The organism is Flavobacterium sp., assembly GCF_035299245.1.
In the GTDB taxonomy this organism is placed as follows: domain Bacteria; phylum Bacteroidota; class Bacteroidia; order Flavobacteriales; family Flavobacteriaceae; genus Flavobacterium.
This window is the reverse complement of the sequence record NZ_DATGWY010000014.1, coordinates 115343-173013: the sequence shown is the minus strand read 5'-3', so window position 1 is coordinate 173013 and position 57671 is coordinate 115343. Positions and strand designations below refer to the sequence as shown.

The window sequence follows — 57671 nt, the reverse complement described above, 5'->3', positions numbered from 1 at the left end:
TGCACCTTGTAATAAGTAAATGGGCTACTTCTTGGAAGAGATTATTATTGTATGTATTTTCATGTTCAAAAGCAATTTCAATATCTTTAAACCAATATGTATTTGAGTTTGTCTCTGGAACTTTGTCTTCAACATTGTAGAATATGGCATCCAGTGAGTAATAGTTTCGTTTATAGACCTTTAATCCGATTGTCTTACTAATATCATCTATAACCGAATTTTCATTTGTAATAATTTCATTTGTAAATTCACTGTAATTGCTCCAAATCGTTTTTAAAGTTGCTAACCTTTCTGGCTGCTCAACCACGTTTAACCATGCCTGAAAAAAATCTTTTGAGGTAGTCATTAAAAATGTTGTTTTACATTTAATGTATTATTACAACTGCATTTTAAACTCTTAGGCTTATATTTCATTGCGATGTTACCATTTTTAGTTTCACTAAAATTAGTCCAATTTGCTCTTAAGTATGAATTTCTTGCTGTGGGATGTCCATAAGTATTTAACTCTCCAAAAGAATAAACTAACATTGATTTTTCACTTATGGGTTTTGGTACTCCTGAAATAGAACTTTTAGATCCATGATGACTGGCAACCAAACCAATGAATTTAGTTACTGGGTAATTAGTTATTTTAGTGTAGCTTGCATCACCCGGTAATAAAACGTATTCATCATTATCGTAGTTTATAAAAAGTGCTAAACCCGAGTTATTCTTATTATTTTGATTTCCTATGCATTTTGAAACTCTGTGACCGCTGAAATTATAATGTGTTAATTTGTTATTCCAACAAATTAAATTACCTCTATTTTGTAATTCCAACGCAATATGTATTGCAGTATTACTTAATCCACCTTGTATAGGAACTAACCATTTTGAATTTAAAATAGTATCATCAAAAACAGCTGTTTGTATGTGGTCTAAATCCCAATGTGATAATAAAACAGGTGGGTTATTTTTAGTACAAAGTTTGAATACTTTAGGATAGGTTTTTTTATTTGTTCCAAATCCACCTCCAACATCATTATAAAGTAGCGGGTTATTTTGAATATCTACTAAAGCAATACAATTACCTTGTCCAACATTATAAACATTCAGGTATGAAAAAGAATCCAATTTAATATTGTCTAAAAAGTCAGTTACTTCTTTTTCAGTACTTTCTTCCAGTGTAGTGGCTCTAATTATTTCATTTACTTTTTCTCTTGAAGCCGAATCCATATCTCTAAAAAGAGTTATACTCTCTAGATTGTAATTACCAATTGATAGATCATCGCCCACTTTAAGGAAATTGAAAAATTGCTCTTGTAGTATAGTAGTATCTTCTATTGAGGTTGTAATCAACGTCCATTTACTTTCTAAAAGATGCAAGTTGTTATAATTAAATTTTCCACGTATAAAATTTTGTTCTCCAGTTATGTCAATTACTATAGATGGAAAATCAAGTATAGTTTGTTTATCAATACTGATGTTATCGGCATCATTTTTTATAATACAATCAAAACGAATATGATATTGTCTATTTATTCTTTCGACAGTATCTAAATAGGCATAGTAAGTTTTACCCTCTAATTCTTTATTAATATCAGAATTGAACAATTTAGGGTTTGGTTTACTATTGTATTTTTCGTTTGGATTATTTACCTTCATTTAATGTGTACCGCAAATTGGTCTCAATTTTTTAGCAAATATTTTTTCTAATACATACAAGTATTCATCCGGGCAATTACCAAGTGAAAACATATGAAGTGTTAAGTCAATATTTAGCTGATTTGTATAATAGGCTAGTTGTAAACCTTGAGTTCTTCCTTCTTTGTAATAGCCTAAATGCTGAACTATTCTACCTGATATGTGGGTAACTTTCTGTTTTTTTGCAGCACTTCCTTTCCGAACACCAACATAAATTACTTTTGAATTTGAGTTTCTGTTCTCTGCGGGTAATATCCGACATTTTTCTTTTTCCTCACTCCACAATTCAACTTTTTTCAGAGAAATTAATTCTTTTAATTGATTTGCATCTTCTATAGAATTAGTAGAAAACCAATACAAGCAATTGGTTTTCAAACTTTCTAGTTTTGTAAACATTTCTTTAAAATCAATATGATACCTGATATCATGATTATGAGTATAGTCATATACATCAGGTAGTTGAGAAGTGTTAAATTCAAACTTTGAATAATCTGATTTTATTTCATCTAATTCTGCTCTAAATTCATCAATATATTGTTCCAATATTTTTTCCATAAAACTATATTTCAGGCAGTCCCAACTCTCTCAAAAATTCATTATGCTTATCAGTTGCTTCTTTTATTTTTAAATTGATGTCAACTAGTTTTAAATTAACTTCTTTCAAATCAATTTTTTCTTCATCGATTGATGTACTTACATATCGTGAGATATTCAAATTGTATCCGTTCTTTTCAATTTCTTCCATTGAAACTCTACGTGCGTATCTTTCTATTTTTTCTGGACGATATTGATACGTTTCTACAATTTTTAATATATCATTTGGCTCACCATTTTTTGCATCACCTTCTCTTAACACATTTTGTTTTTTTCCTTTTTCGAAATGGTCACTAGCATTAATGAAAAGTACATCATCGTGTTTTTTACATTTTTTCAAAACAATGATGCATACAGGTATGCCGGTTGAAAAGAATAAATTGGATGGCAATCCTATAACCGTATCAATATTATTGTCTTTTAATAATTTTGTCCGAATGCGTTCTTCAGCACCACCTCTAAACAATACTCCGTGAGGCAAAATAATTGCCATAGTTCCTTCTTTACCCAAAAAGTGAAAACCATGTAGTAAAAAAGCAAAATCTGCAGCCGATTTTGGTGCAACGCCATAATTTTTAAAGCGAAAATCATCTGCTGTTATTTCTTCAGGTTCCCAACGTAAACTGAATGGTGGATTGGCAACAATGGCGTCAAATTCTATTTTTTTGGCTGGATTCATTTCGTTAAACTCGCTCCAATCGTTATCTAACGTATCGCCATGATAAATTTCAAACTCAGTATCTTTCACACCGTGCAACAACATATTCATTCGAGCCAAGTTGTACGTGGTTATGTTTTTTTCTTGGCCGTAGATTTTGCCAATATGACCGTTGTTTTCTGCTTTTAATTTGTTTTTTACATTCAGCAACAACGATCCCGAACCACAAGCAAAATCCAATACTTTGTCTAGTTTAGGTTTGGCTCCTGTTTTGGGCTCTTGACTGTCTAAAATGACGATTCTCGAAAGGATGTCTGATACTTGCTGTGGTGTGTAAAATTCGCCTGCTTTTTTTCCAGAACCTGCAGCAAATTGACCAATTAGGTATTCATAAGCATCACCTAATATATCAGTATCGTTTGAAAATTCTGCAATTCCTTCTGATATTTTGGTAATAATGGTACATAGTTTTTTATTTCGTTCAACTGTGGTTTTACCCAATTTTTCTGAGTTCAAGTTGATTTCTGAAAACAATCCTTGAAACGTACTTTCAAACGAATCGTTTTCAATATGGCTGAATCCTTTGTCTAATGTTTTTAGTAAATCTTCACTTTGCGTTCGGGCCAATTCAGAAATATTGCTCCACAAATACTCGGGTTGAATCACATAATGCACTTTACGGCGCATTTGTTTTTCAAATTCGATGACATCATCTGGATTTTCGTTGTACCAAATTTCTAGAGGACTCTTAACCTTAAATTGTTTCATTACATCGGGTGGAGTAGTATCAGGATAATCTTTGCCTAACTCTTTTTTGGCCGAGGCTTCGTAGTTGTCTGACAAATAACGCAAAAACAAAAACGAAAGCATGTAGTCTTTAAAATCATCTGCATTCATAGCGCCACGTAAATCGTCGGCGATTTTCCAAAGTGTTTTTCCTAATTTTTGTTGGTCTATTTTTGTCATTTTTATGCGTTTTGAGGTTGGTTGTCCTCATTGAAAATTTGAGGAAAAGAGAATTCGTATTTGTTTACAAATCCGTAAAAAATTCTTTTGAATAACTCTTTATTATCTTCTCCCATTTCTACAGGGTCAAATATAGAGTATTTACCGTGGCTGAATAATTGCAAAGCTCTTTCAAATAGCACTTCATCATTATCTAAACCAATTATGCACTTGTCAATTCTATCATAGCCAAAAAAAGTGGCCGTTTTTTCCATAATGCTTCTTAAAGCATTAAAATGGTGTGTGTAAATCTTTGGTGGATTTTCATCGTCTTGTTTTTCAACAATGTATTTGAGTTCACTAAGAATTGCTATATGATGGAAAAATGGAGTGTCGTTGGTATCTTGCAATGCAAACGCATCAGCGTCTTTTTTGTGTAAAAAGTAGCGTTTGTTTTTTAATTTTCTTCCAAATTCATTGTAGAGTACATTAAAAAATAAACTATGATGCGTTGATATTATAGTTTTTGTTGTATTTCCTTCAGTTGTGAGTAAGTTGCACAAATCACAAGCTACCGCAATGGCATTATTTTCATCTAAAGAAGAAATGGGGTCGTCTATATAAATGTATTTTACCCAATTGTATGCTGGGTCTTTGTCGATAACCAATTGGCAAATGGCCAAAAAGAAACACCAAATAAATAACGTTTCTTCACCTCTTGAAATTTTGATGTTCTCAATAGTTTGTTCATTACCATCTATAACAATGCTTCTTGAAAAAACCACGGTAGCATTATCGTAATTGATATCAAACTTGATGTCAGTATAGTTATTGTAAAAGGATTCGATTTTAACATCCAGTTCTAATTCGCGCAAACCTTCAAAAAAAGCAGATTCAGCATTGAGTTTTAAAAACCGGTTGGTGTCATTATTTAAGTCGTTGTTCCACGAAAATAAATCTTCGGTAAAAGCATTAAAATATAAGGTATCTCGTTGGGTAACATTACCTTCTGCATCCAATTCTTTGCCTAGTTGTTTAAAATCCATAGACAATCTCGTTTTGCCTGTACCATTGTGGGCAAAAAATAGAATTAAATCTTTTTCCGGTCTATGGTCACCAGTTAAGTCTTTGCGAAAATGTTCCGCAACTTCTACTAGCGAATTGAAATTAATAATGCTGCTCATTTTAAGACTCTATTTTAGGAAACAAACCTTGTAACAACCCTTTTTTATGGGTTTTTAATTGCTCTATTGTATTGGTTTCGGCTTGAATTAAATCATCTACCGAAGATAAAAGTAAAGCGATTTTTTGTTGTTCTTTGAGATTCATAGGAATAAGGAAAGGAAATTCTTTAATTTGTTTTTGCGAAAGCATTGGAATTGCACCCATAGACATATTCTTTTTAACCTCGCCTTGAATTCTATCCCCAATTAATATATAGTACAAAAACCTTGCATCACAACTAATATTTTTCAATAAAACCATACTTGGATTGATTGTAGCTGGACCTATCTCTTTATCAATTATTGCACAATCTCCTAATGTTCCTCGTTGAGAAAAAATAATATCTCCAATTTCAACCATAATTTCTGGTGATTCATAATACTTGTCCCAACTAAGATATGTTGGGTCTTTTAATTCAAGTAATTGATTTTGAATATGTTTACCACCAAGCACTAATGCTCCCTCACCTTGACTTACCAAATCTTCTGTTGTGTAACCTCTATATCCTATTCGCCCCTTGACGAGACAATTTTCCTCAACATCCGTTTCAACCCACTTCTCATCCTTTTCAAATTCCTTAAATCGCAATTTAGGCACCGTTTCTCCTTCTTGTGGAAACAAATTTTGTATCAAGCCTTTTTTGTAGTGTTTTAAGTTTTCTAATTTATCGGTGTGAGCCGCAATTACATCATCGAGTGATGTTAAACAATCGGCGATTTTTAGTTGTTCACTTGGATTTGGGACTAATACTTTTTCATTTTTGTAATCTGAATAATAGATATGTGGTATACCACCACCTTTAATATAAGATGAAAAGTCAATAGTATTTAAAAGATAATACATCCAATTAATATTATATTGTACATTATCATTGGACTTTAAAGAAATTAATGTTCCTAAAATTGTAGATTCTTTTTTACAAAGATTTAATCTACCCACACCAGAACCATCTTTTACAATAGAAATATACTCCTCTTTATGTTGATAATGATCAATATAACCAACGATACTATCAGCTCCATAAACAGGATAACCTTCATCTTTCAATTCTAGTTTATTAAATGCGACACTTGAACTTTCAGCTTTCGTAAAATTTTCGATTATTTTTTCGCTCCATTCTGTTTGATTTGTGAACTCAGGAAAACGCAATTCGGGTACTAATCTTTTTTTTGTCTTATTCATATGCTTCTAATCCTGCTATTTTGTTTCCTTGAGCTTGTTTGTTTAACAACCCAACCAAGTCGTCCATTAAAGCTAGTTCTTTTACACGGCGGTCTTTCCAACCCAGTTCTAGTGGTGCTAATAAATCGGTTAATTTTTCGCCGTCAAAAATCATTCGGTACATAATATCGTCTACAAAGGCTTTTAAGGCAGTGATTTCCAAACCGTGTGTTTTGGCAATGTTGGCCAACTCGGCGGCGTTCTTCTCTACTTTAAAAAGCTCGAAACCTTGTTTCAATTGTTTTTCGTCTTGCCCTTGGCTCCAGTCTAAACCATTAATAAACTCGGTCAAGTCTTCTTTGTCGTCCATCAAATTGGCACTCGAGCTCAACAATTGTATCAATTGCTCTTTGGTCATTTTTTGCTTCTTCGATTTGGGGTCGGTATTATCGGCAATTAAGCCCATGATGTAATCGTAATCAATGAGCGCTGAGGCAAACAATACAAATTCAAAATCGAGTTGTTGTATTTCGGGTGGAGTATTGTCGCCATTTTTTTCTTGAAATTCTTTTAATTGCTTGGCCGTTTCCAAATACGAACTTCTAAAAGAGCGCAATCTGTCTTCGGGTAATATGGTTTCGATTAGCAATTTTTGTTCGTCATCCAAATCGGTATATTGGTCCAATTGGGTGCGCAACTTTTGTACTTCTTTAAAGTTTTTTACAAAGTTAATGCGAGCCGTATCACCGTTAATTTTATATACTTCTTGCGGTTCGTTGATTAAGTTTTGGCTGTTCATAAAAATACCTAAAGCTTCAACTGCCTTTTGGTATTTGTCGATAATCACAGGTGCCGGATCAACCAACCAAATTTCTCTGGCATTGGTTTCACGATTGTCTGAAAATCGCATTATTGCTTGATCGACTTGTTGCTGTTGCGAGCGAAAATCTAAAATATTTCCGTAAGGTTTGGTATCATTCAAAACTCGATTGGTTCTAGAAAATGCTTGAATCAATCCGTGGTATTTTAGGTTTTTATCAACATAAAGTGTATTCAAAAATTTAGAGTCAAAACCAGTCAATAGCATATCCACCACAATCACAATATCAATTTTGTCTTTATGAGGAACATCTTTGTTGCTGTATTTTTGGCTTTTAATACGGCTTTGAACATCCTGATAATAACCATCAAATTCGGTGATGGAATGATTGGTACCGTATTGTTTGTTGTAATCGGCAATGATACTGATTAAAGCATTTTTCTTTTCTTCAGGATTTACTTGATTATCTGCTTTCTCTTGTTCTAAATCATCTTGTAATTGCTTGATGTCGGCCGCGTTTTTTGAATCACTGCTAGCCAAGACTTGTGCAGGTGGCGAAAACACACAGGCAATGTTTAAAGGAATGTAGTCCTCGTTTTCGGCAATCTTTTGCTGTTGCAACTGCTTGAATAATTGATAGTAGGCAATAGCATCATTAATAGATGCAGTAGCAAAAAGAGCATTGAATTTTCTATAGTTGGTTGCGCTATTGTGTTTTTCTAAAATGGCTTCGGCCACAGCTTGTTGCGCAATGGGTTCGCCGGGTTTAGGATAAGTATTACCTTGACCTTTGAAATAGTCAATGTGAAAGCGTAACACGTTTTTATCTTCTATAGCGTGAGAAATAGTATAATTGTGAAGCTCTTGCTGAAAAATGTCTTTGGTGGTTTTGTAGGATCCAATTTCGCCATTTACTTTTTTGTACGTGGCATTTTCTTCAAAGATTGGAGTTCCAGTAAATCCGAATAATTGTGAATTATGGAAAAAATCTTTAATGGCTTTGTGATTGTCTCCAAATTGTGAGCGGTGACACTCGTCAAATATAAATACAACACGTTTATTGCGTATAGGTTGTAAACGCTCTTTATAATTAATTTTGTGAGTTTCATCCAAAGCTAAGCCTAATTTCTGAATGGTAGTTACGATGACCTTATCCGAATAATCAGTAGAGAGTAGTCGTCGTACCAAACTTTCGGTATTGGTATTTTCTTCAACACTACCTTCTTGAAATCGGTTAAATTCTTCACGAGTTTGTCGGTCAAGGTCTTTTCGATCAACCACAAACAGACATTTTTCAATGTCATTATTATTTTTCAAAAGGGTAGAAGCTTTAAACGAAGTAAGTGTTTTACCACTTCCGGTAGTATGCCAAATATAGCCGTTTCCACGATTTTGCTCAATACAATTCACAATTGCTTTAACTGCATAGATTTGGTAAGGTCGCATTACTAAAAGTTTTTGTTCACTTTCGACCAAAACCATGTATTTACTAATCATTTCACCAAGAGTACACTTGCTTAAAAACTTTTCAGTAAACTCTGTTAAACCTGAAATGGGTTTATTGTCAATATCAGCTAGTTTATATACAGGTAAAAACTGTTCATCAGCATTAAATTGAAAATGTTGCATTTTATTGTTAGAGAAATAGTAAGTATTACTATTGTTACTCACAATAAACAATTGCATGAAACACATGAGTGAATTGGTATAGCCATTACCAGTATCATTCTTGTAATTAATGATTTGTTGCATGGCTTTGCGAGGTGAAATGTCTAGGGTTTTCAATTCGACTTGCACAACAGGAACACCATTAATTAAAATAATAACATCATAACGATGATTGCTATTTTCGGTATTCATGCGTAACTGATTAATTACTTCAAACTCGTTTTTACACCAGTCTTTGTTATTTACAAGGGTATAATGCAAAGGAGTTCCGTCTTCCCGTTGAAAATATTGTTGTTCGCGTAAAATTTTTGACGCTTTAAAAACATCAGGATTTACGATTTCGTCACGTAATCTTGAAAATTCAGAATCACTTAATCGTACTCGATTTAATGCTTCAAATTTTTCACGAAAATTTTTTTCAAGAGCAAACCTATCCCGAATATCTTGGCGATACGTATATTTTAAATCTGAAAGTTTAGCGATTAATCTTTCTTCAATTTGGTTTTCTTTAATCATAGTAAACAAATGTGCGTAAAAAATATTTTTTTTAAGTGGCGTGAAAAATGATTACCAAAGGTAAATAAAATTATGAGAAAGATTGTAATGATTGATTAATGATTTGGTTTATTTTTTCGTCATTTTTTTTGAATTTATCGGTTTGCATAGATACCGCAAAAATATCTTCTTTTCTTAGGTTATAAGAAATTCCCATTTCATCAAATTTTGCTTTTATGTCCTCAACATCGTTAATGTTTACTTTTAATTCAATATGACAATTGTTGGCTGTTTTTCTTGGCCTTAGCCAAATAAAATTTCTAACAGTTGTACCTAAAGCTACATGATGTTTGTTGTAGGTTATTCGTAAATCAGGGTATATGACTTGAGTGTTTTTTATTAGCTCATCCATCAACGCTATAGATTTTGAATGGGCTAACTTTTCCCAATAAGGTCTACCAACTTCTTCACCTCCCAAAGTTTCTTCATCTTCGGGTTCTTCGTATAAATCCAAGACTTTCGTAAAATGCAATAAAACTTCATTATTAACTTTTATTGCACTTACTTGAATTGCAATGATTGGTAAAGATTGGCTGATTATTGAAATAACATTAAAAAAGCGGTTAGTTATTTCTTCAGCTACTATAACTGCTCTATGACTTTTAGAAGGAAACCTTCGAGTTTCAATATCCCAATACTCAATCGTCCTGATAATATGACTTTCATCGGTTGCGCCCAATTGAATTTCGGTTTCATACATCGTATTTGAATCACTATTATAAAACAAAAAATCTATGCGACCACCGCTGGACTGTTTTCGTTCTCTGGTATGAATATCCAATTCTCCAAGTCCTAATATTGATGTATCTTCTTCAATTCTATCTTGAAGCCATTTTTCATTAAAGTGTTTTTTTAGGGATATTTTTTCCCCTTTTATGTATTTTAAATCATTACTCATTTTTTTATAATTTTTATTTAGGCCTCTTAAATTCTTGGGTTAATTTAAATTACATATTGTATTTCCCAAACATACCAATAAATCCCCAATCCTACAACGCAAAAGACAGGAAGTTTGCTTCCAAAAAAACAGTCAGAATTTTTTTACCAATCCATGTTTAAGAAGATTTTAACCTGTGTATTGATTGATTGTTTCTTTGTGTAGTGTTTAATTATTTTATCAATTAAAGCCTCGTTAATGGCATAAATAGGACAAATAGTGTAGTGATCAGAAGGGTTTTTAATTTGATCTCTAATCGTTTGTAGAAAATCATTGTCTGTATTTGAATTTGTATTGTAATCGCTTTTTTCATTGATGGCTTCCTTGTATATGAGTGCTAATTTTAATATAAAGCGTTTTCCAAAAAGCCCTTTGTAGCCTTTTTCAAGTAGAATTGATTCAACTTCTTCTCTGAATTTTCTGGAATGTTGTAAGCAATAAATCATGTAATTACTCCAAGAACGTCTGTTGTTTTTTTTCAGGTTGGTTTCGTTGAGTGTGATTTCAAAATGGTTAAGCTTGTAATAAATCAATCCTCTGAGTTCATTGTCATTAATCTTAATAATTGCATCATCGTAATAGACATCATAAAACTGCCAAAGGTTTGTATTAGTAATTAAAAATCGGTCTAATTCAGTAAGATAACTTAGGTTTCTGTTGGTAACATTTTGAGTTAGTGCTTTTTTTGTTAATACTATTTGGTAAATAACAAATAATGACATCAACAAAGTTAAAATTGATATAATTACATCTATTACATCTTTAACTGAAAGATGAACTCCCAATAACTCAACCTTCTCTGAATTTTCTTCAATGATTTTGACTTGAATTATTTCGTTTTTGGGTGTGTTTGTGGCTTTTGCTGTGGGTGCCTTTTGCTCGTTAACAGTAGTATTTACTAGCAATAACATTAGGAACGAATACAAACTTACTAGCATTTTTTAGTCTTTTAAATTTACAATTAGCTTGATACAAACGTATAATCACCTGAGATTACCTTGTACGGTTGTGGTTGTGTTGTTTTATTGTATTCCGTCAGAAAATTTTCCGAAATACTTTCAAAACCACTGTTTACGATGTCGATGTATTTTTTCATGACAAAGCATTTTGTATCATAATCGGTTAAGTGCTGCTTATCGTAGCAAATGAAGGTGAAAACTTTGACGTTCCCGTCAAATTTTACGTTTGCAGTAATGTCAACTAGCGAGTAAAAAAGTTCTCTTTTCTTTAGGAGTTCCAGTTCAGAATCGGAGACTTCAAATACGATTCCGTTCAACGAAGAGTTGTGAAAAGGAGCAATATTTAAGTATACCGCCGTTATTTCTTTGTTGAGTTCGGCAGCAAATATTTTAGCCGTATAATTCCACACTCGAGTATAACCGTTGAGTGTTACAGGATGGATTTCATTGGGTTTTAGTTTTCTTTTAATCGTTTTTTCAAGACTCTCAAGGTTTACCAGCGAGCCATAACCAAAAATATACGTACTCATGATTCTAATTGAAATTTAAATTTTAATACAGTATTTTTTTCAACGTCATGTTTTTCAATAAGATAAACACCGTCTTGAATTGTAATGACTTTGTCAGAAATATCAACCTCTAACTGATTACTTGACAGTTCTACACATTGCTTCAGAACAAAAAGTTCATTGTAATTGGGAATGGAAGTAAAATCGACCAACATTCGCAGCACTTTTGTGTTATATGTAGCTTTGACGCCCAAATCAGTGTTACCGTCTTGAAATCCGTTGATGAAGCTACAGGCATTTACAAAAGTATTAGAGGGCAAATCAATGGTTGGATTAAAAACCGTGTCTTTCAATCCGCTTTTAACATCCGAAAAATGCAATTTGTTTATAAAAGGCAGTACTGTTGAAAAGTCTACTGCGTCGCCGTCGGTTCTCACATAGTATTGGAAATCTTTTACATAGTGCGATAATTGGTTGACGGTGAGTGTAATGTATTCGTCCCAAACATCAAAATCTTTGTCTACTCTAAGGATGTGCTTTTTGTACAGCGGCTCTGGCGTTGTTCTTTTGTCGGCATACGACACAAACTTGATGTAATGTGTTTTGGCTTCTAAAAATACTTCTTTGTTTCCTGAGTCAATGGGTTTGTTTAGCGAACTTACTTTTACCCAACCATTATTCAAATCAAACCCTTCCTCGCTAATTGCAGACGATAATCCAGCCAAAATATCCGAAACTAAATCAAGACTACCGTCCCAATACGCTGTGGTTAAATCGGAATTTTGTACTTCGTGAATGAATTGGTCAACTTCCTTATTTTCCTCACGTTCGGTTTTAATAAATGCCAAAACAGGAAGGCCAATTTTTTTTGCGTATCGAAATTCCAAATGAGTGAAGCTAATACTTTCTCCCTCAGTTACTAAATCGGGTTCCAACTCGTGACCATTGTCCGTAATAGTACCGTATCGATCTCCAATAACTAAAACGTAAATATCGGTTTTGTCAATTCGTTCAGTAATTACCGACCATTGTTTTTTATTGGAGGCTGGGAAAATTTCCATTCCTTCAATAATATAATTTCCTTTCACTAGCGCTTTTCGAATTTGATCTCTTTCTTCTTTTAAATCTTTAAAAGTAGAGCTAATAAAAACTTGGTAACGCTTGTACAGGTGATTAGTTTTGATCATGAGAATACACTATTAAGTTAGAACAGAAATCCATCAGTTACTTGCAGAATGGAATTAAAGTTTCAATATTTTTGGTAATGAGTGAATAGTTTTCACCTACTATTTTACAGTACTGATTTTCTGTTGGAGCAAAAATATAGGTAGTTGGCAAAACTTCAGCTAAGTTATCAATATTTTTAAAAACCTGATAACCAATGCTTTCATATTCTGTTTTTTCTTTTCTAGAGTTTGGGATTTTAATTACAAACAGTTTCACTTTTGATTGGTACAAACTGTCTTCATCCAACTTTTTTTTCAGCTTATCGATAATTATATGGCAAGGTGCACACGTTTCAGAGCTTACAACAAATACTGATACTTTACTTTTTAGGGTGTGGTTTGAAAACCTAAAAAGACTGTCAGAGAAGGTGATGGAACGGTAATTGTCTGTTTTTTTAATTTTGGCAACAAGACTGTCCATTTTGTCGACAGTTATTTCAACTTGATTTTGTCTAGAAATACTGTCCTTTTCTGTTTCGATTTTTTTCTCGTTTTGAGAATGGCAGCTACTAAAAGTTAGGCATACGAGTAATAAATACTTCATAATTATACTTTTAGTTTGCATTTTAAGTCTTTTGGATCACCGCATGCTTCTATACTTGTCAATTCTAAATACTGACTAATAGCATCATCTACATTGTAGTAAATGTTGGTGTTTTTTGGTCCATTTTCAAGGCCAGAATCACCACAAATGGAACTTCCTCTGTATGAAAAAGATTGAAAATTATAAGAAGTGCGGCTAGTAGTTAAATTAGTTTTTAAGTAGATGTTTTTTCTTTCACTCTCTGTCAAGTACACCGTTTGAGGGAAATCGGTAGGTAATCCTAAACAATACCATTTTGGGTTTAACATTAAATGAGTTAGATTGTAATCAACCTCAAACGCATCGGTTCCACGACCATCCATTGCAAAAACAAATAGTGATTGTAAATTGGTTAGTGTTTTTTGACTGATGTCGCAATACCCTTCATTTATACTAAAGTCATCAAAATTCTCGAAATTTGATTTATGAGTAAAAACGGGTGTTCTGCTATATCGTTCTCTGTCATTCATCGCTTTTTTGATGTTGTGATTGACTGTTCGATTGATTAATCCATTTTTTTTGTCAAAGCGAGTAGAATTGAAGTTTGTTAATACTTGCTGCACTCTTTTGGTTTGAGTGGGATCTTTTTTAATAGCTTCAAATTGGATTCTAAAGTGTCTTTCAAAGTCACTGTTTTTGGTAAGCTTACTCTCTTCTTCCTTGATGAATTCATTAAGTCCCGGATAATTAATACCTTCATCCTCGAGGGTAAAAATTCTACTGTTCATATAGCTAGGAAGCAATAATGCACTACCAAATAAAGTTGTGTTTTTTATAAAATTTCTTCGGTTCATTGTAGGGTTGAGTTATGTTAATAAAAAGAAAAGCGTCTAAAAAAAGTAGTATCAATTGGCAACTTATTTTTTTTGCACACTTTGATGTACAATTCCTTATTTTCTTTCAATAAATTGATGTTTTCGTCTTTAAATTCTTTAACAGAAAAATAATAATCTTGTGATAAATGTTTGCTTTTCCATGAATCAATTCTGTTGCTATTGTTGTTCAGCATTAATATCAAATTTTCATCCATGTATTCAATAGAATCACATAACAAGTTATTAATTAATTTTTTTTTGGCGTCAAACAGAGGCCTTTTTTCACTATGCAGTATTTCTTTGTATTTATTTAATCTGTTTACCGTTACTTTTTTCGATTGTTCAAATAATTCGTCTTGTCTTTTTTTACTCAAGTAATCAATAGATAAAGGAGTTACAATTGCTATTACCGCTAGGATTAAACCCAACAGCGCTAACTTGTCGCCAGTGCTTAGTTCCTTAATTGTTGTTTTGTTGTTTTGCATGACGCACTAAAATTAAACTCTTTATTGATTCGCGTATACAGGAAAAACACCCTTTTTTAAATAGGAAAAACACCCTTTTTAAGTGCAAATCAAAATAACGGTGAAAGGTATTGTGTTCCTAAATTTGCATTTAAGAAACAGAGCAACCAGTATAAAATTTGATTAAAAACAACCGTAAAACTAATTTACGGTCGTTTAAAGTAAGTTATACGATACTAAATTTTAAAGTCAACCGAGAATTTCATGATTCCGTCTTTAAATTCGTCGTTAATGTCGTTATTGTTAAAGTAGCTGTAATAGCCAAAACGCAGATTAATATATTTTTCAATTTCTACTCCAGCTTCAACATTCAAACCATAGAAATGTCTATTTACATTTTCACCGTATATTTTTTTTATTTTTTCATTGTCATTCAAAGTATTAGAAAAAGCACATTGTACCCATGCCATTCCAATGTTCTCAATGTCATCTGGGTTCCATGCCGCCGTTTGAAGTAAAAAACCAACATTCCCAATTCCGGAAAACAAATTTACTCGCTCATTAGTAACCATATCATTACCGATTATTGATTTGGCACCCAATTGATACACCAACGATATTTTGGAGTAGTCACCAAAACTCAACCACTTCGGACTCCAATTTCCGTGCAATCCCAAATTCAAATAGCCACCATTAGCACTCAATAAATTCACCGAAGTCGATTTGTTTGCATCGGCATCAGTATCAGAACCAGTTTCTTTATCAGCACCCACAACAACGTAAAACGGCATGTAAAACTTTTTGGGTTCACCTATGTTAATTTTAAATAACTGTGTATTGGCTTGAATCAAACCGCCCGAGATGTAGTCAATGTTACCTCCGCTAAAAAATTCATACGATTTTTGTTTGTCGTCCTCATCTTTGGCTCCTTTTGACCGCATTTTAAGATCATAATCAGTTGCATCATTTTTAATGTAACTCAAATTGACAATCTGTCCTTGCGAATAAAAAGTCATAAGGCTAAGTACTAAAAGTAATTTTGTTCTCATATTTTTTGTTTTTTGGTTAGATAATGTAAAATAACTAATTATTTCGCATTGGTACATCACTACAAATGGGTATTTTTTTAATGCAATAATCAAAAACTCCTTTTTGCCCCAAAAGTCATGAAAGTGGTTTACAGGTTAAGACGGAAAGCAAAAACAATGAACAATTGATAATGGATAATTGATAATTGACAATTGACAATTGATAATTGATAATGGATAATGAATAATTGATAATGAACATAGAACATAGAACAAGTATCATTCACTTTAAAACTTTGCAACTTTGCAACTTTGCCACTTAACAAAAAAAACTCCCCACCGAAGCGAAGAGTTCTTTTTGTACACTGAGGTTCTTTTAGCTTTCAGCTCTTAGCTTTCAGCTCTTAGCTTTTAGCTGACTGCTGATTGCTGACTGCTGACAGCTAACCGCGTTCTACACACTACGTCAGTACGACATTACCCAAGTACATGCTGGTAGCGTAGAGTTTATCATCGGCAGAGGCGAAAAGTACCCAAACTTGTGCTGTTAAGCCCGATAAGTAAGCCGGAAGGATGAGGTTGGTGGTTCCATCGGCACGTTCGCCTGCGTTGAGCGAGTAGGTGGTGGTTTTGGTAGTGGGCTCGTATACTGCAATCACGAGTTTATCGGTAGCCAGTGCTTGCCCTTGACCTGAGTTGTTCGTCCAGGTAATGTCGATACTCGTGGCGGCTGCAGCAGTAAGTGTTGGGTTTTGTATGCCCAATAAATCGCCTTTACCAATTTGCACTTTGTTGTAAATGAGTTGGAAATTGGGCGCTACATACAGCAGCGCTTCTTTCATAAAATACGACATGGCTTGATTGCGACGCGTTTTGTCGGTGTTGTCAGTGCCATAGTATTTACTGATGATGGGTTGCACCGAATTGATGAACTCAGTGGCGGTACTGAACTTCAACCGTTGTAATAATTGCGTTTCGGTAGCTACTCGGTTACCTTTACGAGGTAAACTGCGCAACACATCTTTTCCGCGCCAGCTAGCGCCTACTACCGGACCTACTTTGCCTGAAAAGGCACCTAAAATTCCTTTGTTATATGTTCCCATACGTTCTTTTTTTAAAGGTTAGTATTCATTGATTTTGGGTTGGTGTTCTCGAGTGGCAACAACCTGAGAGCAAAGCTAGTAAAGGCGAGAGTAGGTTGTATACCTACCGCCAAAAGTGACTGGTTTTGACCGGTTTTGACTGGTTTTGACCGCTTTTGACTATTTTGAGTGTTTTTTACGAGGTTTTGTTCGTAGCTTGTTCGTACTTGGTTCGTAAGGGCTTCGTTAAAATAGGCGCAGCTACGAAGTAAGTACGAATGCACTATGAAAAAAGAAGCATTCAATTCCTTTTTTCAAATGTAAAATCGAGCGGTTGAGTTAGGATAATAGGCGAGTGGTTGTCTCAAAATAGAGGCAAGTTGTAAGGGAAAGCAAATGGTTTTTTTGCTTTTTAGGGTGTATGGGCAGCAAGCCTAGATTTCTCTGTTTCTGATCTTTTCGAGTAAGATGGAAAAGAAATAGCCTTTGGGGTAGTAATACCTACCTCCAATCTTTTCGTGCGGAATCTTGTTTGCTTTTCGCAAGCGATAGAGTTTACTCTCGCTAAAATTAAACTGAATTTTGATGTCAGCGCTGTCAAACCATTGCTCATCAATACTGCGTTTTTCAATGTTCTGCATTCTAATGAAAATCGCTTCTAAGTCTTTTTTTAATTGTTGAAATTCTTTTTGATTCATGGCGTGTATTTTTAAAAGTTAAAACGGTGTATGCCTTGTACATCGAAATTAAAATGGGATTTGAAGTTGTACAAGAGGAAAAACACCCTTTTTTAATTGATAATTGACAATTGATAATTGACAATTGATAATTGACAATTGACAATTGATAATTGATAATGAATAATGGACAATTGACAATGAACAATGAACCTACAACACTAAAACCCTTGAGCACCTTTGCGACAACCTTTGCGCCTTTGCGGTAAAATAAAAAACTCCCCACTGAAGTGAAGAGTTTATCTATGGTAATATCGAAATCAAATCTATTATTCGTTTTTACTTTTATCGGCTTTTGATAAAGTAAATATTTTAAATCCTACCCCAAACGAGACCCACAGATTGCCTTGGTTTTCCCAATCGTATTTTGTGTTATTGTTTATTTGGTCGGCACCAACATAAATTCCCGCTTGAATATCATTGTATTGCATCATTAAGCCTAAAAAACCAGTAATGGTTGATACATTTTGAGCGGCATCATCAGTGATTCCTTGTGCATTAGAAGCATCAAGTTTAACTGTTCCAATACCTGCACCACACTGAGCATAAAATTTAGCTTTTCTAAAATATTTGTTGCGAATCAGTATACCAAAAGTAGCATTAAGATTAAATTGTGCATCAAAGTCGGCGTCTTCTTGAGGTCGGTATTTAAAAGGTAAAGTAAGAATACCAAAATTAACAGCATCTGGGAAATCTATATCTTTTGCATTAGACTTATAATCGTTGTAACTCATTTTTAATAACTTATCATTATAGTAGAAACTTTTGTCTCTATTTGTTCCTCTATCAGCTACGATTTTAGATAGATTAAAATTATCGGCATAAAAGTATACCTCACCATTTGCCTTATCAACAGATTGCAAGATGTACAATACCTTTGAATGAGCCATCAGTAAAGTATTGGGCGCTAATGTTGTATCCAATGAAATATTTGCAATAAATTTTACAAAAGTTGCATTTGTGTTTGCTTTTAAGACAAATGGTTGACCAATGTTTTCACTTTGCTGATAGGCTTTTGTAAAAACGAATAAAAGAAGAAATAATAATTTTGTTTTCATAATGTGTGTTTTTTTATTAATAATTTTTAAAATGGACCATAAGAATCCCAAATGTCACTTGCTGATTTGCCTTCTTTTTTTTGAGCTACATAGATTTGTTTTCCATCGCTTCTAACATTTATCATTCCGTATTGAATCTCTTGCGTTGGAACGTTAACTGAGCGCGCCAATTCTGTTGAAAATACTAATGGTCGCTTGCTTTTGGAATATTTTCCAGCACATCCGATAGCATCAGCTCGCGGATGAGAATACATCTCATTATCTCCCGATGAAATGACTGTTGCAAATGGATTTAAAACATGCATAAAATCCTCTGTAAATTCTGATGCTCCATGATGACATGATTTTGCTAAATCAACAGCAAATACAGATAAATTATTTTTGTAAAAATCTAATAACTCTTCTTCAGCTTGAGTATTTAGATCACCACCTAGCATGAAGCTTTTCGAATCATATATTATTTTTAAAACCAAACTGTGCCCATTTATGGTATGTGAAGCATCTTTTAAAAATTCAAATCCTTTTACACCTCGTTGGGTTTTAAAAATGGGGCCCAAAATTTGAATATTAAATGGAAGATTATTTATTTGATTGTTTTGTGGAAATACAAATTTTGCAATATTAGGATCGTCAACGTACAATCGTTCTATCCCGTTTTTTAGTCTTCCTTGTGTCTTTGCATTTGTTATAGCATCAATAAATTTGATGAATAGTGATTGCCCATCTATTGAAAAGAGATTCTTCAAATGAGTTAAATCATCAAAATAGGTAACTAATAAATTTTGATTCAAATCACCTAATGTTGTATTCTTTTTTCCTTTTTTAAATTTTCCAATACCCGCTACGTAGATGGTATCAAAAACAAAATTTTCATTATTAATAATATTTATCAGTCCACCGTAGTGATCTTCATCAAAATGACTAATAAATAAATAATCAATAGTTACCTTTTTATTTTTCTTTATAATGGGGTTATACAACCATTTCAAAAAGCGTTCTGTATTGTTTCCTTTTCTGGGTCCACCATCAAAGAGAAACGTTTTATCTCCAATTTCCATAAGTGCTCCATCACCTTGACCAACATCAATAAAAAACAGTTTTAGATGCTTATCTTTAGTTGTGTTTTCACCTTTTACCCATCCATCATTACCATATGTAAATACTTCAAACCATACATCATTATTGACGGTTTTCTTATCAGTTACTGATAAATAAGTTCCTAATAGTACTCTATTTACAACCTTACCATTAGGTTGGTCATAAATAGCTAATTCATTTTCTGTAGCATAACATACTCCAATTACATTTTTTGGAGGTACAATAGGTTTGCTCAGAATAGCTCTGTTTGCATTTTTTTTTATTGGCATCATTTTATTATTTAAAAGTTGAACACTCCAAAACTACTCTAACACCAAGCCACAAAGCGTAGGCATTACCCCAAAAAGGCAATAGGTTTTTACCTAATGAGTTGATAATGTAGTAAATAGTGATTTTTTTAAAAAAAAGTAGTATTTTAGCTGTACGCAAGCCAATTAGGGAAACCCCTATTTTCAGTTTATATATTCAACTATTGTGAGTCAAATGGTTAGGGATAATCTTTGCTGAAAATTATTTATTAACTTAAAACTTAAAATTATGAAAAATCTAAAATTAGTATTGGTAGCAATATTGCTCATACTTGTGGGTATTTTTATTGGATATAAAATTTACAACGATGAACCAGCTACAAAGAAAGCTGACTTTGACAGAGAAACTGGTGAGAAAGAAACATATGAGACCCAAAATAAATCTTTACAACAAATGTCAATTACTCAATTGGCGAATTTTTACGAAAGTAAAGACAGAAATAGTAGTGACGCAAAGGAGGCTTTAGAGGAATTAGGAAGTAGACATTCAATAACTGAAGAACAGTACAACGTTTATGTCGATTTATTTTGGGACGGTAATGGCGTTGGAAACGGTGTGCCCCCAACAAAAGTCTATAATAAAGCAAAAGTAAAATCTATTATAGATTTGTATCTTAAAGAGCCAGACTATCATAGATGGGTTGAATTTAACCCCAACAATCAGCAAACCGTTGCAGAAATTGACTACGCTGGTGTTAAAAAATTCAATGTAACTACTTCTTGCTATTATATTCCAATGTTTTTAGGCATTATAAACGAAATGGGGGATAACGATTTACTCCATGTTACAAAAGGAACCAATTATATTACGACACCAATAACCAATCCTACACCTAATGGACCAACAACTGAAACCAAACGTTATACTGTTATAATTTTTAAATTGGATAGGACAATTAGTAGTCGGAGACCTCTATATTACGATATCTCAACCGATTCAGGTAACTAAATATGCAATACTTTTTTTCATCACTTAACCCTGTCAACTTGCTCGTATTGATTACGATGCTACACTTTCTATATAAGATAGGGTTGGTGAGGAAAGATTTTTATATTCTATTGATACTATTCATAAGCCTTACCAATGAGATAATCCTGATATATAATAAGTACAATCCTTTAAATATTGATTTGTATGTGAGCTTATATATCATTTTTAATGCTTTTTTTTGGTTTTGCATCCTACAAAAGCACTTAACCTATGTCAATTTTTTTTAGGTTTTGTATGGTGTTTTATCTTCTATTCAGCCTATATATTGTTTTCTTTGAAGGAAAATTTAAGATAAATAAAATCACTTTTGTCTTGGGTGCTTTTATATACCTAGCTTTTGTTTTTTTTGAGAGTTTCTATCAATTAAAAAAAGAAAACTTATCCTTTTTTGAATCCAACAGATTTATTTTGATAATTGCCCCGCTACTATTCTTTTTAGGGTTTAGCCTAATGTTCGGATTTATAAAAAAGGATATCCGTTCTACGATTATTTATGGCAATACCAACCTTTATAAATTTGTAAGTTATTACGTGAATCTCATTTATTATGCAATCATCAACATATATATATACAAAGAACGCCGTTTAAGAAATGAATAATAAATATATTGCATTAGGAATTATTATTGGATTGCTTTTTATCAGTCTTGTCATCTTGTTTTGCATATTGCTGGGCAAACTCTACATCAAAAAAATCAAAGAGCACAACCAAAAAGAGCTTGACTTCCAAAAAAACATCAATGAGGCGATTCTTGAAACTCAAGAGCAGGTACTCAACAATATTTCCCAAGACCTACACGACGATGCTGGGCAGCAACTGACCTACATCAACTTTCAAATCGAAAACCTCAAGTTCGATTCACCGGAGTTAAATAGTCAATTGGAACCGTTGTCGCAATCGGTGAACAACTTATCGCAATCCATTCGCAGTATCAGTCATGCGCTCAACAATCAATTGCTCTTGCAACAAGATCTGCTTAAAGCCATTACTACCGAAGTCGAGCGTTTGCAAAAGAACCCTAAAATTACCATTCAACTCGATAGTGAAGAGTCAATTCAAAAAGTGTTTACCGCCAACGAAAAAATCGTAATTTACCGTATTTTTCAAGAGCTAATCAATAATACACTCAAACATTCCAAGGCGACCAAAATTGATATTGTGGTACGGGCAATGCCACATTTTACCTTACAAGTGAGTGATAATGGAAAAGGGTTTGAGGTAAATGCTACAACAAAGCAATCGCTCGGATTAGCCAATATGAAAAGTCGGGCAGCAATCATTGAATATCAATTGGAAATTAAGTCTAAAATAGGAGAGGGTACAACTGTGATCCTTTCGGAAAATATAAAGTAGTATGTCAAAAACAACCCTCTGCATCATCGACGATCACGCTATTGTTCGTCACGGATTGAAAGAATTGTTGCAAAAAATAAGCAACTATGAAGTGATTCATGAGTTTGATAACGGTGACGAATTTTTAGAAGCGTTGCCCTTGCAACCGCCACCCGATATGTATATTTTAGATTATTCAATGCCCAGTATGAATGGCATAGAAGTACTACAAGCGCTAGAAGAAAAAGATACCGAATACAAGGTGTTATTGCTCACTCAGCATTTTGAAGAGTCCATCATCAACGATGCTTATCACCATGGTGCTAGGGGTTTTTTGCATAAAAATTGTACCGCTGCCGATTTGAAATTTGCCATCGATAATATCGTTACCATTGGGTATAATAATATCACCGAGATATTAAAACGCATAAGAAATTATGAACTAAATGGTGTAAAAAAAACAGAACAAATTGTATTATCACAAAGAGAATTGCATTTTTTACAGTTGGTTTGCGATGAACACGAATACACCTATGATCAAATGGCCGACATTATGTGTGTGAGTGTCAAATCTGTAGAAGCCTACCGTACCGCCTTGTTTGAGCGCTATGAAATAAAATCAAAAGTTGGACTGGTCTTATTTTCATTTAAGTACAAATTGACACCACCTTTTATTTAATATTCATTAAAAACTCTACTCTAAATTGAAGAACTCTATTTTTAAACAGAGTTCATAAACTGTCTTCGGCTTTCTGCAATCTAATTGCTACACCTCATAGGTAGCTATTTCAATCAAATGTAGATCGAGCATTTTGTTAAAAATAGGATTCAAGCAACTGCGGCCTTCAGTAGAATTGCTCCAATACATACCGTGAATTTTTAGGTTGTTAAGCAATAAGAAATTAAAGAAACTAGTCTGATTCAAATTGGCTACTTCGTAATTAATGTTAACCGGATGCAAACCGTTGGTTCCAACACCGTATTCGGCTTCACCTTTGTCGGGATTGTTTCTAAAATTGCTTCCCAAAGCATCAAAAATAGAATACACGTTAATCCACTTGATTTTTTTGCTTTCTATTTTGGAACAGCGATCGATGTAATAACTTGGGTAATACGAATTGATAAAATCGTACGGACAACCAATGGTAATAATGGCTTTAGTGCGATTTAACGTATTTCCCGATATTTCATTACCATACGGAAACACATAATCCAAGGCTATTAATGTTCCAAAACTGTAGGTATGAAAATGAATTTCGGCATCCGTTTCATTTTCGCAGATGTAATCAAAGAGTTCGTCTATATTTCCTAAAATATCCTGTTTTTTTTGTCCGAATTGCAAATACAAGTGCGCACTCACAAATTCGGATGCCAAATTCGGAATCACCACATTCGCTTTAGGAACAATAAGCAGAATAAACGCTATGATGGAAACAAAAGTTTCAGGTTTTACAATCAGATGATCTTTTATCCATTTGGCACTTTCATACAACCATTGGTGTTCTTTGATGTAAGTTATGAATTCTTTAGGTGGTTCAAAACTGGATATTACTGCCAAAGTAGACGGAATCATGAACAATATAGACAGAGCAACAAAAAAGAAAAGCGAAAATATATAGAAAGTTTGAAAGGTAAAATTATACCCTTTTGTAGGAACAAAAATCCGCTTAATCAACAAAGGTAATTTCTTAAATACAATGCTAAACAGCAAGTAGTTTTTATAGAGAATATTCTTTTCGTTGTAATCTTTGGTGAGTTGTTCTCCGTATTGGTACTCGTATAGTTTATAAATTACAGTTTGTTTTCGCTCTTGCTTCTGAATGATACTGATAACATTTGATTCTAACTCTTTCAAGTATTTTACCTTTTCGATTTTAATATCAAACTGAATCCCTTCGGTATGATTTTTTAATTCGTTGGTCAGTCGAGTAGCATAGCTAATGGCATTTTCTTCTGCTACTGATTGCCCTAAACCATCAATATATATTCCTACTTTCATGACTTACAGTATTTTATAATTAGTGCAAATCAAATGTATTAGTGTTTATTCGGTTATAATAGAGGAAAAACACCCTTTTTTTAATTGATAATGGACAATTGATAATGGATAATTGACAATTGACAATTGATAATGGATAATTGATAATGAACATAGAACATAGAACAAGTATCATTCACTTTAAAACTTTGAAACTTTGCAACTTTGCAACTTCGTAACTTTGCAACTTTGTAACTTTGTAACTTCGTAACTTTGAAACTTTGAAACTTTGCCACTCACCAAAAAAAAACTCCCCACAAAGTGAAGAGTTCTTTGTAAGAACCAAAGTTCTAATCTGCTTTCTGCTGACTGCTGATTGCTGACAGCTTTCTCCCTTCTAAAATTACTTCATATTAATTTCATTATTTGCGGTAATTCCCCAACTGATTCCAAAAAAAGAAACAAGATTATCGGTTGCTTCGAAGTTTTTACCAAATCCACCATTGAGTGTGATTTTATCATTGACTTTGTATTTTATGCTTCCCACAGAACGGTAATTATCCGACTCACTGGTTCGTACTATGTATTCGTAGCCAACCGCTAAGTCGTTCAATTGGAATTCTACTTTGGCTCCGACATCCAAACTTTTATCTTTATCATAAGTGAGCGTTTCTGGATTGAAATTCATTTCGTTTACTAAGAATCGAGTGTATTGATATAAACACAAGTAGTTCTTTTTATTCTCAAATCTAAAATTACCATTCATAGTCATCCAGGCACCAAATCGTCCAAACTTACCCGATTTGAATTCATTCTGATCAAAAAAATGATTGTATGCGGTAGCAACATCAATAGAAAAAACGGGTTTTAGTGCATTTATTTCATCTACCATATCGTATATTTTCTTTTTCTGATCAATATAAGTTGCATTGGTTTCTAATGCGTTTATTTGAGCCAATTGCCACTCCTGAGATTCTTTACTTCCTGAAGGATGCGGATCGTTAATCGGACTAATGGCATCGTCTAATAAAGCAGCAAAATTGACAAGATTCACCGTGTTTAATGTGTTGATAGCAGCAATTTTATCGGCTCTGTTGATGGTTAGCAAATTGGTTTTGATTCCGACAGAAACATTTTGAATGGTATCTTTTTTTACCGTGGCCATCGAAAATGATAAGTTCTTGTAAGGTTTTGAATAGCTTTTCTTAGTCTCATTTTCGTAATAATCATTAAAATTTCGGCTTTTGTTTTGAAAAACCCAGTACGGTGTGAATTCCAATGCATAATCCGTAGGAAAACCATTTGAAGCCGAGGCAGCGTTGAGCAAACTCAGTGTTAATGCCTGCGTTGTAGTAGGTGAACTGATAGTGGTTGTCGAATTATCCAAAAGGGTAAAAGCAGGAGCATTGGGCAATTCCAAATCACTTATTTTAATGGTTTGTTGTGAATACGAATGTATTGTTAAAACAAAAAGTAGAAAGAGGTAGGATGAGGTTCTCATTTTATTTCAATTATTTTAGTAATTAAAAGTATCTTTTTTTGTGCAGAAACAACCATCTCCGACTTTTTACATTTATAAATTTTACTTTCGATAAAGTTGCCCGGTACATCATCGTCTTCTACTAAATAATAGCTAATGACTAAGTTTTTCATGAACGCCTCCGTATCCGTTATTTTTTGAAGATCTAAATAAGTAACAATAACTACTTTATTAATGTCTTTATACGTAATTGTTTCTCCAATTTCAAAAAAATTGATGTTTCCGTCACCCGGTTTTGAGTCTTTCACTAAAACCTTTTGCGGGTTAGTAGCGTTGCTTTCCTCTTTGATTACCCATGTGCGAGCCAAGTCTTTAAAGTCTACATCTACTTTTAAAAACAATTTAGAATTCGATGCTTGTTTGGTTACAAATGTTTCCATAGTTATAAATTTAAGGTGTGTTGTTTAAATCAAGTATTTAATATCAATCCAATTGAAACAGTATAAAGATAACTCAAAAAAAGGAATCCAAAAATCACTACTAGTGGGTATTTTAATGGTTCGTGTTATTAGAGTTGTAGGTAATCCTCGACCTTAACTTTCTTCAAATTGTTGTTTTCCATTCGTTTTAAATTGTAATCCGAAATTACCCAATTCATCGGGTAAGGTATAATAGTGTCGTTGGCAGTATACGGTAAATTAATTTTCTGATACGGATTCCAACGTCGATTCTTGTACCATTTATTCATGTAAATGTTGAGCTTATTATTGCTCAAATTGGTTTGTTGCCCATATGTGCCAAATACAGTCAATAGCGGAGCTGCAACATCATTAATAAGCGGATGCAAACGATTTCTCTCATTGCTGTTATGAGGTACTCCATTACTAATGTACAGTACCTTCAACTGTAGTTTTTGCAACAATTGATTCAATGCCCAACGTCGTGGTCCGTTAGTAGCTTTTAATGCATCTTCTTGACTTTCTTCTATTCGTTCTTTGATGTATTGAACCAATTCTAAAGTAATACCGCCACCGCTATTGTCAAAATAACCACCATCAACAAAATACTTTCCATTGATTTCTCCAGCGGGTGAAACATACGGAAATCGTGCACCCAGCAATACCGAAGTACTCAATTTAATGGTACTGAAGCGATTTTTTTCACATACATCCGAATCCACTTCTTGCAATACATCCATACGGTTGCTGAAATAAGGAGTTATTTTGATGTTGCTGATGACACCCGAAATGCCCAAATCCAAATTGGTTGTATTGATAAAAAACAAAGGCAAACGTCCGTTATAATCATACACGCTATCGATGGTTCGGTTAAAGTAGGAACCCAAAAGTGGGCTGTCAGGGTTTTGCTCCATAGCTTCCTCTAAGGCAGCAGCTCGGTCGTCCATCGGAATTCCGGGTATAAAATGCCGAAACAAATCCGGACCCAAAAAGCGAGCTGCAGTGTACGTCAAAAAGTCGCCTTTAAAAAAGTTTTTGGTTTCTAAACTGTAATTAACAGGATGTTTTTTAATGTGTTTTTCTTTTAATAAAGAATAAAAAACAGCATTTCCCACTGAACCACCCGATGCACCGGCAATACTCAGCAAATGGTTAGAAAACGGATCTTTTGATTCTGTGGTTTCCTCCATTTTGGATAAAACAGAAGCCACCCAATAACCCGATTTAGAAGCACCACCATCGGCAATTACCAAATATACAGGGTAAGGGTTTTCGGGAGTAGCTTGATTAATTTCTTGATAACGAGCTTTGTTTTTCACCCAACGTTCCAAATACATATCCAAATCCGGTCGACGATTAAATTGTGGTTTATCGGTTGTTGGTAAATCTACATCATACGGGTCACTAAACAATCCAATCAGTACGGCCAATAAGAGTAGAGGCAATCCTAGTTTTACATCATAGCGAATGGCTAAAAACTTTATTAAGTATACAAATCCTAACCAAATACCAAACCCCAACAAAACACAACCCAAAGAGCCATATAAGTGAGCAAATTGAGTAGAAAGCACAATAACAAAATACAGAATTGTAGTGCACAAACTTAAAAGATTATACCAGTTTTTCCATACAGGCATTTTGTGTTCACGGTCTATTAAATTATTATAAAGCATCCTTTTCCAGATGGTTAGTTTTACAAATAAGATTTGCAATACAAAATAAAAAATAGAAGTGAGCATCCACACCCAAACGTGTTGTCGGTAGTTGAACTCAAAGAATTCTACGTTTTGGGTTTCTTCAGTAAAAACATAAATCAAAAATAAGATGTACAGAATTATGATGGCAATTACAAAACCATAGGCTTTTTTCTTAATTATTTTACGATCCAACTGATTGAAAAATACATAATCCAACAAAAAATAAAAGGCGTTATGCAGCACAAACAAAAGGAAAAAGCACCACCAAGAGTTATTGGAAAACCCAATTGTTGGTAAGTTCAATGCAGCAATTTGTAAACCAACAGGAACATTATACGCCAGTATTCTAGGAAAATGATGGTATATTTTTGACTTTTTTAGCTTTAATTTAGCTTGATATTCGTCGGCTACCAAACGCGAACTCAACCATGCAAAATGCATCCAAATCAGTAAACTTAAATTAGTAAAAATAAACGGCCATCCGTTTTCAGTAGTGTGCATCAACATGTCTTGTCCGATAGGCATAAATACGATAATTAAATAGTAAGCCATCAAGAAAAACAAACCTGGCATAAACAGATAAATAGGTTTAAACAGGTTGCCAATACATTGAATGATAGGAATGAAATAACCTTTAATTTTAATAAATAGCTCCATAGTTGTTGATTTAGAAGTTAAAATAAAAAACTGATTATTAATGATTTACAATTGAATCAATTTCATTAATCAAAAGTAAAGTGAATCAGAATAGTGAACAAGGGTGAAAACACCCTTTTTTACATTACTAAAAATAGAAACATCAAATGAGCTGTGATTCACTACAAATGGGTATTTATAAAAAAAAAATCAGCCGTTAGACTGATTTTCTTTATAATGAAGTTTTTATTTTTAGTATTAATCTTCGTTATCCTCTTCTTTTTCCTCTTTAGTAGGAAACATAATCGATAGAATTACGGAAATCAATAATACACCACCAATTACCATCAATGAAATCACCGATTCAATGTGATAGAACGGAGCAATAATCATTTTCACTCCGATGAATGATAAAATCACGGCCAAACCATACGGCAGTTTGTTGAATAAATGGATGAAATTATCCAATAAGAAGAACAAAGCACGTAATCCTAAGATGGCAAAAATGTTGGAAGTATATAAGATGAAAGGATCATTAGAGATGGCAAAAATCGCAGGGATCGAATCGACAGCAAAAAGTAAATCGGTGAACTCAATAACGGCTACTACCACCAATAAAGGAGTTGCTAATTTCTTTCCGTTTTCGATGGTAAAGAATTTGTCACCATCGTATTTATCGCTTACGCTAAAGAACTTTCTGATTAATCGAGCGCCACGAGTATCGTTGTAATCTTCATCGTCATCGTCATCACCAGACGACCATGACTTGATTCCAGCATACACCAAAAACAATCCAAACAACGTCATAATGATGTTGATATCGTATTTAAAACCTTCCATTCCCATCATGGCTAATATCTTGTTCAAATACGTCAATTCGATTAAGAACGCACCCGAAAAGATGAATAGTGCTCTCAATACCAACGCACCTACAATTCCCCAAAATAATACTTTGTGTTTGTTTGAGTTGGCTACATCAAAAAACTTGAAGACGAGTATGAATACAAATAAGTTATCGACCGATAGTGCTTTTTCAATCCAATACGCCGATTGGAATTCGTAGAATTTAGTCGCGCCTGCATAATGGTAAACTAAACCACTAAAAAGCATGGCCAATGATATCCAAACGATTGACCAAGTAATGGCTTCTTTATTGCTTACTTCGTGGCTTTTTTTGTTGAATATACCTAAGTCGAGAAGCAGCATAACGACCACTGCTATTGCAAAAATGGCAATAAGTCCAGGATGTTCAGAAAAAATGGGATGATTGTTCATATAATTGTTTATTGGTTACTAAATTTAATTGTTTGTTGTTTATTGTTGAATTGTTATTGTTTATTGGCCATAGTTACCACTACCACGCGTCCACCTTCTTCTTTAGAAAGCAGTATTTTCTTTCCGTCGGTCAGTTCGAGCATTTCGCCAATGGCAATGTCTTTTTCTTCCGTTTTGTCTACTAACGAAGTTAATTTCTGATTGACAAAAACCCATTTGTTGTTGTGAAATGTAAAATACCCAACAGGCACTTTTTGTTCGGCTGTAAGGCGTTCGTTTCGAATCACATTCCGATTCACATGCCATTGAAACAAATATTGATTGTTGTACACCATTAGGCGATGATTTTCGGGTTTCCAAACCGATTCTTGAAACTGAAAGTACAAATCGAGTACGGGCAAAGTTCCTTGGTGTTTTGTACCACAAAACGGACATTGAGGTGTATTGGTATTATCAAAAACATACCATTTTTGGTCGCAAAACGGGTTGGAACACGTCTGAATCAAATCGGTGGTTTTGAGCAAGGCAATTTCCCATTCTTCTGCGGTTGGGCGTTGCATCGGATTGTGTAAACCATCCACAAAAGCACGGTCAAAAAGTGGTTTTAAATACGGTCCGGTAATGGTATACGGCAATTTATTCACATCCGACCAATACACGTCCCATTTGGAAACTTGATTCAATTTGGGTTGATTGGTTTTGTCAATTGGATGTTCGATGAATAGTGCTTTTTCACCCATCGAAAGCAAATCGTCTTTCTCAGTATCTAAATCGTGTACTTTTCCGCCTTTTAACGGATGACGATGCAATAAATACATGTAAATCAAACATGCCAAAGCATGCAAATCAGTCAAACGATTGGGTAATTTTCGATTCGGATCGGTTTTACTCAAATGTTTGGTTGCCAATACTTCTGGTGCAATAAAATCGGCTGTACCAATTACTTCGGCAGGAAAAAGTCCGGGAACAACCAAGCCATCCAAATCAATCATGCAGGCTGAACCTGTTTGTGGGTCAATCAAAACATTGTTGTACGACAAATCAGAGTGCGATAATCCCATTTGATGCATTTTTTTTACACCGCGTGACAAATTCACACCAACTTGAAAATAGTTGATCCATTTGCCCAATTCGGACTGATCCAAGCACAACGGGAATTGTTTGTTTCTGAACTTTGCTCCAGCAAACCACTTACCGTTTTTCTCTTCGCCTTGAATTAAATCCTGACTCGCATATCCTTTTTTGAAGAAGAATTTGGAGTTGTAAATCGGTACAATGATTCCCGTTTTTCCATTGTGTTCTACTACATCTGTTGGCCAACGGTAAATTTCATCTAGATAGTAATCGCCGCCTTCATTGTTTTTGATGCGGTTCAAATAATCCGAAGTAATTTTTTTAAGTCGCTCTTTCTGATTGAAATCTTGTTTTTCTTTAAAAATAGCTACTACGTACTTCTTATCCGGACTGAAATACACATTTTTGGCTGTACCACTTTTGGGTTCACCATCATCAACGTAGTGATAGGTGTTTCCAGTAATGATTGATTTTACAGTTATTGTAGGCATATTTTGTTAGTTAAAAAATAATGGCTAAAGTACGATCGTCGTGATTTCCCGGACTCCAGAAATCCATCCATTGTGATAATTGATGTGCAATTTCCGAATTATTTGCGTCGAAAACAACAGCGCATTTGTCGTCGTTAGTTCCTTTTAAATCCGTTATGAATTCATTCCATTTTTCTAATTTCTCCAGATTGGATTCGACTACAAATTTAGCATCATAAATGCCATCGGTCATCAACATTAAATACGAAAAATCGTCAATGGCAGTAAATCCGAAGCGCGTTACAAATTTATCACTGGTAAAAATTTCAGGCATGGTGATGAAACGCGTTCCGCCTCCAAATTCGCCTACATCCAACCAATTCATTAGTTTAAAATCGGTTTGATCTTTGTTGATGATACCAATTGGACAATCGCCAACACCAAAAGTCATTACGATATAACCAAATTCATACTTTTTGAATAAAGCAAATATTAAAGTGGTATGTAATTCTTTGCTGTTGATATCGTTAGCGAGTGCAAACTCTTCTAATTTATTGTGTGCCGATTTAGCGCAGCTTCCTAAGTGATTGTAGATGAAACGACCAATTTTGTTTTTGGTAGTTTCGATTGTAATTTCATCACTAGATGCAATTAGTTCAGTACTATCTTCTGCAGCAGCATTTGCTTCTTTATGATGTTCAACAATGAGCACATCCAATTCTGATGATAGAGTAGTTGTAAGGTTCTTTTCAAAGTAATTGATTACTTCTTGACAAGCAATTTGCGAACCTTTTCGTGATGCTTTGGCACTTCCAGCTCCATCGGCAACAGCCACAACGCTCCAACCTGTAGTTTCGTAGAATTTGAAAGCGTAATCATCATCGCGGAACGAACCTACGTTAGCATGTGATCGACCTCTTTTGGAAGCTACAACGATATGTTTATCGCCTAAAGGTTGAAAATCAGCTACATTGTCTTCTTTCCAATACGGATCATTTGTATCACTATCAACATTTTTCCACAATGATTTTGGATCGGCATTGATGATTAAGTTGATGTTTTTTTCATTCAAAGGAGCATTTTCACTTTCGCCATCTACTTTGAACAGAAACTTTATTTTGTATTCACCACTAGTAGTTGGAATTCCAGAAATGGTGTCATTTTTACTATCGAACGACAATCCACATTCTTCTAAACCAATAAATTCGGAGTGAATAAGTTCGTTCCATCCTAATTGCTCAAAATCAATAATGGTTTCGTAGGTTTTTCCCACAGTTCCGTTAGGAATCTGCATGTGATTGTGAATAATGTCATTTATTTTATTTCGAAGCACATAGTCTTTCACCATTTCAGTTTGATTTTGTTGAATTACATTAAATTGTTCAATGACTTTCTCGTCGGATGTAAATGCATCAAAAAAAGCGGATTTATCGGGAGTAATTGTAACTCCATTCGCTAGTAATAATTTTTCAATATACGATTTAATAGTTGACATTGATTTGATTACCCGAGAGTTCTGTTAACGTCAAATCCACCGCTTCCTGATTCGTACGTTCCTTGATTTCCGCACCACGGACATGTACTCACTTGTTCGTCGCCAATGCAATGAATTTTTCCGCACACACACATTGCAAAACCGTATTGGTTTCCGCAACATGGGCATGCTGGCGCACCCATAAGTTCGTCGCTACTGACTTTAGTTTGCATTTCATTTTCATCGCACAATTCAAAATAGGTATTGTCCACTTGAAATCCGCCCACCAAACGATAGGCTCTTGTTTCTAAACCAGCAAATCCTGAAGGCTGAATAAACTTTCGGTATTTCATCAAATACGGACGCTTAGTATTTTGGCATTTGGCAGCTAAAACTACGTAATTTGGGTCGACATACAAACTTGGTGGAGGCGTTTTAGAAAGATCCATTTTGGATAATGTTTCGTTGTCTAAAGTCGCCAATTCAAATCCGGATGCATTATTTTCAACACTGATGCTGCTTGTTTTTATCGAATCGGTAACCCATTTGAAGAAACGTTTGTAGTCTTCTTCGGTTGAATTTTTAAAGTGAAGTACATTTTCAGTCAATTCACTCAATATTTTAGTATCGGTTTCTTCACCAAAAGAAATGGCGACTAAATTGGCTGTTCTTGCCCAGTTTTGTTTCCACTCGGCTACAACAGATTTAGTATCGTCAGTAGGAACTCCATCAGTAAATAAAAACACAATAGGTTTCCAATCTCCTTTTTGTTCATACGTTGTTTTTACTGTATTTTTCCTTAATTCAAACATCAAATGTCCCAATCCTTTACTCAGTGAAGTTCCGCCACCAATAGGAAATTTTGGTGGATAAAAACTCACAATTTCTTGTAAAGGAACTAATGTTTTTGCCTGACCTGCAAATACAATAATGGAAACCCAAACGGTTTCTATAGCATGTGGATCTTGCTTGATGGCTTTGATGATGGTTGCCATTCCGTCTTCAACGAGTTGAATTTGGTCGCCTACCATCGATTCTGAAACATCAATCAAGAAATAAATAGGAAGTCTTCTCATAATTTTAGAATAAATTGGAAAGGATAAGTAGAACAACTAACAGAACAATCTGAGTCATATCTACCGAAAGTCCGAAACCTACTTGAAACGGTTTAATAAATGTTTTTAAAAAGTTAAAAATAGGGCTGAAAATCGAATTAAAAAAGTTAAATATTCCCTTATATTGACTATTTAATTTGTCTTTATAAGGCAATAGTTTGGAGTAGAGGAACAATCCAATAATAAGTATGTAAATGAAGGCTTTTATCATGTAAATGATTTGAATAGTTCGGCTGTTATTTCGTTAGCAATATTGCTGAATGCTACTCTTTCGTTTTCATGACGTGTCGGATAGCCATATACTATGACATTTTCATTGGGTTCCACAAAATTTACAGCTAAAACAGAACCAAAATCAAACGCACCCGAATTGAACGGAATGGAGTGTTTGATTTTGAGATAAATGCATTGGTGTTGTACTATAATTTCTGAAACTTGAAAACTTTTAATTTGATCACTCAATAAAACTAATTGTGCTTTTCGTATTGTATAATTTTGAATTCTTGATGTAGCGTAGCAAATAGTAAGTTCATCAATATTCATATTTCTGAGAATTTCTTCCTTTGTGAGTACAATTGAATCAAATTCACCTTCTCGTGCTTCGGCATAAGCTTCGTCGAGAAAGGTAGCGGTTTTTATAATGGAAGAAATTAAACCAGGCATATTAAATCACTAATGTTATTTCACTTGGCGGTGGCGGTAACTCGAGGCTTTCGCCTGTACCTTGACTTTTACTTCCTTGTTCAATAGTTTCAGATACCCATTTGAAGAATTGTTTCAATGCAGTACTGTCGGCATTATCCAAATGAACAACATCATTGGTCAGTTCTTTCAAAAGACTATCATCAGCCATATTTCCGGCGGCACAGCATACGATGGCTCCAAAATTAAGCGATTTAATTTTCGGAATCATTTCACGGTAGACCATTAAATCACTGGGTTTTCCATCGGTAAAAAGGAAAAACAAAGGTTTCCAATCGCCTTTTTGAGAATCGGTTCCTTTAATGACATCGGCTTGTACTTTTAAATGCAGCATTTCTAATGCTTTTCCGGTATGCGTTGGGCCACTTTGCGGACATACAATTTCAGGCAATTGAAACATAGCCAGCTCGGTAAGAGGACAAACTTCGTTTACTTCTCTGTCAAAAGTGATGATACTGATCCACAGCGAATCTAATGCCTGAGCATCCTGACGAAGAGTATTAATCATACTGCTCAACGCATTGTTCAACGCTTGAATGGGTTCGCCGTACATGGAACCCGAAGTGTCCAATAAAAAATAAACAGGTAATCTTCTCATAGCTCAATTTTCAAAAATGGGTCTGTTTTTAATTACACTACAATATTCAACTCGGGTGGAGGCGGAGGTAATTCGTTTAAACCTGTAACTTCTTTGCCACTGTCTTCCACACGCGTAGAAGAAACTCCAATAGAAGCAGTTACCCACAAAAAGAATTTAGAAATACTAGCACTATCAGCTGTATCTAAACTCACCACATTGTCGGTAATTTGTTTTAAAACACTTGCATCAGCATTACTTCCAGCAGCACAGGCTACAGTAAAAGCAGTTTTACGCTGTTTGAATGCTTGCAGACCTCTTTGCCAATCATCGGTTGGGATTCCGTCGGTCATTATAAATACAAGAGGTTTCCAGTCACCTTTTTGCTCGGTAGTAGTTTTGGCCACTTCAGTATCCATTTTGTTGGCTACTAATTGAAGTGCTTCACCCAAAGCTGTAACACCAGTAGCTTTTAGATCGACCATTTGAAACGAAGCCAAATCGGTTAATGGAATGATTTGTTGTGCCGTAGTGTCAAACGTAATGACACTGATAAAAGCAGTTTCAATGGCTTGTGGGTTTTGACGCAAAGAGCTGATCATCACTTGAACACCATTTTTTACTGCTTCGATTGGCTCACCACTCATTGAACCTGAGGTGTCTAATAAAAGGTAAACGGGTAATCTTCTCATGGTATTTGTTTTTTAATTACGCGGAATGTTGTAAGGTGAATCTGAAGTACTAGTTGTATTACTTGAATTATTTGGATTCACTAAGTCGTTAATAGCATAAGTTGAAGTGTTTGCTTCAGGATCATGCTGAATCAACTGACTTAAAACCTCTTGGGTTATGTCTTTTCCACCCGAAAGATGGTGGTACAGCGAACCAATCGTGTAAATTGGACCCCAAGGAATTCCCCACCAACCCAACATCAAATTAGTTCCAACGTGTTTGTAGGAATATTTGAATGAGTTCTCATCGGGACGAACAAAATAGATGCTTGAACTGCGTTTGAACGTCATTATAACGATAGAGATGGTATATGGAAAATGAACGAATCGTCCGCCTTCATTAACTAATTGTCTGATTTGCGCTACTGACAAACCTTCTATATTTCTAATTTCCATAAACTAAAGGTATGATTTTACAATTTTATGAATAGTTTGTCCTAAGAACGTATCTTCAGTTGGATCTCCGATGGCGCTGAATTTCCACTCACCATTTCTTTTGTATAATTTACCCATGATGATGGATCTTTTTCCAGCAAATTGAGCTTCTGCCGATACATTATAATCAGCAAAAACCGAAGTTACGCGTGTTGGAGTTCCTTCGTACATTCTGATTTTAGCATACGGAATTTGAGAAAAATCTTCCGCTCCAGCATTATTTAAGAAGAAGAAAATCTGAGCCACATTTGGGTTTAATTTTGTTAAATCAACAGTAATGATTTCGTTATCCAAACCATCATCGCCACCTTTATCACCTTCTAAATCATCACCTGTATGTTTCATTGCGCCATCAGAAGTAAGTAATTTTCCTTTTGGTAAACCAAATTGTTGTAAAATTTCAACTCGGTACAAAGGCGAATACAAGTGGTCGCACAAGTTATTTTGATCATCAATTAAAACACAACTTAAATCCAAATCGATGTTTTGAACCGATTTTGAAAGGCCAAATAATGTTTTCTTTTCAATTGCACCCCAGTTTACACCTACACAAAAGTTAGTTAATGTTTCACCTGAAGTTTTTCTTAGGTCGATTTTTTGACCTTTACTTAAGTTAATTGCCATGGTTTATTTTTGGTATTTAGTTAAAAAATCTTGTAATCCGCCTTTCATTCCGTTTCCTACGGCTTCAAAGCGCCATTCGTCGTTGCGTTTGTATATTCTTCCAAATTCAACGGCAGTTTCAATAGAGAAATCTTCGTCTAATTCGTACTTCACAGTTTCTTCATTGGTTTGTTGGTTGACTACTCGAATGAAAGAATTTCTAATTTGACCGAAGTTTTGTCTTCTGTCAGCTGCTTTATGAATAGTAACCACAAAAGTGATTTCGGCAACATCATTTGAAATTTTAGATAAATCAACATTGATTACTTCATCATCACCATCGCCAGCACCAGTTAAGTTATCACCGCTGTGAACTACAGCACCATCGGGAGAAGTTAGGTTGTTGAAGAACACGAAATGATTATCACTAATCAATTTCCCATCGCTTCCTAATAAAAACACGGATGCATCTACGTCGAATGCTTCTCCAGTAGCGCTGGTATTGCTGTCCCAACCTAATCCTACTTTAAAACTGGGAAGATTAATTTTTTCTCTTTGTCCTTTTTCTAAATTAATTGCCATTTTATTTTATGTTTATGTTTAACATGGTTCGTAATACATTGGTTTGTTCGTCAATAGATTGTAATTCATCTAAAAATTCTAACGACGAAATTTTATCTAAATAATTGGTCAACACTACTTCAATATCGTGTGGAATATTTTTTAGTGATTGCTCTGCTTTATTGGTTAAATCTAAGTTTTTAGTTTTCAACTCTAAAACAATCTCTTTTTTATTAGAATTGTTTTTTGAGAAATTAATAGTACTGAAACTTTTGGGATTAATAAAAAGAAATTCCTTTTTATCTTTGAAAAACACAAAATACTCGTTGAAATGAATGAATTCGTATATTTCGATGAACTCATTATTGAATTGTAACCCACATAAAAACTTAAGTTTAAACTGTTGGATGTTGAGTTTTCCGAGTAATTTTTTTTCTATACGAAAGCCAAAAATTTCATACACCTGATTAGAAGAAAGCTTGTGTAAATTTTCGTAATCCGTCAACGTTATTTTTCGGTAAAATTCGATTCCCAATTCGTTTGACAATTGATTCATCTTTTCTAGACCAACCAATTGATTTGATTTTTTATCGTAGGCTAATTCGGTATACAAACGTTCCATAATTTGCTGCATAACGATATTGTGTTGTTTGACTTTTACAAAGAAATCGTCGTTCTCCACTTCATTTTCCAACGATTTAATGATATCGTTGTTGATTTGAATTTCGTTGTTGAGCAGCAAATACTTTTGCTCGATGTTCTTTTTTAACTTGACTAACAGTTCCAACAATGAGTCAGTATACTGCAAGTGAAAAAGTTCTAATTTATTAGCATCTAACGTTGGGTTTGAGCTAAAAACATCATGAATCACCCGTGTTCTCACTAAAATAGCGATAACTTTGGCTTGATTAAAAAAATTGGTTAGAACCTTTAATTTGTTTAATCGTTTTTCACTGTGTATGATTAGCTCTTTAGCTTCCAAGCGTTAGTCTTTATAATTTATCCCACGACACTTTTCTTTAATTCGGTTTCCAATTGTTGTAAACCAGAATCCAACTGTCTTCGTGTTTCAGCACCTTGTTGGTGAATTTGTTTCACTTCAGATAAGGTATCGATTAACGATTTGGTTGTCATTTTTAATGTTTCGAGCGAAACGATGGTATTCTCGTTTTCTTTGGCAACTTCTACGCTATTTTGACGGAGCATTTCGGCATTTTTCTGTAAAATAGTATTGGTCGTTTCGGAAACACGGCGTTGTACTTCGATGTTTTGTTTCTGACGTTGTAGCGCTACTGCTAATGTCAATTGATTTTTCCAAACTGGCATTGTAGTAGTTAAAATCGATTGTGCTTTTTCAGCAATCGATGTATTGTTGCTTTGAACCACTCTGATTTGTGCCAAAGTTTGCATCATGATGAAACGAACAATTTTCATATCAGCTAAACGCTTGTCTAAACGTTGAGCAAAATCGCGTTTATCTGAAATTTGATAATCTTGATAATTCGACGGATTGCCTTCCATTACAGCCAATTCTTCTGTAACTTGTTTCCATTTGATGTTACCAGCAATGATGTACTTTTCAATTTCTTTAATCTGACTTACATTACTTTCGAACATGGTTTGTAACGCGGCATTATCTTTGGCCGAATTGATCATTCCGGCTTTAACCTTGTTGCTTATTTTGTCAATATTGGCCGTTACTTTGTCGTATTTCTGGAAAATCTTCTCCACGTTCACCACCAAATTTTTCAAAAACGGAATGGCCGAGATGAATTTCTTGAATCCCGATTGATTCAATTCGTCTACATCAATATAGTTCAATTCGGTTAATAATTCGTTGATGTGACTTCCCACTTCACCCGAATTATACGTACGAACCGAATTTAAAAACGTATCACTTTGTTTGGAAATGTTTTGTTGAATTTCGGCACCAAAATTAATAATGGAATTGCTATCGTTTTCGTTCAATTGGTTGGAAAGCGATTGATAATTGGCTAAATCGGAAGCAGGAATTTGCTCCAAATTTACGTTGCCTTCTTTGGAAATTACCAATGAATTATCGGGCAGAGTGATTTGATTGTTTTCCATTTAAATTCTATTATAAATGATTTTGTTGAATAGTAACTGCAGTTTGTTCTAAAGTACGGTCGGCAGTTGGAACACCGATAGCGTTGAATTTCCACTCGTCGTTTCTTTTGTAGAATACACCTAAAATCATACTTACGCTTCCGGCAAATGCTTTATCGTTGGCAACGTCGTATTTGGCAAAAACTTCGCTTACACGGGTTGGTGTTCCTTCGTAAATACGGATGGAAGCAAACGGAATGTCTTTGAAATCCTGACCTCTAAAGCTGTTGATGAAAAACGCCACGTAATTGGCATTTGAATTCAAACGCGACAAATCCATAGTGATTACTTCATTGTCTAAACCGTCATCGCCATTCAAATCACCGGTTAAATCGTCACCACTATGTTTGATGGCTTGATCTGATGAAGTTAATTTTTTGAAACTTACTGTATCAAGAATGTTTTTATTGGCATCATAAATGCAGCAACTTCCATCTAAATCAACGGGTTCTTTTGAGGTTCCAAAAAATCCTTTTTTCTCAATCGCTCCCCAATTAATTCCTACACAGATGTTTTGTAATTTGCTTCCGTTGCTTTTCTCAAGGTTAATTCGTTGTCCTTTTTCTAAATTAATTGCCATGATGTATTAATTGTATTTGTTTAAAAAATCTTGTAATCCGCCTTTCATTCCGCTTCCAACCGCTTCAAATTTCCACTCGTTATTTCTTTTGTAAATACGGCCAAATTCTACAGCAGTTTCAATAGAAAAATCTTCGTCTAATTCGTATTTTACGATATCAGCATTGGTGTTGGCATCAGCAATTCGGATGAACGAATTACGTACTTGTCCGAAGTTTTGTTTTCTGTCTTCGGCATCATGAATGGTTACTACTACACAGATTTCGGCAGCTGTTCCTTCAATTTTTGAAAGGTCAACAATGATTTGTTCGTCATCGCCATCGCCATCTCCAGTTAAATTATCACCTGTGTGAACTACAGCATCATTAGGCGATTTTAAGTTGTTGTAAAAAACAAAATGTGAATCCGACAACATTTTGCCATTTTCACCTAAAATGAATACCGATGCATCTAAATCGAAACTTGAACCTGTTGACGATTGATTAGTATCCCAACCAAGACCAACAATAAATTTTTGGGCATTGATGGATTCTCTTTGACCTTTTTGTAAATTGATTGCCATAATTAATTTGTTTTTATTGTATTTATATTGTTTTTATATTCCTGAATCTGATGATAGTTGTTACTGATCGCCAAATGAAATAAATCGTTTGCCTTATCTTTAGGGATATTGTTGAGCAAATGAGTAAAATCAGCTTCATTCAAATTCAAAATGTACTTTATTATACGCGTATTGTACTGAAAAGTTGCTCTATTAATCACATTTATTATATCTTCTAAATTTTTCACTGCAAAATAGTTGTAATGATTCTCTATTTTGGGGTGAATGTCTTTGTTGATTAATTCTGCAAAATACACAAAAATAAAATTTCCTACAACATTATATTGATTCAAAATTTTGTTCACGGTATGTTCGTGACTTCCTGTGATTTTAATATCGTCTAAAAGGATACAATACTTGCCACTGATGAAGTTTCGGTCAATATAATAGGTGTCGTTTGAGATCAATTTTACGCGTTCTTCAAAGTCGAGATTTCCGTAATCAGTAACATACGTTTGATTGCGATAAATTTTTGATTCGAGTGCTGCTTTTCGGTTATTGGCAAACAAATAATTGTTCAGTAACGTTTTGAAGTACTGACACAAGAAATTAGATGCAGTCGGAATGGATAAATACGGACTAGGAAGAATGATGATTTCTTCTTGTTGTAAAATTTCGTCTCCAAATTGGAGAATGAATGTGTCGAATAATTCTTGTGCAAATTGTTGCGCATAGAATTTATCACCAAACTTGAACCAACTGTAGTGGTTTTCGTTGAACGGACATTCATCTATGCTGTATATTTTATGTAAACTAAAACTGGTATTCACGGTTTATGGTTTTAAAAGATGGGCTTTGAACCCGTAATTGATGGCACCTTTGTAATCGGCAATTTCATTGTCACCAACGTGCAATATAAGTGATTTTTCGATATGAGGAACTTCCTGATGAATTAAATTAAAAATGGCTTTGTTCGGTTTTGAAAATCCGCATTCATCCGAATAGATTTGGAACGAAAAGCAATCGTCTAATTCGTAGTGAGTAATCAATTTTTTGAGTGTATAGCCTTTGATGAAGGCAGTGTTGCTTAAAATATTGAGCGTCAAACCTTCTGCTTGTAACATTTCCAAATAATTTTTGATGTTTGGGTAGAGTAGAACGGGTTTGTATTGTAGAAATAAGTGTTCGGCTTCGTCGTAAAATGCGCTTAATTTTTCGGTTGTTATCGAATGTAAGTCAACTCCAAGCGAGCCTAAAATAAAACAATATATTTCGTAGGTATCAATGTTTAAACCTGTACGTTCGTTGATGGTATTGCACACTACATCGTAGTATCGAATTTGCTCCGAAACCTTTTCAATAGGCAAATCAATTTCAAAAAAGTCCTTGAAAAGTTGATTGCGGTGCGCTTTGAATTCGGGATTGGATTTGATCAATGTCAGCCAAAGATCAAATGAAATGTGTTGGTAATTTTGGTAGTCTAGTTTCAAATGTATGTTTTTAAAATATCGACAAAATTGTCAGTTGTTTTTGCTTCCCCTATGGCTCTAAAACGCCATTCATTTAATTTCCTGTACGCCTCAGCAAAAATCATGCAACATTTTCCATTAAAGGAAGTATCGTCTGATAAATTGAATCGAGCAATTTCAATGCCTTGAGCATCAACAGCTCGTATGTAGGCATTTTCTACCATGCCAAAATGCTGGTTGTTTTTTTGGCCTTGATAAATAGTTACTAAAAAAACAATTTTGTGGTATTTTGAATCCAGATGGTTCAACTTAACAATGATTTGTTCATCGTCAGCATTGGTAGCACCAGCGCCCGTTTTATTGTCGCCAGTCAACCACACATTTCCAGAAGGATGACGCTTTGAATTGAAGAAAACGATGTCACTTTCGTACAATCCAACCTCTTTACCACTTGTGTTTTTTACGGTTTTGCCTAAATTGGTGATTCTATCGTTATCATTGAGTAAAAAGGCAAAGGCATCTAGGTCGAATTCTTCATTCGGATTGATGTCGGATGGTTTTTCGAGAAATCCTGGTGTTTTTCGTTTCACATCCCAACCCAAGCCAATAGTGACCTGCGACAAATCGTACGATTCGCCTTTCTCGTTTTTTTGCAAATCGATGGTTTGACCTTTTTCAAGATTGATTGCCATTACTATTTAATGATTTGGCCCGAGTAATATTTTTCTAAGAAATAACCTAAATCGGCTTTGTAACCAATTCCAGATGCTTCAAATTTCCACTGACCGTTGCGTTTGTAGAGACGACCAAATTCAACTCCGGTTTCAATAGAAAAGTCTTCGTCTAATTCGTATTTGGCAATTTCGGTTTTGGTGTCTTCATCTACAATTCGGATGTAGGAGTTGCGAACTTGTCCGAAGTTTTGTTTTCTTCGCTCAAAGTCTTCAATGGTAACTACAAAAAGAATTTCATTGACTTTATCGTTGATTTTGCTTAAGTCTACTTTAATTGCTTCATCATCGTCTCCATCACTGCTTTTTCCGTCAGGATCATCTCCAGTATGTTCAAGTGAACCATCTGGCGATTTTAAATTATTGTAAAAAATAAAATATTCTTCTGCTAACAATTTTCTGTTTTCATCAATCATGATTGCCGATGCGTCCAAGTCGAAATCAAAACCAGTTCCTTCGTTTGGATCCCAACCTAAACCTACAGTAATTCGGGTTAAACCGATGTCTATTTTTTGTCCTTTTTGTAAATTAATTGCCATAGCGCTTCTTTTTTGTATTCTTTTTTGGTTTTAAAATTGAAAGTTAAAAATATAAAATTTATTTGATAAGCATGTATTTTTAATAATAAATAAAGAGGTTTTTTAATGAGCTGAAAATTAAACAATTAATTACCAAATCAATTTTAAAGCCTAAAATTTAGGTTAAAAAAATTTCAAAATGAATGGCTTTGGTGTTTTATGAGCTCGAAACTTTTAGAGAAAAAAAGTATACTTTTTTATTATTGTTGTTCAGTTAGTTGTACTAAAAGAGCTGGTTTTAGGGTCAAATAGAACTTGTGATGTATAGAATTCTAACTATTTTTGGAATTCTAATATTAACTATTTATGATACAAAAAAACAAAATCTCATCCAAGAAGCATGCACTAATGTAACAGGTTTTCAAGAATTATTCAATCGGTTCAAACAAAGAATGGCAATCTTGGGACGAAGTGATAGCACACTTAACAATTATACTAGATATTTGGCAAAAATTGCGTTGCATTTTAATCGATTGCCTACCGAAATTGATACTAATGAAATCAATGACTATCTTTATTTTGTACAAAATCAGTACAATACTCCATCACTAACTTATTTTAAATTTACGGTTTACGGATTGCGATTTGCATATAAAGTAGAAGGCTTGAAAGATAAATACATTCAATTACCCTCCATCAAAAAAGACAAAAAACTGCCCGTGGTATTGAGTCGTGAGGAAGTAAAGCGTTTACTTGAAACACCAAAGCGTATCAAGCACAAAGTATTGTTATCGCTTCTTTACGGATGTGGTTTACGCTGTTCCGAAGTTCGAAATATTCGATTATCGGATATGGATTTTGATCGTTTGATGCTTCACGTACAAATGGGTAAAGGTAGAAAAGATCGTTATGTTCCGTTGAGTGAAATTCAAATCAATACAATAAAAAAGTACATTCAGCGTGAAAAAATATCCGATTGGTTATTCAATGGCAAACCCAACGGAATAGCTGGTGGTGATTTTGACAGTCGCTATTCTCAACGAGGAGTACAGTGGACCGTTCAACAAGCGTGTAAGAAAGCTTTTATTACTAAAAATGTTTCAGTGCATACGTTACGACACACTTTTGCAACCCATCTGTTAGAAGATGGTCTTGATATAGTGAGCATAAAAGAATTATTAGGCCATTCCAATATAGAAACCACTATGGTGTATCTTCATGTAGCTCAATACGATCGTTCAAGATCATACAGTCCGTTAGATACATTATATGGTTTGCGGAATTCTAATTTTTCTAAAGGAAATAATTACTATTGTTGCCGAAGTGTTATTGCTTTTAGTGATAATTAGATTCTAATTTCAGAGAAAAACAAATTTATTTTGAAACTTAAAAAAAATAAAAGAGGCTGTCTCACTTTTGAAACTGCCTCTTTTGTTGTTTACCTAAATATTTGGCACTAATTGTTATTCGTTGGTTATCTAAAACTGTTCTTTTCAATAATTTATTCACTTCCAATTCTTTTAGTTTTTTGCTTAGCATTTTATTAGAAATACCATTACTATCATTTAAAGTATCTGAAAATCTTCTTTTGTTTTAATAGAGATGGATAAAATAATGGCTGTTTTCCATTTTCTACTTAAGATATCCATTGAGTCTTGGACGGTCGTTATTTTCCTTTTGTGCTCCTCTGAGTTGAATTCACTACATTTCATGGTTTTTCCTGTGACTTTGTTATTATTTTTTACGCAGTGGAGTCGAGTTTATGATGCATTACATAAAAAGCTCAGAAAAAAACGCAGTGTTCGTCCAATTTTTAGGATGTGGGAATTGTTTAGCGAGGATATTCTAATTGTTATTTTAAGGTATCGAATAGAGTTTTTCCTTATTAAATTGTTGAAAAGCAAATAGCTCTTCTATTCGACCGAGTTTAACTTGAATTCATATAATTTTCCGCCGGATTTTTTTACTTTTTCATCTGCAACGTAAAGTGTTGAATCATCTTTAAAGACAATAGCTTCTTTTTGCGAATAGTGGTTTAAGTCAATTTCGATGGGATTAGTAGTGGTGTTTTCTATGTAACTGATGGGGTACATCCATACTTTGGAGTGGGATAGGAGAACAAATTTAGTTTGATCAGGACTTATCGAAGCACTGGTTATTGCACAATAATTATAATCGTTACAGGTTTTAATGGTGCGAACTAAAATAGCATGATGGTGACCTTCTTTATTTGGAATTTTGTATACATAACTGCTACTATCAAAATTTTTACTTCGGTTTTTAGTAAAAAGATAGAAAAAATTGTTGTATTCAAAAAAAGCTTCCACATCGAACATGAGTTCTGTTTTTTTTGGAGGAAATTCCGTTTGTTCAGGATAATCAAACGTTATTTTTTTTGATGGACTTACGGCTTCTTTACCAGTGTCTTCTGAACTAATTTGATAAATGGCCAAATCGTTACGCGTATTGTCGTTGTTTCCAAAATCACCAATGTACAAGTTGCCGTTTTTATCAAATGTGAGGTCTTCCCAGTCGGTATTTGGGGTGTCGTTGACTTTGAGTCGACGTACTACAGAACCAACCGAATCAATAATTATAATCTCACTGTCATTTCCACTGTCTTCAATGCAATAAATATCATGGTTCGAAATAGCAATGCCTGAAACTTCTTTTAACTCTTTGGGTACATCTGCAATTTCATTTAAAAGGGTTTCTTTTTGGTTTGTGCACGAACAAACGACTACAATTAGAAGCAAAACAAATGTATTTTTCATGGTGTTATTGAATTAAAATTGGAATCCGACAGCAAAGGCAACTCGTAAGCCATCAGCGGAATGAAATGCGCCAAGATTGGCTGATAGTAACTCAGCACCGTTGACAAATAATCCGCCTCCAAACGAATTATGCCACTGTTTAGAATCTTCATTCTTTATCCACACTCTACCATAATCAAAGCTCGAAAACAAACCAATTCTGATGGGAAAGATTTGCGTCTTTATGGCATTGAAAGCAAATCGGATATCACTGTTTTGATAGAGCGCATTTTTACCTGTAAAACGCTGATTTCTAAAACCTCGAACACCATCATTTCCGCCAATGGAAGCCGCTTGATAGAATTCGAAATCCTCGCTAAAATTCAGATGACTCTTAATCTTTGTTGCAACTACCCATTTTCCGACCGGATCAATCTTGTGATTGAAACTGATTTCTGGAATTAAATAGGTAAATTGTTTTTTGGTATCACTTAAGTTGATTTTATGACCCAATTGAATTTCGGTTTTCATTCCCATAGTTGGGTACGCTTTGTTATCAAAATTTTCAAATTTAAACGTGATGTTGCTACTTAAGAATTCCACTTCATCAAAAATATAAGATGGAAGCTGTGGAGTGGTTTTGACGAAGCGTCCATCAGTATTGTTTACTTCAACGTTTTCATAACTGAGGCCTGCAGATAACATGGCGCCTGATGGATTACTCCATTTAAGTTGCGGATTGACAAATGTACTTCTCACTCTGACACGGTTGTAATTTAGGCCGAGTTCATCATCATTATTTTCGGTTTCATTTCCAAATCCAAAAAAGTTGAATGTAAATTTCGGACTTTGGATTCCGGCATTGATTTCAAGATTCAGGTTATTGATGCAATTGGCCCATTCAAAGCGGTAATGTAACTCGTAACCGTCGGTAGCAAAGTAGTAGCCTGCTTTTAGTTGGTGTTGCGTGGTGAATGGATTTCGTACAAAACCATAAGTTGTAAAAGTATCATTGATTCCGATTTTTACACCATCATCAGGATTAGCTCCAATAGTGGGTATTATTTGATTTTGGCTGGTTTTAATTTTCTTATAATCGTAGGTATTGCTATCATAATCATCGCTTAATTTGATTGTGACTTTTGAAGCTGCTTCCAAACTATTTTTCTTTGATTTATAATCGTGAATGATTACGTTTTTGCCTTCGGGGATGAGGTAAGTATCGTTGTTTTGTCCACCGATTAGTCGGATAGTAATGCTATTACTTTTACCTGTCATTTCAAATGTATCGTCTTTGTCTAGCCCATACAACCAAAGTTCTTTAGTGTTTTTTGCATCGTAAATTGCTGAAAAATACGTTTCTTGGACATTGTTTTTTTTCTTGCGAAACACGGTAATTTCGACCTTGTCATTGGTAGCATTAATCGTAAAGAAATCCTCTTTATTGGTACCAGTGATTACAGCATATTTACTTAAGTGTTTGCAATAACGATGAGCAATCTTTTGCAGATTGTTTTTCCGTTGTAATAGTGTTTCTTTTATTTTAAGAATGGTGTTGTCGTTGAGTTCTTTTGGGATGTTTTCAAAGGCATGGTCGATTACTTGGGAAGATAATTCATTTTGGATGAATGCCGCTTCTTGTTGCCATTGTTCTTCATTACAATTCCTAAGAAATGCTTTATCCAAAGGGAATGGCTCTAAATTGAATCCTTTGACGTCTACTAAATCAGCGTTGAATTTTTTTAAGATTTTTGCCATCGGAATCAATTTTACAGCAGCATTCAATATCCAACCGTCTGACATTATGGAAAAGGCTTGATCGCGGTCACGCGCCAAAGGTTTGAACACTGTTTTATCATCTTCTTTAAATTCTAGCCATCGCCACTGATCTTGATGACGATCCCAATCGCCGATTAGCATATCAAATAATCGAGCGCGGATGTAACTTTTTTCATCAATCCTATAATCGTTGTCTTCTTGAATCTTTTGGAGAACTTCCAGTGTACTGTACACTTTTCCTGTATAATTTTTGTCGTCGATAGTTAAGTTGTCGTCAGCGGGATGTTCTTCAAAAAGATACAATTCGTCACCAAATTCACTATTGAATTGTCCCAAATTTGGGTGTTTCGGAATATAATAGAGTTTTGAATTGAGTCGGTACAAATCAATTTCATCAGCCAATTCACCCACAATGAAAGGCGCATAGGGATAAGCACCCGTAAACACATCTTGTACTAAAGCAGCCGATGCCGTATTTTCGAGTTCTTTTTGGATGTACAGATTTTTGAATAAGGAAGCTTGAATGTACTGTGCGGCATTCTTTTTCATCGCCCGCATTACATATTGTTTGCCGTCTTTAGACTGAAGACGTAAGGTTCTGGATTGGGTACCACCACCTTTTCGCAACGGAGTTAGTCCACCCATGAGTGTATCTAAAGTTGCGGTCTTTGCTGTGATTTGGGTACTGTACAAATCACGGTATCGATTTCCCCAAAGAAATTTATAGGCCTTATTTTTGGTAGTTTCCTCAGTTGTGTAAATGCTGGCTTTAGTGGTTTCAGGAAACGTTTTGGGATAGTTGTTATAGGTAATTGGTTGATTGGCAGGAAAAACGGTAGTTTCCAACTCGACAGTATCTTTTTGAGCGTTGACGAATTGTACAATCGATTGTCCGTTTTCATAAATTTTTAGGACGGCATAACCGTTAACGCTGTGAGCGAATACACCACCATTAGTGTTTTTTACGGGTTGAGTTTTTGAACCTGATCCACTAACTATTTGTGGAATATTGTTTTTTATAATGTACTGCAAACTGTGTTCATGCCCAGAGACAAAGATTACTTTATCATTGTACTGAGCAGCTGCAGTCATACTTTTTATAAGTTCATTGTAATGGGTATTTTGGATGTCGGCATTACTGATACCAGTGGTTTTTCGGAGCATATTTTTCAATGTGCCGATTACAGGAAACGGAGTGAAATGGCTTTTGAAGGAATAGTAACCGCCGTGTGGACCGTTGGTGAATAACGGATGATGAATGGCTACTAAAGTAGTTTTGCCACTGGCTTTTTTAATTTCGCTTTTGAATTTCTCAATGAATTGGTTCCTTGTTTTGATTTCACAATTCTCGTTGATCGTGGGATGATTGTCCCAATTGGTAATGTACCATTGCGAATCGACTATAATGAGTATCGTATTTTCAGAGATAGTGACGGTTTCAATGGGACAACCTTCTTTGGGTAAAAATGATTTCTTGCTGGCATTTTTTTCGATGTATTCTTGCTCTCTTTTGAGTCCTTCGTTCCCGTTGTTGTACCAGTCGTGATTACCAGGTATAAAAATTGTTCTGCCTTTAAAATTCTTTGTTGCACTAATTTGAGTGTCTACAATTTTTTCCGCTTCCTTACGTTTTGTATCAGATGTTTTTGGCATTCCCGACGGATAAATGTTATCGCCTAAAAAGAGCACAGTGGCTTTAGAGTTTTCTTTCTGTAGTTGATTTTTAAGATGCATCAGGCTCACGTTAGTAGCACTGTCTCCTGCGTTTCCTGCATCGCCAATCAGATAAAAAGTGTGTTCCGTAATTAGACTATCATTTACTGTTGCGGTAATTGAATTATTATTATTTTTGTTGTATTGTAGTTGGTAGTTTGCGCAGGATTGCAGAAGTAGCACTACACTCAATAAAAGGTACTTGTTTTTTTTTCGTACCCATAAAAGTTTACTAATCACCATCATAACTCGGAATTTTAATTTGCAAATGACTTTATTGGAACAAGCTCAGGATTACGTTTACCGATTATTCAAAGATAAGTTATCTGATTCATTTTTGTATCATAATTTTAATCATACCTTATCCGTTGTTAATGCGGTCACTACTATAGCAGATGCAGAATCCATAATTGGTCAAGATCGCGAGCTATTACTACTAGCAGCTTGGTTTCACGATACGGGTTATGTGAATGGATGCGAGCGCCATGAAGAAAGTAGTGTTGTTATCGTTACCGAGTTTTTAAAATCACACGATTATCCTCAGGAGTATATTGAACAAGTAGCCAGTTTGATTAGAGCCACTGTTAAAAGTTTTGTTCCCACTACCGAATTGGAAAAAATCATTCGAGATGCGGATTATTTTCATTTGGCCAGTAAAGATTATTTATTGAGTGCGACTTATTTAAAAATGGAACTTAAGAATACAATGAATCTTGAGTTTACAGAGTTGGAATGGGCTAAAGAGAATTTGAAATTTTTGGAGCAACATCATTCTTTTTACAGTAGTTATGCACAAGAAAATTGGCAACTTCAAAAAGAGAAAAATAGTAAAAGACTACGTAAAAGAATACAACAATTAGAGCAACCCGATATGGTACAGTCAACAAAAAAAGTGAAGCAAAAGGAGAAAGAAACGCCCGATCGTAGTATTGATACTATGTTTAAGATTACACTTACCAACCATATTCGGTTGAGTGAGATCGCAGATAGTAAAGCCAATATCTTACTTTCGGTTAATGCCATTATCATATCGATTGCGTTGTCTACTATTATACCAAAATTGGATAGTCCGGGCAATGTTCATTTAATTGTACCGACCTTTATTATGGTTTTATTTAGCGTTATCAGTATCATTTTTGCCATATTATCAACCAAGCCTAAAGTAACTTCAGGTCAATTTACCCGAAAAGACATTGAAGATAAAAAGGTAAATTTGTTGTTTTTTGGAAACTTCTATAAGATGCCTTACGAGGAATACCAATGGGCGGTGAATGAGTTATTGAATGATAGAGCGTATTTACATAACTCAATGACCAAAGACTTATACTATCTTGGTTTAGTCTTAGCTCGAAAGTACCGTTTACTTCGATTTACCTATACTATTTTTATGGTGGGAATAGTAGTTTCTGTTTTAGCATTTGTATATGCTTTTAGGAATGTTCCACTGTAGTATTTTGATGCACTACTTTAACTCTGATGCCTTTAAGGCCAGATACTCCTTGAAGATCTTCGACTTCAAATTGCTCAACTGTTTTTTCTAGTATGTTTTTAAATTGGAGGTATTTGATGTAATCGAGGTATTCTTTTTCTTCGTGAGCGTGTGAATACACTATAGTTATCTTTTCTTTTTCGGTAATGCGGTCTTTCGTTCCTTTGATGAACGCTTTATCAATTCTTTTTTTGACCACTTCGTAGCGAGCATTGTAACTTCCGTCTACATCAAATCGCTTTTCATCCATGCGAAAACGAATTGAAATCGGAGAACTGAATACTAAGATGAGCGAAGTCACTTCCAAATGGTAGGGTAGTTCTGCTTTCATTTTATGATGTTCTAACTCCATTTCGCATAAGGTCTGCAATTGCCATAAACGCAAATTACTCAAATACATCTTGTCAAATGGAAGACTGGGATGTATTGAAGCGCCTATGTATAAATTATGTTCAACACCATCCGATTTAAAACGCTCATAATAATGAGGAAAAATGTTTTGCGCTGCAATTTGTTTCTCATCTAAAATAGCTGCCAGTCTTTTGTTTACTTTGGATAGTGCCTTGTCGAATTTTTTTCGAGCTTGATAAAACATTCCCGTTTTTTCGTCTATTTTATCAAAGTAGTTGGAGATAGCAGATTGGACTTCTTCAGTGGTGTTTTGAGTTCTGATAATCGGATGAATCTCCGATTCGATGTAACGTTGAATTACTTGTTCGGTATCGGCCTTTAGTGCAATATCTAATTCATTTAGATGGCTCGTTAATTCAAATTGACGTTGTTCCAAAATCATCAAATTGGCACTCGATTTTAAGGTATCAATGATTTCAATTAAGGTATTGATTTGTTTTTGCAAGTCCTGTTTCACCGTTTGATTGCGGTGTTCTGAAGACCCTTTAATGTCGATTTCTCCAAACAGTGGATACACTTCTTTAAAAATAATCTCTTTGAAAACGTGATCATTTTTTACCTTAGTATTGTGAAGGTACCGTTGGGCTTCTTTTTTGAACTTCCAATACACGCTCGAATGAATGGACGTATATTCTTTCTGAATAATGGCCTCTATTTGGTTTTGAATGTCCAGTTTGTATCGGCTTAATGTATCCACCAAATAAGGTAAAATTAAGTCCAGTTTATTGGCATTGATGCTGTTTAAAACATTTGGACTTTCGGAGCTCAATTCAAATATTCCCAACAACTCATTGTTTTTTACGACTGGAGCTAAAATACAACTTTGAATATTATGACATTTTAAATGTTGAATGAAGTTAGCATTTTGATTTGCTTCGGCAGATTTATTAACATTAGAAATTATGAATCTTTTTTGGTCTTGAACTACGGTTGATCGAAAGCAATCAAATAGTTGTTCATTGCAATCGGCTTTTTCAGTATTAAAAAGGATAAAACTACTGTTGTTTTTATCTTCGAATTTAGGACTAATGAGCAAATTATCTTGAGAGTCGTATATAGTAACACCTGCTTTGAGGTTGGGTATTTTGAAAATGGATCTAAAAATGGATTGAAAATCTTCTTCTAGTTCTTCATTTTTAGTGTCTGTGGCTTTTAGTAAATTGGTTTTCAGATTGGACAATGAACTTTCGATGGAGGCATCAAAAAGTTGAACAATGCCAAATCCGATCATGTTCCAACTGTAAGGTGGGAATTTTTCTTTCCACAACTCTATGTTGTCAAAATTATCAATTAAAATTGCAATGTCTGCCTCGGTTAGTTGTAAGGAATTTGAAGTTGGAGTGATGTCAATAAAATCGGCATTATACAATATGCGGTAATGTTTCATAATCCCATTTTTGTCGGGAATGTCATAAAAAAGCGGATTAGTAAAATCGATGTTTTGATTATAGAATGAATTGAGTATCAAACAACAACTCATTATATATAGATTATTTTGATCGAGGTCACGAATGTTCATGTCGAAATCGACACCAGCTTCATCAAGTATTTTTTTAAAACGATCGGTATAATTGAAGGTAATGTTGGTAAATGGTATGGTTACCGCTTTAATTTCGTTTTTGGTTAGCGCTGTAGGAAACAAATCGGCCAACAAATTTTTCAGTAAACCCTGATTTTGTTCAATCAAAGTTAAATCTTGTAACCCGGTTTTAAACTCAGGTATCAGCTTTATTTCATTGAGTAAAGATTGAGCGTAATTGGCTCTGTAATCTACATCGGACGCGGCAATATTTTCTAGTGTTTCAATTAAAATATGAAACGAAATCTGGATGATGAAAGGCGATTCGATTTGTTCTAGTTTCTGTACCATTATGCTGGAAAAAATTACGGGTTAAAGTTACGGTAATTTTGAGTATTTACTTAAACCTTTTTTAATGTATTTGTTATCGTGAAGCTTTAATAAAGACCAATTTTTTGAATAAATATTTATTGCTTATTCAATTTACCAATGATTGTGACCAAATTATTTTATCAACTAGCTTCCTAGCGAGACCCAACTTGAATTTGAATACAAATGATGCGGTATTCAATAAAAAAAGAACTAAACAAAATTAAATTTCATATTGAGTTTTCAGATTTATCATCAATAAAATGTTTTGACTGATAGAAATTAGTATTTAGTCATAATACAAAGTTGCAAAATAAATGCCACAATATTCTTGTTGAGGTTTCCAAGTCATAGCGAACTTAGTCTTTTGATGTTCTAGTTAAAACTAAAGTTTTGATAATGTCAATGCTTTGAAATGATTCTTTTAATTGGAATTGTGCTACTATGTAAAGATTCTTTGGAGCTGATGCCATCTTGATAACATAACATTTGTAATTTCTCACTTAACAGTAAATAACACTGCATAGCAGCAGATAACATCCAGTGTTCACTTACTGACATAATTTTGTCTCATAATAGTAACACATTAAAAAATAAACATTATGAAAACAAAAAAATTAATTCAGGAAGTAGGTTTTAAAATTCAAAAATCAGGATTTTTTTTAGCCTTATTATTATTGCTACAAGTTACGGCTTCAGCCCAAACTCAAATGACAAGCGAAACACCAAAGCCCAAAAAAACTATTGTTCTAATTACGGGTGCCTTTATCAGTAATAGCGGCTGGAATGAGTGGAAATCGTATTACGAAAGTAAAGGTTACAATGTTATTGCTCCAGCATGGCCCAACAAAGAAGGTTCTGTTGATTATTTAAGAACGAGTCAGCATGATCATCTTATTGCCAATCTTACATTAAACGAAGTGGTAGAATATCATGCAAAAATTATTGATTCCTTACCCGAGAAGCCAATTTTGATTGGTCACTCTTTTGGAGGTTTAATAGTTCAATTACTGATGCAGCAAGACAAAGGTTCAGTCGGAATAGCTTATCATTCTGTGCCTCCTAAAGGTGTGTTAACGACCAAATTTTCGTTCATCAGATCATTATGGGGACCATTAGGATTATTCAAATCGAATAAAAAAACCTATTTAATGTCGTATTCAGAATGGCAGTATGCTTTTACAAACGGAATGGAAGAAAGCGAGCAAAAAGCCTATTATGACAAATTAGTTATTCCTGAGTCGAGAAATGTATTGTGGGGTGCCCTAAAAAAATCAGGTAAAGTTGATTTCAAAAAAGCCCATGCACCATTATTGTTTGTATCCGGTAGCACAGATAACATAATTCCGGCAGTTTTGAACAAGAAAACTTACAAACGATACAAAAAACATCAGGCAGAAGGTTCGGTAACAGAATACAAAGAATTCAAAGGTCGAAATCACTTGGCAATGTCGCAACCCAACTGGCAAGAAGAAGCTGATTTCATATTGGAGTGGGCTCTCAAAAATGAAAAACAGACCAAAGAGCAGTATCTAGCAAGCAAACAGTAATTGGATAGTCTTTTTTTAGTACCGCTATTTTCAACGTGAGCGATAATGGCGGTACTTTTTAAAATAATGCTGCTACACCTTGCATCAACTCTTTCTAAATATCACGATTTAAAAGAGTAATTAACGATATGTCGATAAATTGAAATGGTTGATAATATCAAAACCCTTGTAAATAGGCTATTACATTAAAAGGCATACTGCTTGAATATATTGTCAAATAGGTTCTTAACACAAAATAACAATCAATAGTAGTCGATAACTTTTTGACTTCAATCACCGAACTACATTTGACTATTCAAAGTAATCAAATTCCAAAATTCAAATACCCATTGGTTGCTAACAATAAAAGAAACCTAAAATTTAAACAACACAAGTTATGAAAACAACAAAAAACACTATACTAATAACGGGAGGCGGATCGGGGATCGGTTTTGAGATGGCAAAGCTTTTTTCAAAAGACAATAAAGTCATTATAACAGGTAGAGATGCTCAAAAACTGAATAATGCAGCATTGAGTCTTGATAACGTAACGGCTATAGTATCGGATATTAATGATGAAGAAAGTGTAAATCGTTTGGTTAGCAGACTAGATCGCGAATTCCCCAATTTGAATATCGTTATTAACAATGCAGGTCTTGCCCTGTATTACAAACTAACCGATGAGAAGGTAAATGCTTTTGAGAAAGCAAGCGCGGAAATCCTGACCAATTACCTCTCGATTGTAAGGCTAACCGAAAAATTACTGCCACAACTGCAAAAACAGGCAAACGCTGCCTTTGTCAATGTGTCCTCAATTGCAGCTTTTTCTCCGGGGATAGTGCTTCCGGGATATGCTATTAGTAAAGCTGCTCTGCATTCCTATTCTCAAGTGTTGCGTATTACCCTAGAAAAAGAAAACAAATCGCACGTAAAAGTCTTTGAAGTAATGCCTCCATTAGTAAACACTTCTTTTTCAAAAGAAATTGGAGGAGAAAACGGTATAAGTCCGGCAGAAGTAGCCTTAGCATTAAAAAACGGCTTGGAGAGTGACACTTTTGAAATTCACGTAGCAGGAACAGCCGATTTTTACAAACTCTATTTGTCATCACCTGAGGCGGCCTTACAATACATAAACAGTACAAAATAAATATTAATATTAATTAAACTTAGAAACTATGAAACCGCAAATTAATTCAATTATTCGTTTGTTATGTTCGCATATTGAACACAAAATGTTAGAATTTACAAATAGCTGTAAAGCCAAATTGGCCTATGCTTTGAGTATCTTTTTAGTGTTAACAACCTTTACTTTAGAAGCTCAAAACGCCTTAAACTCAAAAACACAATTTGCAGAGGTTACAGGTAGAAAACTAGCCTACCGTTCCATTGGAAAAGGACAGCCCATTATTTTAGTAAACCGTTTCCGTGGCACTTTAGACACTTGGGATCCATTATTTTTGGACAAACTTGCCGAAAACTATCGTGTAATTACTTTTGATTATACCGGAATTGCTTCATCAACCGGAACGCTACCAACTGATATTACCGAAGTTGCCAAAGACGTAAAGGATTTAGCCGACTTTTTAAAATTAAAAAGTATCATCATCTTAGGTTGGTCCTATGGTGGTACTGTTGCTCAAGTAGCTACGTTACAATATCCCAAATTGATTACAAAAGCAATTTTGATTGGTACTGGACCTCCGGGTAAAAACGACGCACCATTGGAAAAAGCTTTTTTAGACCGCGCTCTAAAACCTATAAACGACTTGGATGATGAAATGGTACTGTTTTTTGAACCTGAATCCGAAGCGAGTGTCAAAGCAGGGAAATTATCACATGATCGAATTGCCAAACGCCTGGATGTATCTAAAATACCTTCAACCATGGATGTCTTTAATCTTTATTTTAAAGGCGGTGCCAACTACAGAGAAGACAAAGCCAACTTTAGAGAACAACTAAAAAATACTAAAACACCGATTCTGGTTATTTCAGGAGATCATGATATTTCTTTTGCAGTAGAAAATTGGTATGTTTTGTCTCGCCAATTGCCGACCACACAAATCATAGTATTTCCGCATACTGGTCATGCACCACAACATCAGTTTCCAGAGTTGACCGTAGATTACATTCACAGCTTTATCAATCATTCGAACCACTAAAAACAACTCTTATGAAAACGACAATAAGCACTTTAGCAATAGTATTAACAACTTTATTAGTAACCACATCTTGCCGCGACAACTTTGATGTTTCTGTCGATACGTCGGGTAAAAAAAATCAAAAAAAAATGGAAACAACAGTTCAAAATTATGCAACAGACCCTAATATTGACAAGGGAACCAAAGAATTTCTTAAAGTATTAAACTCAGGCGGAACTCCACTTGAAAAACTACCAATTGCAGATGCCAGAAATGTACTCGTTGGTGCGCAGGCTGGTGTAGA

54 protein-coding genes (2 of these 54 running past the window's edge) are annotated in these 57671 nt (G+C 34.4%); 9 read left to right on the top strand and 45 right to left on the bottom strand.

Annotated elements, in window-relative coordinates:
- The 19 genes from VK161_RS09675 to VK161_RS09585 form a co-directional block, all read right to left on the bottom strand.
- Positions 1-346: the 5' portion of a hypothetical protein gene (locus VK161_RS09675; protein ID WP_324214574.1), read on the bottom strand. Its footprint begins 200 nt before the window's first position; only the first 346 of its 546 coding nucleotides appear in the window; its start codon is at positions 344-346; its stop codon lies off the left edge, out of view.
- Positions 346-1644 carry a hypothetical protein gene (locus VK161_RS09670; RefSeq protein ID WP_324214573.1) on the bottom strand — a complete coding sequence of 433 codons (1299 nt, stop codon included), beginning with the start codon at positions 1642-1644 and terminating at the stop codon, positions 346-348. Before VK161_RS09670 ends, VK161_RS09675 begins: the two co-directional genes overlap by 1 nt.
- Positions 1645-2238 carry a hypothetical protein gene (locus VK161_RS09665; RefSeq protein ID WP_324214572.1) on the bottom strand — a complete coding sequence of 198 codons (594 nt, stop codon included), beginning with the start codon at positions 2236-2238 and terminating at the stop codon, positions 1645-1647.
- Between the two features lie 4 nt (positions 2239-2242).
- Complete coding sequence (locus VK161_RS09660; protein WP_324214571.1) at positions 2243-3901, bottom strand: type I restriction-modification system subunit M; 1659 nt, start codon at positions 3899-3901, stop codon at positions 2243-2245.
- Positions 3902-3903: 2 nt separating this feature from the next.
- A complete protein-coding gene (locus VK161_RS09655) occupies positions 3904-5064 on the bottom strand; it encodes an AAA family ATPase (RefSeq protein WP_324214570.1) in 1161 nt (386 codons plus the stop codon).
- A 1-nt stretch (position 5065) separates the two neighbouring features.
- Entirely contained in the window at positions 5066-6286 is a 1221-nt protein-coding gene (locus VK161_RS09650; protein WP_324214569.1) for a restriction endonuclease subunit S, read from the bottom strand.
- A complete protein-coding gene (locus tag VK161_RS09645) occupies positions 6279-9269 on the bottom strand; it encodes a type I restriction endonuclease subunit R (RefSeq protein WP_324214568.1) in 2991 nt (996 codons plus the stop codon). The genes VK161_RS09650 and VK161_RS09645 overlap by 8 nt, the downstream gene beginning before the upstream one ends.
- 70 nt (positions 9270-9339) lie before the next feature.
- Positions 9340-10206: a hypothetical protein gene (locus VK161_RS09640; RefSeq protein ID WP_324214567.1), complete on the bottom strand. Its 867-nt coding sequence runs from the start codon at positions 10204-10206 to the stop codon at positions 9340-9342.
- Positions 10207-10349: 143 nt separating this feature from the next.
- Positions 10350-11183: a hypothetical protein gene (locus VK161_RS09635; RefSeq protein ID WP_324214566.1), complete on the bottom strand. Its 834-nt coding sequence runs from the start codon at positions 11181-11183 to the stop codon at positions 10350-10352.
- Between the two features lie 23 nt (positions 11184-11206).
- Positions 11207-11734, bottom strand: coding sequence for a gamma-glutamylcyclotransferase family protein (locus VK161_RS09630; protein ID WP_324214565.1), 528 nt, complete (start codon positions 11732-11734; stop codon positions 11207-11209).
- Complete coding sequence (locus tag VK161_RS09625; RefSeq protein ID WP_324214564.1) at positions 11731-12900, bottom strand: DUF4062 domain-containing protein; 1170 nt, start codon at positions 12898-12900, stop codon at positions 11731-11733. The genes VK161_RS09630 and VK161_RS09625 overlap by 4 nt, the downstream gene beginning before the upstream one ends.
- A 37-nt stretch (positions 12901-12937) precedes the next feature.
- Positions 12938-13483, bottom strand: a complete 546-nt coding sequence (locus VK161_RS09620; protein ID WP_324214563.1) for a hypothetical protein — start codon at positions 13481-13483, stop codon at positions 12938-12940.
- Between the two features lie 2 nt (positions 13484-13485).
- Positions 13486-14316, bottom strand: coding sequence for a hypothetical protein (locus tag VK161_RS09615; RefSeq protein WP_324214562.1), 831 nt, complete (start codon positions 14314-14316; stop codon positions 13486-13488).
- A gap of 17 nt (positions 14317-14333) precedes the next feature.
- Positions 14334-14822 (bottom strand): hypothetical protein, encoded by a 489-nt coding sequence (locus VK161_RS09610; protein WP_324214561.1) that lies wholly within the window; start codon positions 14820-14822, stop codon positions 14334-14336.
- 215 nt (positions 14823-15037) lie between these two features.
- Positions 15038-15850: a hypothetical protein gene (locus VK161_RS09605; protein WP_324214560.1), complete on the bottom strand. Its 813-nt coding sequence runs from the start codon at positions 15848-15850 to the stop codon at positions 15038-15040.
- 440 nt (positions 15851-16290) lie between these two features.
- A complete protein-coding gene (locus tag VK161_RS09600) occupies positions 16291-16932 on the bottom strand; it encodes a DUF6266 family protein (RefSeq protein WP_324214559.1) in 642 nt (213 codons plus the stop codon).
- A gap of 413 nt (positions 16933-17345) precedes the next feature.
- Complete coding sequence (locus tag VK161_RS09595) at positions 17346-17609, bottom strand: helix-turn-helix domain-containing protein (RefSeq protein WP_324214558.1); 264 nt, start codon at positions 17607-17609, stop codon at positions 17346-17348.
- A gap of 308 nt (positions 17610-17917) precedes the next feature.
- Positions 17918-18706, bottom strand: a complete 789-nt coding sequence (locus VK161_RS09590) for a hypothetical protein (protein ID WP_324214557.1) — start codon at positions 18704-18706, stop codon at positions 17918-17920.
- A 26-nt stretch (positions 18707-18732) separates the two neighbouring features.
- Entirely contained in the window at positions 18733-20076 is a 1344-nt protein-coding gene (locus VK161_RS09585) for a ComEC/Rec2 family competence protein (RefSeq protein WP_324214556.1), read from the bottom strand.
- A gap of 265 nt (positions 20077-20341) precedes the next feature.
- On the opposite strand from VK161_RS09585, the gene VK161_RS09580 reads away from it, so the two are divergent.
- From VK161_RS09580 to VK161_RS09570, 3 genes are all read left to right on the top strand, one after another.
- The gene (locus VK161_RS09580; RefSeq protein ID WP_324214555.1) at positions 20342-21061 is read left to right on the top strand and encodes a hypothetical protein; all 720 of its coding nucleotides are present in this window, start codon (positions 20342-20344) and stop codon (positions 21059-21061) included.
- Positions 21062-21695: 634 nt separating this feature from the next.
- Complete coding sequence (locus tag VK161_RS09575) at positions 21696-22457, top strand: sensor histidine kinase (protein ID WP_324214554.1); 762 nt, start codon at positions 21696-21698, stop codon at positions 22455-22457.
- Between the two features lies 1 nt (position 22458).
- Positions 22459-23115, top strand: coding sequence for a response regulator transcription factor (locus VK161_RS09570; protein ID WP_324214553.1), 657 nt, complete (start codon positions 22459-22461; stop codon positions 23113-23115).
- An 87-nt stretch (positions 23116-23202) separates the two neighbouring features.
- On the opposite strand, the gene VK161_RS09565 is transcribed toward VK161_RS09570, so the two are convergent.
- The 22 genes from VK161_RS09565 to VK161_RS09460 form a co-directional block, all read right to left on the bottom strand.
- Complete coding sequence (locus tag VK161_RS09565) at positions 23203-24435, bottom strand: hypothetical protein (RefSeq protein WP_324214552.1); 1233 nt, start codon at positions 24433-24435, stop codon at positions 23203-23205.
- 382 nt (positions 24436-24817) lie between these two features.
- On the bottom strand, positions 24818-25915 hold the full coding sequence (locus VK161_RS09560; RefSeq protein ID WP_324214551.1) for a hypothetical protein: 1098 nt from the start codon (positions 25913-25915) through the stop codon (positions 24818-24820).
- Positions 25912-26334, bottom strand: a complete 423-nt coding sequence (locus VK161_RS09555) for a hypothetical protein (RefSeq protein WP_324214550.1) — start codon at positions 26332-26334, stop codon at positions 25912-25914. The genes VK161_RS09560 and VK161_RS09555 overlap by 4 nt, the downstream gene beginning before the upstream one ends.
- A gap of 128 nt (positions 26335-26462) precedes the next feature.
- Entirely contained in the window at positions 26463-28706 is a 2244-nt protein-coding gene (locus tag VK161_RS09550; protein WP_324214549.1) for a hypothetical protein, read from the bottom strand.
- A 237-nt stretch (positions 28707-28943) separates the two neighbouring features.
- Positions 28944-29960 carry a TerC/Alx family metal homeostasis membrane protein gene (locus VK161_RS09545; RefSeq protein ID WP_324214548.1) on the bottom strand — a complete coding sequence of 339 codons (1017 nt, stop codon included), beginning with the start codon at positions 29958-29960 and terminating at the stop codon, positions 28944-28946.
- A gap of 53 nt (positions 29961-30013) precedes the next feature.
- The gene (locus tag VK161_RS09540) at positions 30014-31525 is read right to left on the bottom strand and encodes a helix-hairpin-helix domain-containing protein (RefSeq protein ID WP_324214547.1); all 1512 of its coding nucleotides are present in this window, start codon (positions 31523-31525) and stop codon (positions 30014-30016) included.
- A gap of 10 nt (positions 31526-31535) precedes the next feature.
- The gene (locus VK161_RS09535) at positions 31536-32999 is read right to left on the bottom strand and encodes a PP2C family serine/threonine-protein phosphatase (RefSeq protein WP_324214546.1); all 1464 of its coding nucleotides are present in this window, start codon (positions 32997-32999) and stop codon (positions 31536-31538) included.
- A gap of 8 nt (positions 33000-33007) precedes the next feature.
- On the bottom strand, positions 33008-34054 hold the full coding sequence (locus VK161_RS09530) for a TerY-C metal binding domain-containing protein (protein WP_324214545.1): 1047 nt from the start codon (positions 34052-34054) through the stop codon (positions 33008-33010).
- A 246-nt stretch (positions 34055-34300) separates the two neighbouring features.
- Positions 34301-34756 carry a hypothetical protein gene (locus VK161_RS09525; RefSeq protein WP_324214544.1) on the bottom strand — a complete coding sequence of 152 codons (456 nt, stop codon included), beginning with the start codon at positions 34754-34756 and terminating at the stop codon, positions 34301-34303.
- 1 nt (position 34757) lies between these two features.
- The gene (locus VK161_RS09520) at positions 34758-35393 is read right to left on the bottom strand and encodes a vWA domain-containing protein (protein ID WP_324214543.1); all 636 of its coding nucleotides are present in this window, start codon (positions 35391-35393) and stop codon (positions 34758-34760) included.
- Between the two features lie 32 nt (positions 35394-35425).
- Positions 35426-36064, bottom strand: a complete 639-nt coding sequence (locus VK161_RS09515) for a VWA domain-containing protein (protein ID WP_324214542.1) — start codon at positions 36062-36064, stop codon at positions 35426-35428.
- 12 nt (positions 36065-36076) lie between these two features.
- Positions 36077-36499, bottom strand: coding sequence for a hypothetical protein (locus VK161_RS09510; RefSeq protein ID WP_324214541.1), 423 nt, complete (start codon positions 36497-36499; stop codon positions 36077-36079).
- Positions 36500-36502: 3 nt separating this feature from the next.
- On the bottom strand, positions 36503-37162 hold the full coding sequence (locus VK161_RS09505; RefSeq protein WP_324214540.1) for a TerD family protein: 660 nt from the start codon (positions 37160-37162) through the stop codon (positions 36503-36505).
- A 3-nt stretch (positions 37163-37165) separates the two neighbouring features.
- The gene (locus VK161_RS09500; protein WP_324214539.1) at positions 37166-37723 is read right to left on the bottom strand and encodes a TerD family protein; all 558 of its coding nucleotides are present in this window, start codon (positions 37721-37723) and stop codon (positions 37166-37168) included.
- A gap of 1 nt (position 37724) precedes the next feature.
- The gene (locus tag VK161_RS09495) at positions 37725-38585 is read right to left on the bottom strand and encodes a hypothetical protein (RefSeq protein WP_324214538.1); all 861 of its coding nucleotides are present in this window, start codon (positions 38583-38585) and stop codon (positions 37725-37727) included.
- A 116-nt stretch (positions 38586-38701) separates the two neighbouring features.
- Entirely contained in the window at positions 38702-39790 is a 1089-nt protein-coding gene (locus tag VK161_RS09490; RefSeq protein WP_324214537.1) for a toxic anion resistance protein, read from the bottom strand.
- A 10-nt stretch (positions 39791-39800) separates the two neighbouring features.
- Positions 39801-40409 carry a TerD family protein gene (locus VK161_RS09485; RefSeq protein WP_324214536.1) on the bottom strand — a complete coding sequence of 203 codons (609 nt, stop codon included), beginning with the start codon at positions 40407-40409 and terminating at the stop codon, positions 39801-39803.
- A 6-nt stretch (positions 40410-40415) separates the two neighbouring features.
- Positions 40416-40970, bottom strand: a complete 555-nt coding sequence (locus tag VK161_RS09480) for a TerD family protein (protein WP_324214535.1) — start codon at positions 40968-40970, stop codon at positions 40416-40418.
- A gap of 2 nt (positions 40971-40972) precedes the next feature.
- Positions 40973-41779, bottom strand: coding sequence for a phosphoribosyltransferase family protein (locus tag VK161_RS09475; RefSeq protein WP_324214534.1), 807 nt, complete (start codon positions 41777-41779; stop codon positions 40973-40975).
- A 3-nt stretch (positions 41780-41782) separates the two neighbouring features.
- On the bottom strand, positions 41783-42439 hold the full coding sequence (locus tag VK161_RS09470) for an HAD family hydrolase (protein WP_324214533.1): 657 nt from the start codon (positions 42437-42439) through the stop codon (positions 41783-41785).
- A complete protein-coding gene (locus VK161_RS09465) occupies positions 42436-43110 on the bottom strand; it encodes a TerD family protein (protein WP_324214532.1) in 675 nt (224 codons plus the stop codon). Before VK161_RS09465 ends, VK161_RS09470 begins: the two co-directional genes overlap by 4 nt.
- Positions 43111-43112: 2 nt before the next feature.
- Complete coding sequence (locus VK161_RS09460; protein WP_324214531.1) at positions 43113-43688, bottom strand: TerD family protein; 576 nt, start codon at positions 43686-43688, stop codon at positions 43113-43115.
- 299 nt (positions 43689-43987) lie between these two features.
- Between VK161_RS09460 and VK161_RS09455 the strand changes: the two genes are divergently transcribed.
- A complete protein-coding gene (locus VK161_RS09455) occupies positions 43988-45016 on the top strand; it encodes a tyrosine-type recombinase/integrase (protein ID WP_324214530.1) in 1029 nt (342 codons plus the stop codon).
- 61 nt (positions 45017-45077) lie between these two features.
- Here the strand turns inward: VK161_RS09455 and VK161_RS09450 are convergent, their stop codons facing one another.
- The 3 genes from VK161_RS09450 to VK161_RS09440 form a co-directional block, all read right to left on the bottom strand.
- A complete protein-coding gene (locus tag VK161_RS09450; protein ID WP_324214529.1) occupies positions 45078-45206 on the bottom strand; it encodes a hypothetical protein in 129 nt (42 codons plus the stop codon).
- A 374-nt stretch (positions 45207-45580) separates the two neighbouring features.
- Positions 45581-46441, bottom strand: a complete 861-nt coding sequence (locus tag VK161_RS09445; protein ID WP_324214528.1) for a hypothetical protein — start codon at positions 46439-46441, stop codon at positions 45581-45583.
- Positions 46442-46453: 12 nt separating this feature from the next.
- The gene (locus VK161_RS09440) at positions 46454-50158 is read right to left on the bottom strand and encodes a metallophosphoesterase (RefSeq protein ID WP_324214527.1); all 3705 of its coding nucleotides are present in this window, start codon (positions 50156-50158) and stop codon (positions 46454-46456) included.
- A 22-nt stretch (positions 50159-50180) separates the two neighbouring features.
- On the opposite strand from VK161_RS09440, the gene VK161_RS09435 reads away from it, so the two are divergent.
- Positions 50181-51362 (top strand): Pycsar system effector family protein, encoded by a 1182-nt coding sequence (locus VK161_RS09435; protein ID WP_324214526.1) that lies wholly within the window; start codon positions 50181-50183, stop codon positions 51360-51362.
- Here VK161_RS09435 and VK161_RS09430 read toward each other — a convergent pair.
- Positions 51343-53682 carry a GAF domain-containing protein gene (locus tag VK161_RS09430; protein WP_324214525.1) on the bottom strand — a complete coding sequence of 780 codons (2340 nt, stop codon included), beginning with the start codon at positions 53680-53682 and terminating at the stop codon, positions 51343-51345. The two genes, VK161_RS09435 and VK161_RS09430, sit on opposite strands and share 20 nt — an antisense overlap.
- A 620-nt stretch (positions 53683-54302) precedes the next feature.
- Here VK161_RS09430 and VK161_RS09425 point away from each other — a divergent pair.
- From VK161_RS09425 to VK161_RS09410, 4 genes are all read left to right on the top strand, one after another.
- Positions 54303-55250 carry an alpha/beta hydrolase gene (locus tag VK161_RS09425; RefSeq protein ID WP_324214524.1) on the top strand — a complete coding sequence of 316 codons (948 nt, stop codon included), beginning with the start codon at positions 54303-54305 and terminating at the stop codon, positions 55248-55250.
- A 376-nt stretch (positions 55251-55626) separates the two neighbouring features.
- On the top strand, positions 55627-56376 hold the full coding sequence (locus VK161_RS09420; protein WP_324214523.1) for an SDR family oxidoreductase: 750 nt from the start codon (positions 55627-55629) through the stop codon (positions 56374-56376).
- An 85-nt stretch (positions 56377-56461) separates the two neighbouring features.
- On the top strand, positions 56462-57388 hold the full coding sequence (locus VK161_RS09415; protein ID WP_324214522.1) for an alpha/beta hydrolase: 927 nt from the start codon (positions 56462-56464) through the stop codon (positions 57386-57388).
- Between the two features lie 11 nt (positions 57389-57399).
- Positions 57400-57671, top strand: partial view of an alpha/beta hydrolase gene (locus VK161_RS09410; protein WP_324214521.1) — the beginning only. The gene runs 817 nt beyond the window's last position; the window shows 272 of its 1089 coding nt (coding positions 1-272); its start codon is at positions 57400-57402; the stop codon falls past the right edge of the window.

Bases quoted from the DNA above. Each gene is read 5' to 3' on its own strand.
- VK161_RS09670 (WP_324214573.1), bottom strand. From the start codon at position 1,644: ATGAAGGTAAATAATCCAAACGAAAAATACAATAGTAAACCAAACCCT.
- VK161_RS09665 (WP_324214572.1), bottom strand. From the start codon at position 2,238: ATGGAAAAAATATTGGAACAATATATTGATGAATTTAGAGCAGAATTA.
- VK161_RS09660 (WP_324214571.1), bottom strand. From the start codon at position 3,901: ATGACAAAAATAGACCAACAAAAATTAGGAAAAACACTTTGGAAAATC.
- VK161_RS09655 (WP_324214570.1), bottom strand. From the start codon at position 5,064: ATGAGCAGCATTATTAATTTCAATTCGCTAGTAGAAGTTGCGGAACAT.
- VK161_RS09650 (WP_324214569.1), bottom strand. From the start codon at position 6,286: ATGAATAAGACAAAAAAAAGATTAGTACCCGAATTGCGTTTTCCTGAG.
- VK161_RS09645 (WP_324214568.1), bottom strand. From the start codon at position 9,269: ATGATTAAAGAAAACCAAATTGAAGAAAGATTAATCGCTAAACTTTCA.
- VK161_RS09640 (WP_324214567.1), bottom strand. From the start codon at position 10,206: ATGAGTAATGATTTAAAATACATAAAAGGGGAAAAAATATCCCTAAAA.
- VK161_RS09635 (WP_324214566.1), bottom strand. From the start codon at position 11,183: ATGCTAGTAAGTTTGTATTCGTTCCTAATGTTATTGCTAGTAAATACT.
- VK161_RS09630 (WP_324214565.1), bottom strand. From the start codon at position 11,734: ATGAGTACGTATATTTTTGGTTATGGCTCGCTGGTAAACCTTGAGAGT.
- VK161_RS09625 (WP_324214564.1), bottom strand. From the start codon at position 12,900: ATGATCAAAACTAATCACCTGTACAAGCGTTACCAAGTTTTTATTAGC.
- VK161_RS09620 (WP_324214563.1), bottom strand. From the start codon at position 13,483: ATGAAGTATTTATTACTCGTATGCCTAACTTTTAGTAGCTGCCATTCT.
- VK161_RS09615 (WP_324214562.1), bottom strand. From the start codon at position 14,316: ATGAACCGAAGAAATTTTATAAAAAACACAACTTTATTTGGTAGTGCA.
- VK161_RS09610 (WP_324214561.1), bottom strand. From the start codon at position 14,822: ATGCAAAACAACAAAACAACAATTAAGGAACTAAGCACTGGCGACAAG.
- VK161_RS09605 (WP_324214560.1), bottom strand. From the start codon at position 15,850: ATGAGAACAAAATTACTTTTAGTACTTAGCCTTATGACTTTTTATTCG.
- VK161_RS09600 (WP_324214559.1), bottom strand. From the start codon at position 16,932: ATGGGAACATATAACAAAGGAATTTTAGGTGCCTTTTCAGGCAAAGTA.
- VK161_RS09595 (WP_324214558.1), bottom strand. From the start codon at position 17,609: ATGAATCAAAAAGAATTTCAACAATTAAAAAAAGACTTAGAAGCGATT.
- VK161_RS09590 (WP_324214557.1), bottom strand. From the start codon at position 18,706: ATGAAAACAAAATTATTATTTCTTCTTTTATTCGTTTTTACAAAAGCC.
- VK161_RS09585 (WP_324214556.1), bottom strand. From the start codon at position 20,076: ATGATGCCAATAAAAAAAAATGCAAACAGAGCTATTCTGAGCAAACCT.
- VK161_RS09580 (WP_324214555.1), top strand. From the start codon at position 20,342: ATGAAAAATCTAAAATTAGTATTGGTAGCAATATTGCTCATACTTGTG.
- VK161_RS09575 (WP_324214554.1), top strand. From the start codon at position 21,696: ATGAATAATAAATATATTGCATTAGGAATTATTATTGGATTGCTTTTT.
- VK161_RS09570 (WP_324214553.1), top strand. From the start codon at position 22,459: ATGTCAAAAACAACCCTCTGCATCATCGACGATCACGCTATTGTTCGT.
- VK161_RS09565 (WP_324214552.1), bottom strand. From the start codon at position 24,435: ATGAAAGTAGGAATATATATTGATGGTTTAGGGCAATCAGTAGCAGAA.
- VK161_RS09560 (WP_324214551.1), bottom strand. From the start codon at position 25,915: ATGAGAACCTCATCCTACCTCTTTCTACTTTTTGTTTTAACAATACAT.
- VK161_RS09555 (WP_324214550.1), bottom strand. From the start codon at position 26,334: ATGGAAACATTTGTAACCAAACAAGCATCGAATTCTAAATTGTTTTTA.
- VK161_RS09550 (WP_324214549.1), bottom strand. From the start codon at position 28,706: ATGGAGCTATTTATTAAAATTAAAGGTTATTTCATTCCTATCATTCAA.
- VK161_RS09545 (WP_324214548.1), bottom strand. From the start codon at position 29,960: ATGAACAATCATCCCATTTTTTCTGAACATCCTGGACTTATTGCCATT.
- VK161_RS09540 (WP_324214547.1), bottom strand. From the start codon at position 31,525: ATGCCTACAATAACTGTAAAATCAATCATTACTGGAAACACCTATCAC.
- VK161_RS09535 (WP_324214546.1), bottom strand. From the start codon at position 32,999: ATGTCAACTATTAAATCGTATATTGAAAAATTATTACTAGCGAATGGA.
- VK161_RS09530 (WP_324214545.1), bottom strand. From the start codon at position 34,054: ATGAGAAGACTTCCTATTTATTTCTTGATTGATGTTTCAGAATCGATG.
- VK161_RS09525 (WP_324214544.1), bottom strand. From the start codon at position 34,756: ATGCCTGGTTTAATTTCTTCCATTATAAAAACCGCTACCTTTCTCGAC.
- VK161_RS09520 (WP_324214543.1), bottom strand. From the start codon at position 35,393: ATGAGAAGATTACCTGTTTATTTTTTATTGGACACTTCGGGTTCCATG.
- VK161_RS09515 (WP_324214542.1), bottom strand. From the start codon at position 36,064: ATGAGAAGATTACCCGTTTACCTTTTATTAGACACCTCAGGTTCAATG.
- VK161_RS09510 (WP_324214541.1), bottom strand. From the start codon at position 36,499: ATGGAAATTAGAAATATAGAAGGTTTGTCAGTAGCGCAAATCAGACAA.
- VK161_RS09505 (WP_324214540.1), bottom strand. From the start codon at position 37,162: ATGGCAATTAACTTAAGTAAAGGTCAAAAAATCGACCTAAGAAAAACT.
- VK161_RS09500 (WP_324214539.1), bottom strand. From the start codon at position 37,723: ATGGCAATTAATTTAGAAAAAGGACAAAGAGAAAAAATTAATCTTCCC.
- VK161_RS09490 (WP_324214537.1), bottom strand. From the start codon at position 39,790: ATGGAAAACAATCAAATCACTCTGCCCGATAATTCATTGGTAATTTCC.
- VK161_RS09485 (WP_324214536.1), bottom strand. From the start codon at position 40,409: ATGGCAATTAATTTAGAAAAAGGACAACGAATTAACCTTGAGAAAAGC.
- VK161_RS09480 (WP_324214535.1), bottom strand. From the start codon at position 40,970: ATGGCAATCAATTTACAAAAAGGTCAAAGAGAATCCATCAATGCCCAA.
- VK161_RS09465 (WP_324214532.1), bottom strand. From the start codon at position 43,110: ATGGCAATCAATCTTGAAAAAGGTCAAACCATCGATTTGCAAAAAAAC.
- VK161_RS09460 (WP_324214531.1), bottom strand. From the start codon at position 43,688: ATGGCAATTAATTTACAAAAAGGACAAAAAATAGACATCGGTTTAACC.
- VK161_RS09455 (WP_324214530.1), top strand. From the start codon at position 43,988: ATGTATAGAATTCTAACTATTTTTGGAATTCTAATATTAACTATTTAT.
- VK161_RS09450 (WP_324214529.1), bottom strand. From the start codon at position 45,206: ATGCTAAGCAAAAAACTAAAAGAATTGGAAGTGAATAAATTATTGAAA.
- VK161_RS09445 (WP_324214528.1), bottom strand. From the start codon at position 46,441: ATGAAAAATACATTTGTTTTGCTTCTAATTGTAGTCGTTTGTTCGTGC.
- VK161_RS09440 (WP_324214527.1), bottom strand. From the start codon at position 50,158: ATGATGGTGATTAGTAAACTTTTATGGGTACGAAAAAAAAACAAGTAC.
- VK161_RS09435 (WP_324214526.1), top strand. From the start codon at position 50,181: ATGACTTTATTGGAACAAGCTCAGGATTACGTTTACCGATTATTCAAA.
- VK161_RS09430 (WP_324214525.1), bottom strand. From the start codon at position 53,682: ATGGTACAGAAACTAGAACAAATCGAATCGCCTTTCATCATCCAGATT.
- VK161_RS09425 (WP_324214524.1), top strand. From the start codon at position 54,303: ATGAAAACAAAAAAATTAATTCAGGAAGTAGGTTTTAAAATTCAAAAA.
- VK161_RS09420 (WP_324214523.1), top strand. From the start codon at position 55,627: ATGAAAACAACAAAAAACACTATACTAATAACGGGAGGCGGATCGGGG.
- VK161_RS09415 (WP_324214522.1), top strand. From the start codon at position 56,462: ATGTTAGAATTTACAAATAGCTGTAAAGCCAAATTGGCCTATGCTTTG.